Here is a 56,326-nt window from a genome sequence, read left to right on the forward strand (position 1 = left end):
ATGGATGAGCGCGGCCGGCCCCGGAGCGCGCCCGGTCGCGCCGGCGGAGACGGACCTGCCGGGGCCCGGTCGGGCCGGGCCCGCCCGGCGGTGAGACGGGCCCCCGCGCTGTCGCGGGCGCGTGCGACACTCCCTCTCATGGTTGGCGTCATCGATCTCCCCACCTATCTGGCGGGGCTTGTGCTGATTGTCCTGTTGCCGGGGCCGAACTCGCTGTACGTGCTCTCGGTCGCCGCCCGGAAGGGGGTCCGCACGGGATACAAGGCCGCCGCGGGGGTCTGGTGCGGGGACACCGTGCTGATGACGCTGTCGGCGGCCGGTGTGGCCTCGCTGCTCCAGGCGAACGCCGTGCTGTTCGGGATCGTGAAGTACGCGGGCGCCGGCTATCTGACGTGGCTGGCGATCGGCATGCTGCGCGCCGCCCGGACGATGTGGCGGGCCCGCCGGGAGCCCGCCGCGCAGAGTGCGGAGAGCGAACCGGCGGCCGGCGAGCGGCCGTTCCGCAGAGCGGTGGTGATCAGCCTCTTCAACCCGAAGGCGATCCTCTTCTTCGTCGCCTTCTTCGTGCAGTTCGTCGACCCCGGATACGCGCACCCGGCGCTCTCCTTCGTCGTGCTCGGCGCCTTCGCCCAACTGGCGAGCTTCCTCTACCTGACCGCGCTGATCTTCAGCGGGACACGGCTCGCCGCGGCCTTCCGCCGCCGACGGCGCCTCTCCGCCGGGGCCACCACGGCCGCGGGCGCCCTGTTCCTCGGCTTCGCGGTGAAGCTCACGCTCGCGAGCGCCTGAGGCGCCGCCTCCCGGACCCGGACCGCCGCACGCGGCCGGCGCCGGGGCGCGCGCCCCGATGCCGGCCGCGCCGGTGTCACCGAGGGGTCGGCCGGGGGCGGCCCCGGGTGAGGGCCGTGCGCAGCCGCGGCGTGAGCCGGTCCTCCACGCAGCGGTTCAGCAGCCAGGCCAGCACCAGCATCGTCGCCACCGTCGCGAGGAACGTGGCCGAGGACGGCAGGTGCAGGGTCCGGTGGTACGCCTCGACGACGACCCAGCCCAGGTGCTCGTGGACCAGGTAGAAGGGGTAGGTCAGCGCCCCCGCGACCGTCAGCCAGCGCCAGTTCGCCCAGCTCAGCCTCCCCAGCGCGATCGCGGCGACGGCGGCGTATCCCAGGGTGACGACGAGGATGATGCCGACGGCCGAGCGGTCGGAGAAGAACTGCGGGTTCGGGGCGTGCCAGAGCCGCTGGACGGCGTAGTGCTGACCGATCAGCCAGCTCACGCCCACGATGCCCCAGGCGTGGGCGTCGCGGTGGTCGCGGTGCACGAGGTAGAGGCCGACGCCGCCGATGAAGTAGGGCGCGTACTCCGGCATCAGCACCATCGTCAGGAGCGGCTCGTCCACGCCCTGCGCGACGGCCGCCGCCAGGGTCCAGCCGGCGCAGAACAGGATCACCCGCTGCCGGTTGGCCCCGGGCAGCACGATGCACAGGGCGAAGAGGGCGTAGAAGCGGACCTCCGCCCACAGGGTCCAGCAGACACCGAGCACCCGGTCGACGCCCAGGGGCTGCTGGAGCATCGTCAGGTTGAGCAGCGCGTCGCTCGGCGCGACCGCCTTGTAGGCGACGGCGGGCAGGGCGAAGACCGCCGTCACGATGACGACGGCGGCCCAGTACGCGGGCAGCAGCCGCGAGGCGCGGGAGGCGAAGAAGGACCGCAGGGGGCGGCCCCAGCCGCTCATGCAGATGACGAAGCCGCTGATCACGAAGAAGACCTGCACACCGAGGCAGCCGTAGGCGAACAGGTGGTGCAGGGTGGGGAACTGCTGCTTGGGCGAGCTGCCCCAGGCCCGGGTGATCTCGCCGTCCCGGCCGCCGTAGTGGTAGCACGCCACCATCAGCGCCGCGATCAGCCGCAGTCCGTCGAGTGCGCGCAGCCGGTTCTCCCGGCGGCCGGCGGGCCGCGGTGCGGCGGGCGTGGCGGCCGGAGGCGGCGCCGTGCGGACCGCGGTGCCGGTCGACGTCGCGCGGGCCTCCTCGGGCGTGTCGATCACTGGGTTCCCCTCGGTGGGACTCGGCTGGCCCCAGCACGTTAGTCCGATAGTCGGCGATGCCTGCGCCCTTGCGGGGCCGGTTCGCCGACCTGCCGACAGACGTTCACCTGTGCGATGCCACGGCGTTGACGACACGTCCGAAAAGCCGCATGTCGCCCACCGGTCGGCAACCGTGCCGAACACCCGTCGGCACGCGGAGCACCTTCGGGTGAGGCCCGCGCAGCGGTGTGCGGAGGGCGCAGGCCGGCCGGCGGCGGGTGGCGGGGAGCGCCGTCCTCGGCCCGGGGTCCGCCGACGCCGCGCCCAGGGCCCGTGCACCGGCGAAACGGCTCGACGAGGACCGGAGGGCGGCGCTCGGTCATGGCGTCGACCACCCGGGCCGCCGACCCCCCGCGGAGACCGCCGCGGTGTCGCGCCGCTCGGACCGGTCCGACGGCACGCGGCGGTCGCCGGGTCCCGGGTGATGCCGACCCGGGGCGCCGGAGCGCGGCGCGGGCGGGGCCGCGCGCGCCGAAGCCGGGGCACACCGCCGACCGGGCACGCCCGACCGGCGGAGCGGGCGGCAGGGGGCGGGGAGCGACCGCCTCCGGCCGCTCCCCGCCCCCTGCCGCCCGCACGGGCACCACCGCCCCCGGGCCCCCTGCCCGGTTCCGGACCCCGGCCCGCCGCCGGAGCCTCAGCGCCCCACGGCCCGCCTCAGCGAACGCGCCCTGCGCGCGACCCGCCGGACCGTCGCGTTGCGCGGGATGAAGGCGAGCTGGGCCGGGACCGCGCCCGGCAGCGCCAGCGAGGTGAGGCGCCTGCGCTTGAAGTAGCGCCACACGTGCTGGTCCAGATGCCGGGTCAGGTAGCCCTCGGCCACCGGACGCAGCTCCGGGTAGATCTTGGGCTGCATCGCGAACCCCACCGCCCGCAGGAGCCTCGTCAGTTCCGCGGCGTCCGTGCCGGGCCGCTGCTCCGCCACCGCGGCCCGGTCCGACAGCTCGGGCAGCAGGGCGTCGACGATGGTGACGGGGACGCGGTTGCTGTTCTCGTACGGGGTGAGCCGGTCCAGCAGCGTGCCGGTGCCCACCCGGGCGACGGGCAGGCCGTACAGCGCGGACGCCGTGAGCAGCGCCGTGGAGAAGCAGCCCACCACCAGGGCCGGACGCATCCGCTGGTAGAGCACCTCGGCGAGCACCGGGGTGTCGACCACCGCGAGTTCCGCGCCGAGCGTCTCGGCCTCCCGCTCCAGTCGGCGCGACCAGCGGGCCGGCGCGGTCGGGTGCGGCTTGAACACCACGCGCCGGTGACCGAGGGCGACGGCGCCCCTCAGCATCCGCACGTGCAGGTCCTCCTCCTCCTCGGCGGTGAGGATGCCGAGGGCGGACAGGTACTGGCCGAGCAGCAGCGCCGGCTCGTCCGCCGCGGGCAGCGCGTCGCCGGTGTCCACCAGTTCGGCCAGGACCTTCACGAACGCGTCCGTCGGCACGATCTCGGGCGCGACGCCGAACTCCGTGAGCAGCAGCGGCGCGAGGCCGGGGACCAGGTCCAGGTGGAGCAGCCGGGTCACCCGGGTGCCGACCAGCGGGTCGATCTTGTTGCGGGTGGGGCCGTAGCTCATCAGGCCGTCGGCGTAGACGGTGACGGGGGCGCCCAGGAAGATCTGGGCGACGCCGAGCGCCGGGTTGACCTGGATCGACTCCACGGCCAGCTCCACGTCGTCCTCGCCGAGGTTCCACGCGAGCCGCAGGTGCCGCTCCCACAGCGGGACGTCGTCGGGGCGCGGGGCCCAACCTCCCGGGTGGAACGGCGAGATGGTCTCGTTCCAGGAGACGACCTCGTCGAACCGGCCGCGCAGCCGCTCGAAGCCGGGCATCTCGTCCACGCCCGGCGTCGTCTCGGGTGTCGCGGCGTTGTTGGAGAGGAGCAGGATGCGCCGGTCGGCGGGGCCGAAGGCGTCGCTGTCCAGGGCCGCGGCGAGGGTGGCCGTGCCGTACAGCGTGGACGCCATGAAGATCTGGGTGGTCACGCGGCCACCCCCGAGGCGGGCGCCGGGCGGCGGCGCAGCCGGCGCAACCGGGTCGCGCGCTGGACGTCCATGGAGTCCAGGGCCTCGTCGAGCACGTCCTGCGGCATGCGCCGCAGCGCACCGGCGCTCATGGACTTCAGTTTCCGTGCCACCGCCGGCTCGAACCTTTCGATGGATCCCAGGTGATGGGAGATGATCGCGCAATACGTGCGCACGGCCTTGGGCAGGAGTCGTGCGGCGTCCCGGTCCCCGGCGGTTTCCGCCACCACCTGGTCGAAGGCGCGCAGGAAGTCCAGTTGGCGCACGTCGCCGATCTGGGTGAGCGAGGAGGCGACCCCCCGCCGGTAGAAGACCCCGAGCAGGCCCACCGTGGCGAAGGACTCGGCCTCCCGGTGGAGCTTCCAGATCCACGGCCGGTCCTCGGCGGTGCGCAGCCCGTCGGTGAAGTGCAGCAGCCCGCGGTCGACCAGCCGGCGGTGGTAGACGCCCGCCCAGGCGTAGGCGTAGTCGACGGAGGTGGAGCGATCGGCGGGCAGGATCGCGTCGCGCGGATTCAGCACGACGCCCCGGCGCCCGTGCGGGACGCGGTGGACCGTGCGGGCCCGCGCCGTGCACTGGACGTGGTCCGTGCGCACGAAATCGCAGCCCAGGTCCTCGATGGAGGCCAGGAGTTGTTCGTAGTAACCGGGGGCGAGCCAGTCGTCCCCGTCGAGGAACGTGAGGTACTCGCCCCGCGCTCGGTCGATCCCGGTGTTCCGCGCGGTGGCCAGTCCTCCGTTCTTCTCGTGTCTGACATACACCGCACCCGGGAGCTCGCGCTCCGCGCGCGCGAGAATGTCCGGAGTCTCGTCGCGCGAGCAGTCGTCGACGAGAATGAATTCGAAGTCCTGCCGCGCGTTCGCACGCAGGCTCTTCAGGGTGTCTGGCGCGTATTGCTGCACGTTGTAGAACGGCACGATGACGGAGAGCTTGACCACCCCTGTGACGTTAGGCGGCGGCCCGGCATTCGTCTTGACCGTTGGTGGGATACCAGGTGAACGACGCGTGGCGGAACCGTTAACCGCATCGTTTTCCCGGCCTTTCACGGGCGGATTCGCCGTTCGTCGGTGTGCTGTTAACCATTTGTTGGATTCCGGTTGGGCCGCTCCTCGAAATGGGTTCCTAGCGTCTGGGACGTGCCAGCAAGTACCACGAAGTCCCTGCGAGTCGCCGTCCTCGCGGATTCCGACACCCGGTGGAAATGGGGCTCGCTCACCGCGAACCGCATCGCCCCGGCCGGGTCGGACGTCCGCCTCGACGGATTCCTCCTGCGGGGCCGTGCCACCCCGACCGCCCGCCAGCTCGACGAGGTCGGCGTCCGAGCGGACTCCCTCCGCGAGGTCACCGCCGTCGAGTTCCTGCGCGAGCTGGGCCGCGACGACCACGCCTACGACGTGGTCGTCCTCGCCCTGGTCGGCGGTGCCGTGCAGGCGGTGCTGCACGGTCTGGCCCGCGCCTGGGCCGGCCGGGCGAAGCGGCCCCCGGTCGTCACCGGCTACGTCGGCGTCGTCTACGAGAAGCTCGCCGACGGGCTGCTGCTGCGGCACGGCGCGGACCTGGTCCTCGCCAACTCCCGCCAGGACGCCGACCGCTTCCGGGACGTGTACGCGGGGGTCGGCGCCGACGCCGGGTCGGTGACCGAGGTCGCGCTGCCCTTCCTCGGCGGGGCCGCCCATACCGGCAACGACCCGTACACGGTCGTCTTCGCGGCCCAGCCCTCCGTACCCGACAACCGCCGGGACCGCACGTACCTGCTCGGCCGGCTGATCCGGCACGCGCGGCTGCACCCCGACCGCGAGGTGCTGCTCAAGCTGCGCTCCAGGCCGGGCGAGCACACCACCCACATCGAGGAACTGCCCTACCAGAAGCTGGTGCAGAAGGCGGACCCGCCGGCCAACTTCCGCCTCGTGTACGGACACATGGGCGAGGTCCTGGACCGCACCGACCTGCTGGTCACCATCAGCTCGACGGCCGCCCTGGAGTCCCTGCACCGGCGCATCCCCACCGTGGTCCTCACCGACCTCGGGGTGCGCGAGGCGCTCGGCAACCACCACTTCGTGGGCTCCGGCTGCCTCGCCTCCTGGGACCTGCTCGACGCGGGCCACCGCCCGGCGGCCGACGCGGACTGGGTCGCCCGGCAGGGCGTCGCGGCCGAAGGCGGCGCCTACGAGCGGGCCTTCGACACGGCCCGCGAGCGCATCACCGGGCTGCTGACGGCGGACCGGCTGCCGCCGCTGGCCCCCTACTACACCCCCGCCACCGCGCCCGGCTACCTGCCCGGCATCCTCGCCCGCCACCACCTCGCCCCGGACGGCAGCCCGCTGCCCGGCGCCCCCGCGGCGGACCGGGAGCCCAGCCCCGTGCGGCAGATCGTGCGCCGGGCCGCCCGCGGCGCCTACCGCCACGGCGTCCAGCGCGTCGCCCCGGTGATCCGGCGGATGGGCGACCTGTGACCGCCCCCGAACCCGGCGGCGCCCGGCGCCCCGTAGCCCCCGCCTCCCCCGCCTCCCGTCAAGGAGAACAGCGCATGACCAACTCGGAAGCGGGCCACGCCCCGCCGGTGCGCCGCGTGCTCGCGGTGATCCCCGCGCGCGGCGGCTCCAAGGGCGTGCCCGCGAAGAACCTCCTCCCGGTCGGCGGCGTCCCGCTGGTGGCCCGCGCGGTGCGCGAATGCCGCGCCGCCCGCCTGGTGACGGACGTGGTGGTCTCCACCGACGACCAGGCCATCGCCGCGGCCGCCCGCCAGGCCGGCGCCGAGGTCGTGATCCGGCCCGCCGCCATCGCCGGCGACACCGCCACCTCCGAGGCCGCCGTCCTGCACGCCATGGACGCCCACGAGGCGCTGCACGGCTCCCCGGTCGACGTGGTGCTGCTCGTCCAGTGCACCAGCCCGTTCATCGTCCGCGAGGACGTCGACGGCGTGGCGGGCGCGGTCCTCGCGGACGGCGCGGACACAGCGCTGACCGTCGCCCCCTTCCACGGCTTCGTGTGGCGCGACGCCGACGACGCACCGGCCGCGCCGCCGGCCGCCGACGGCGGGCGCACGGCGGCCGGCGGAGGCACCGACACCCTCCTGGCCGGCACCGCCGTCGGCGGCGGCTACGGCGTCAACCACGACAAGTCCTTCCGGCCGCGCCGCCAGGACCGCCCCCAGGACCTGCTGGAGACCGGCGCCGTCTACGCGATGGAGGCCACCGGCTTCCGCGCCGCCCGGCACCGCTTCTTCGGCCGCACCGACCTGGTGCGCACCGACCCGGCCCGCGTGCTGGAGATCGACGACCCGCACGACCTCGCCCGCGCCCGGGCCCTCGCGCCGCTCCTCGACGCGAACCGGCCCGGCGCCCTCCCGACCGCCGCCGACATCGACGCGGTCGTCCTCGACTTCGACGGCACCCAGACCGACGACCGGGTGCTGATCGACTCCGACGGACGGGAGTTCGTCTCCGTGCACCGCGGGGACGGCCTCGGCATCGCCGCGCTCCGCAGGAGCGGACTGACGATGCTGATCCTGTCCACGGAACAGAACCCGGTCGTCGCCGCCCGGGCCCGGAAGCTCAAGATCCCGGTCCTGCACGGCATCGACCGGAAAGACCTCGCACTGAAGCAGTGGTGCGAGGAACAGGGCATCGCGCCCGAGCGCGTGCTCTACGTCGGCAACGACGTCAACGACCTCCCGTGCCTCGCCCTCGTGGGCTGGCCGGTCGCGGTCGCGAGCGCCCACGACGTCGTGCGCGGCGCCGCACGCGCGGTCACCACCGTCCCCGGCGGTGACGGCGCGATCCGAGAGATCGCCAGCTGGATCCTCGGCCCCTCTCTCGACTCCCTCGACAGTTAAGGAACGTCTGATCATGAGCAACTCCCGTCTGCGCAGCTTCGGTTCGAAGACCGCCGGTCCGGGCCACCCTGTCTACGTCGTGGGTGAGATCGGCATCAACCACAACGGCGAGCTGGAGAACGCCTTCAAGCTGATCGACGCCGCCGCCGACGCCGGCTGCGACGCCGTGAAGTTCCAGAAGCGCACCCCGGAGATCTGCACCCCGCGCGACCAGTGGGACATCGAGCGCGACACCCCCTGGGGCCGCATGACCTACATCGACTACCGCCACCGCGTGGAGTTCGGCGAGGACGAGTACCGGCAGATCGACGAGTACGCCAAGAGCAAGAACATCGACTGGTTCGCCTCCCCGTGGGACACCGAGGCCGTCGCCTTCCTGGAGAAGTTCGACGTGCCGGCCCACAAGGTCGCCTCCGCCTCGCTCACCGACGACGAGCTGCTGCGCGCCCTGCGCGCCACCGGCCGCACGGTCATCCTCTCCACCGGCATGTCGACGCCGAAGCAGATCCGCCACGCGGTCGAGGTCCTCGGCAGCGACAACATCCTGATGTGCCACGCCACGTCGACCTACCCGTCGGTGGCCGAGGAGCTCAACCTCCGCGTCATCAACACCCTCCAGGCCGAGTACCCCAACGTCCCGATCGGCTACTCCGGCCACGAGACGGGCCTCCAGACCACGCTCGCCGCGGTCGCCCTCGGCGCCGCCTTCGTCGAGCGCCACATCACCCTCGACCGCGCGATGTGGGGCTCCGACCAGGCCGCCTCCGTCGAGCCGCAGGGCCTCACCCGCCTCGTCCGCGACATCCGCACCATCGAGGCCTCCCTCGGCGACGGCGTCAAGAAGGTCTACGAGTCGGAGCTCGGCCCGATGAAGAAGCTGCGCCGCGTCCCGGGCGTCGTCGCCGAGGCCGAGATCGCCGCGGCCGCGGGCGAGCCCGTCTCGGTCTGAGCACCCCCACCTCCTGACGACGGGACGGTCCTACGACGATGAGCCCCCGCACCGGCTCCACCGGCTCCCACACGCTCGCCTTCGTGGAGAGCCCGGTACAGCTCCTGAACGTGCTGGAGTGGGCGCACACCCAGGCCCACGACGCCGCGGCACCCGGCGCGGGGTTCACCCTCGTCGTCCTCTCGCCCAACGACCCGATGACGCGTGGCCAGCTCCGCCGCATGGCCGAGCTGGCCCGCGACGAGGGTCACACGGTCCGCTGGGAGGAGGCGCGCGGCGGCACCACCGCCCCCTTCCACACCATCGGGGGACTGGCGCCGATGCTGCGCCGCGCCCGGCGGATCGTGATGGGGGACCCCTTCTCCCGGTACGTGCAACTGCTGCTGACCATCACCCGGGCGCAGGACCTGGTCGTGGTGGACGACGGCACGGCGACGATGGAGTTCGTGGCCCAACTGGCGGGTGGCGAGCGGCTGGTGCGCTGGCACCGGCGCGGCGGCCGGCCCGGTCCCCGGGACGTGCTCTTCGCCCCGGTGTCCGGCGCGGCCCGCCGCCGCCTCACCCCGTCCGGCCGCCGGACCGTCGAGGTCTTCTCCTCGATGCCGATCGACGCCGCACCGGACGGCGTCCGGATCACCGCGAACACGTTCGCCTGGACCCGCGCCCGGTTCGGGCCGCCGCGCATCACCCGGGGCGCGGACCTGGTCGGGACCTCGCTCGTCGAGACGGGCGTGGTCGACCCGGACCGCTATCTGGAAGCGGTCCGCGCCCTCGCCGCGGCGCACGGGGCGAACCGCTACTTCGCCCACCGGCGCGAGAGCACCGACAAGCTGCACCGGCTGGCGGCGGAGACGGGTCTGGAGATCGTCCGTCCCGACCTGCCGCTGGAACTGATCGCCCGCCGCGGCCCCATCGGCCGGACGATCCTGAGCTTCCCGTCGACGGTCGTGCACACGCTGCCGCTGGCCCTCGCCGGAACCGAGGTCCGGGTCGCGGTCTGCGACATCGACCCGGCCTGGCTCACGGAGCACGCCTCGCCCCGCGCCCAGGGCTTCCTCTCGGGCGTCACCGGAACCGCCCGCGGCGCCCACCGGCTCTCGGCGGTCTCGACGGCCTGAACCCCCACCCACCCTCCACCGCGGCACCGGGCACCGGGCACGGCCGCTTGAGGGACTCGCCGGACATCCCCGCCCGGGCCCATCACCGGTCCCGCCCGGCCCCGTCCCGCCGGCCCCGCGTTCGCCGCCCCGTCCACCGGCGGCGCACACCCCCTCGTACGCACCGACCGGCACGGTGGCCGTCCCGGCGGGGGAGCAGGTCCGTGCACGGGACCCGGCCGGTCCGACCGGCCGGTACCGGACCCCGGCGCCCCGCGCCGGACCTCCGCACCGGACCCCCGGGCGCCCCGCACCCGGCTCGTGACCCTGTGTGACGGCTCGATCGCGGCTCGACCGCACCTCCGGAGATCGGCCGCGTCCGTGTGAGACCGTGGAGACCAGGTACGGGAATGGGCCCGGGCGTGCCGGGCGTTCTCCGTACGGATCGGCGGGCGATCCCCGGCCGAGTCGGATCACAGCCGGTCACCAGTCCGGTCCGCGATCCAAACGCCCGGAGAGCCGGGCGAGTTTACCCATCCCCGATGACAGCTATGCGCCGCGCGGCCAGATTTTCTTCCCCTAAGGGGCTGAACTTTTGTTGATCGTGGGTTAGTTGGCCGCCCGATCGCCCTACCCTTCAAAGGGTGAACCAACTGATGTCCCGAGAGTCCGAGGCCGATCTCCCCGGGGAACCGTTGCTCCCCGGCGCGCTGCCCGAGGCACTGCGCGCCGAACTCGTGGCGTTCCGTCGCGACTTGCACATGCACCCCGAGCTCGGCAACCAGGAGTTCCGCACCACCGCGGCGATCAAGGCGCGCCTGGAGCAGGCGGGTCTCGCGCCGCGCGTCCTCGCCATCGGGACCGGCCTCATCTGCGACATCGGAGACCCGGACGACGTACGCCCCCGGCTGGCCCTGCGCGCCGACATCGACGCGCTGCCCATCCCGGACACCAAGAGCGACTGCGCGTACCGCTCCACGGTCCCCGACCGCGCCCACGCCTGCGGTCACGACGTGCACACCACGGTCGTGCTCGGCGCCGGCCTGGTCCTCGCCGGTCTGCACGCCCAGGGCCTGCTGGCCCGTCCGGTGCGGCTGATCTTCCAGCCCGCGGAGGAGGTGCTGCCCGGCGGCGCCCCGGACGCCATCGACTCCGGGGTGCTCGACGGTGTCGGCCGGATCGTCGGCGTGCACTGCGACCCCAAGGTGGACGCGGGGCGTATCGGGCTGCGGCACGGCGCCATCACCTCGGCGTGCGACCGGCTCGAAGTCTCCCTGGACGGCGCCGGCGGGCACACCGCGCGCCCCCACCTGACCACGGACCTGGTCACCGCCGCCGCACGCGTGGTGACCGACGTGCCGGCGCTGGTCGGCAAGCGGGTGGACGCCCGCAGCGGACTCGCGGTCACCTGGGGGCGCATCGAGTCGGGCCACGCCTGCAACGTGATCCCGCAGCACGCCGAGCTGTCCGGCACCGTGCGCTGCCTGGACCTCGACGCCTGGCGGGCCGCGCCCGACCTCGTGCACGCGGCGATCGACGAGATCGCGGGCCTCTACCGCGCCAAGTCGGAGATCAACTACATCCGGGGCGTCCCCCCGGTCGTGAACGACCCGCAGGTCACCGAGCTGCTGCGCGAGGCGATGGCGGCGCGGCGGGGCGCGCACTCCATCGAGGACACCGAGCAGAGCCTCGGCGGCGAGGACTTCTCCTGGTACCTGGAGCACGTGCCGGGTGCCATGGCCCGCCTCGGGGTCCGCACCCCGGGTGACCGCACCACCCGTGACCTGCACCGGGGCGACTTCGACGCGGACGAGCACGCGATCACGGTGGGCGTGGAGATGTTCACCGCCGCCGCGCTGCTGGACCGGCCGGTCTGACCGCGGGCCGGCCGCCGGGGTGCGTCCGGGTGACTCCGGTCGCGCCCCGCGGCTCCCCGTCGTAGCGTGGTGCCCGCCACGCCACGACGTGGCGCTTTGTCATCCGCAAACCTCACACGTCAACGGTCGCTCCGGGGAGCGGACCCGGTCGTTCCGCCACGTTGGGCGCCCCCGCGGGCACGCAGCGTGACGGTCTGGACGGGCCCCGCGTCCCCAAACGCCCCTTTCGATCCCGTGGTTCACAAGGACGTAACCGGCCATCGGCACGAATGGATAACGGCCACGCGGAACCCCGTTCCCTGGATGGTCTACGCGCGTTAATGTGCGCCGAACTCAGCACCCACTGCGGGGCTTTGGAGAATGGGGAGCTTCAGATGCGTCGGATAGCCAGCCTGACCCGCGTCGCGGTGGGGGTCGCGTCGCTCGCACTCGCCGCCACGGCCTGCGGCGGCACCAGCAACGACAGCGGCAGCAGCGACAGCAGCAAGGACGCCAAGGGCCTCGCCATCGCCTACGACGTCGGCGGCAAGGGCGACCAGTCCTTCAACGACGCCGCGTTCTCCGGTCTGGAGAAGGCGAAGAAGGAGTTCGGCTACAAGACGGCCGACATCGAGCCCACCGACGGCGAGACGGACGCCGACAAGGAGCAGCGCCTGTCGTCGCTGGCCAAGCAGGGCTACAACCCGGTGATCGGTATCGGCTTCGCCTACGGTCCCGCGCTGGAGGCCGTCGCCAAGAAGTACCCGAAGACGACCTTCGGCATCGTGGACTCGGTAGTCGAGGGCGACAACGTCGCCTCCCTGGTCTTCGCCGAGCAGGAGGCCTCCTACCTCGCCGGTGTCGCGGCGGCCAAGGCCACCAAGTCGAACACGGTCGGCTTCGTGGGCGGTGTGGACGTCCCGCTGATCCACAAGTTCGAGGCGGGCTACACGCAGGGCGTCAAGGACACCAAGCCGAGCGTGAAGGTCCTCTCGCAGTACCTGACGCAGACCGCCGAGGAGGGCGGCTTCTCCAGCCCCGACAAGGGCAAGGCCGCCGCCGAGGGCCAGATCGAGAAGGGCGCCGACGTCATCTACGCCGCGGCCGGCCTGTCCGGTCAGGGCGTCATCGAGGCCGCCTCGAAGGCCGGCAAGTACGCCATCGGCGTCGACTCCGACCAGTACAAGCAGGAGGCGCTCGCCAAGTACAAGGACGCCATCCTGACCTCCGCCCTCAAGGACGTCGGCGGTGCCGTCTACACCCTGGCCAAGTCGGTCCACGACGACAAGCCGCTGACCGGGACGCAGACCTTCGACCTCAAGGTCAACGGCGTCGGCCTCGCCGACAGCAACCCGAAGATGGCGGAGATCCCGGGCCTGACCGACGCGGTGGCCAAGGCCAAGGCCGCCATCGTCGACGGCTCCATCAAGGTCAAGACCTCCTGACCACTCCCGGAGGCCGGGTGGGCGCGGCGGGCCGTGAGGCCGCCGCCCGTCCGGCACCCGGAGCGGACGCATGACACCGCGAGCGGGCGGGCACCACCGGTGCCCGCCCGCTCCGTCGTGCGCCGTGGGGGTCACCCATAGCCACCGCGGCTTTGCGGTCGGCAAGCCCCGGACGCCTCGGCGGGTGTCGTCGGGCACAGCCGGATAACAAGGTGGACAGAAGGGGTTTTCTCGTTGGTCTACGCGCGTTAATCTGCGGCGAAGCCAGCGCCGAAGCTGAACCGTCAGGCGCTTGTACGACAGGAGCTCAAGGAATGCGCCGGGTCACCCGCATCGCGCTCGCAGGTACTGCGACCGCCTCTCTCGCACTCGCCCTCTCCGCCTGCGGCGGTACGTCGACCTCCAGCTCGTCCTCGGACGACAAGGGCGACAAGGGCCTCGCCATCGCCTACGACGTCGGCGGCAAGGGCGACCAGTCCTTCAACGACGCCGCGTTCGAGGGCCTGAAGAAGGCGAAGGCGGAGTTCAAGTACGACACCGCCGACGTCGAGCCCACCGACGGCGAGACGGACGCCGACAAGGAGCAGCGCCTGGTCTCGCTGGCCAAGCAGGGCTACAACCCGGTCGTCGGCATCGGCTACGCCTACGGCCCGGCCGTGAAGGCCGCCGCCGCCAAGTACCCGAAGACCACCTTCGGCATCGTCGACGACGCCACCGTGACGGCGAAGAACGTCGCGGACCTGGTCTTCTCCGAGCAGGAGGCCTCCTACCTCGCCGGCGTCGCCGCCGCCAAGGCCACCAAGACGAACACCGTCGGCTTCGTGGGCGGTGTGGACGTCCCGCTGATCCACAAGTTCGAGGCGGGCTTCGAGCAGGGCGTCAAGGACACCAAGCCGAGCGTGAAGGTCCTCTCGCAGTACCTGACGCAGACCGCCCAGGAGGGTGGCTTCTCCAGCCCGGACAAGGGCAAGACGGCCGCCGAGGGCCAGATCGAGAAGAAGGCCGACGTCGTCTACGCGGCGGCCGGCCTGTCCGGTCAGGGTGTCATCGAGGCCGCCTCCGCCAAGAAGGTCTGGGCGATCGGCGTCGACTCCGACCAGTACCAGCAGGAGGCGCTCGCCAAGTACAAGGACTCGATCCTGACCTCCGCGACCAAGGACGTCGCCAAGGCGGTCTACAACGTGGCGAAGTCGGTCGAGGACGGCAAGCCCGAGAGCGGTATCGTACGGGGCGATCTCAAGTCGGGTGAGGTCGGTCTGGCCGATTCCAACCCCGCCTTCAAGAGCAACACCGCGATCCAGGACGCCGTCAAGGCGGCCCAGGAGAAGATCATCAGCGGCGAGATCAAGGTCAAGTCCAGCTGACGAGCAAGACCTCAGGAGCAGCCAATGCGGTCCCGGGAAGGGTCGGGCACGGCGCGCCGTCAGGTGCGCGCGGACGCCCGTCCCGCCCCGGATCCGCTTGGTAACCGTGGGGTCACGTCCGTGCGGCGGGACGCGGGGAGTCCGGCTCCCCGCGTCCCGTGCCCGCGGCGCGTGACCCCTTTCGTTGCCGTAGGGGCGCTACGCGCGTAGACGACCCCCTTTCCCTCAGGAGAGTGCGCCATCAACGCGTCCAGCAGCCCTCCGGCCGACGCGGTCGACGGTCGGGCGACCGCCGTCGAGCTCGCCGGGATCACCAAGCGGTTCCCCGGTGTCGTGGCCAACCACGACATCCATCTCAGCGTCCGCCGGGGCACCGTGCACGCCCTGGTCGGCGAGAACGGCGCCGGCAAGTCGACGCTGATGAAGATCCTCTACGGCATGCAGCGGCCGGACGAGGGCACCATCGCGGTCGGCGGCGAGCAGGTCGCCTTCTCGTCGCCCGCCGACGCCATCGCCCGCGGCATCGGCATGGTCCACCAGCACTTCATGCTGGCCGACAACCTCACCGTCCTCGAGAACGTCGTGCTCGGCAGCGAGAAGCTGTACGGCATCGGCGGCAGGGCCCGCCGCAAGATCGTGGAGATCTCCGAGCGCTACGGCCTCGGGGTGCGCCCCGACGTCCTGGTCGAGGAGCTCGGCGTCGCCGACCGCCAGCGCGTGGAGATCCTCAAGGTCCTCTACCGCGGCGCCCGCATCCTGATCCTGGACGAGCCGACCGCGGTCCTGGTGCCGCAGGAGGTCGACGCGCTCTTCGACAACCTGCGCGAACTCAAGTCCGAGGGCCTGTCGGTCATCTTCATCTCGCACAAGCTGGGCGAGGTCCTCTCCGTCGCCGACGACATCACCGTCATCCGGCGCGGCACGACCGTCGGCACCGCCGTCCCGTCCGAGACGACCCCCCGCCAGCTCGCCGAGCTGATGGTCGGCAGCGAGCTGCCCACCCCGGAGACCTCCGAGTCGACGGTCACCGACAGGGCCGTGATCGAGGTCGAGGACCTGACCGTGCTCGCCAAGGGCTCGGTCTCGCTCGGCAAGGGCTCGGCGAGCCTGCTGATGGACGAGGTGGAGCGCGGCGCCGTCCGGCTCGTCCTCGACCACGTCTCCTTCACCATCCACGCCGGCGAGGTCATGGGCATCGCCGGGGTCGAGGGCAACGGCCAGACCGAACTCATCGACGCCCTGATCGGGCTGAAGGCCGCCGACTCCGGGGTCGTCCGCTTCGCGGGCGGCGACATCACCTCCTGGTCGACCCGCCGGCGGCGCGAGGGCGGCATCGGCTACATCCCCGAGGACCGCCACCGCCACGGCCTGCTCCTGGAGGCACCGCTCTGGGAGAACCGCATCCTCGGCCACGTCACCGAGAAGCCCAACGCCAAGGGCATCTGGCTCGACATCAAGGGCGCCCAGCAGGACACCCGCCGTATCGTCGAGCAGTACGACGTGCGCACGCCCGGCATCGAGGTGACCGCCGCGTCGCTGTCCGGCGGCAACCAGCAGAAGCTGATCGTCGGCCGCGAGATGAGCCACAAGCCGAAGTTCCTCATCGCCGCCCACCCCACCCGCGGCGTGGACGTCGGCGCGCAGGCCCAGATCTGGGACCAGATCCGCGAGGCGCGCCGCGAGGGACTCGCCGTCCTGCTGATCTCCGCGGACCTGGACGAGCTGATCGGCCTGTCCGACACGCTCCGGGTGATCTACAACGGCAAGCTGGTCGCCGACGCCGACCCCGCCACGATCACCCCGGAGGAGCTCGGCTCGGCCATGACCGGCGCCGCCTCCGGCCACCTGGAGAACGAGGAGCTCGCCGACCAGGCCGAGCCCGCCCAGCCCACCGACACACCGGACGCCCCGGAAGACGAGGCCCGCTGATGAAGAAGTTCGACAAGGAGCGCCTGCTCCTCGGGGTGGCCGGACCGGTCATCGCGCTCGTCGTGGCCGTGGCACTGACCTCCGTCGTGCTGCTCGCCTCCGGCAAGAACCCGTTCGAGCCGTACACGCTGATGTTCCAGCAGGCGACGTACTCCGACATCCAGGTCCTGATCATCAACCAGGCGTCGCTCTACTACATCGCGGCGCTGGCGGTGGCCATCGGCTTCCGGATGAACCTGTTCAACATCGGTGTCGACGGCCAGTACCAGCTCGCCGCCATGATGGCCGCGATCGTCGGCGCGCACGTCGCGCTGCCGGCCGCGCTCCAGGTGCCGCTGCTGATCCTGACCGCCGTCTGCACCGGCGCCTTCTGGGCCGGCATCGCCGGTTTCCTCAAGGTCACCCGAGGGGTCAGCGAGGTCGTCGCGACGATCATGCTCAACGCGATCGCGACCTCGGTCATCGCCTACCTGTGGCTGCCCGACGTCTTCGGAGTCAAGCTCGGCAACAACAACACCACCGGCGAGATGAACAAGTCCGGCTGGGTCCCCGGCTTCGGCATGGGGGACGCCGGCGAGATCTACGGGCTCGTCATCCTCGCGGCCGTCCTCGGCATCGGCTACTGGATCGTCCTCAACCGCACCCGGTTCGGCTTCGACCTGCGCGCCTCCGGCGCCTCCGAGTCCGCCGCCTCGGCCAGCGGTGTCGACCCCAAGCGCATGGTGCTCACCGCCATGCTCGTCTCCGGCGGCATCGCCGGTCTCGCGGGTCTGCCGATCCTCCTCGGCGACACCCACACCTACAGCCTCAACTTCCCCACCGGCATCGGTTTCCTCGGCATCGGCATCGCGCTGCTCGGCCGCAACAGCCCCGTCGGCATCGCCTTCGCGGCCCTGCTGTGGGCCTGGCTGGACAAGGCGTCCCCCGAACTCGACTTCCACGGGTACGACAAGGAGATCGCGGTCATCATGCAGGGCCTGATCGTGATCGCCGTCGTCGTCTCCTACGAGGCGGTGCGCGAGTGGGGCCTGCGCCGCCAGCAGCGCCGCGTCGGCGCGGAACTCGCCGCGGGCCACGCCCTCGGCGCCAACAACACCCAGAAGGAGGTGGCGGGCCGATGACCACCGCAACCGACGTCAACCAGCCGACGCTGCGGCCCTCGGCTCCCACCGGCCGCCGGATGTCGCTCCCCGTCGTCCTGCTGGTCATCGCGGGCGGCCTGGCGCTGACCTCGATCGTCCGCATCATCACCGGCGCCAACGGCATCACCAACGTCAGCCAGATGTCGACCGCCCTCCAGCTGGCCGTCCCCATCGGCCTGGCCGGCCTCGGCGGTCTGTGGGCCGAGCGCTCCGGCGTCGTCAACATCGGCCTCGAAGGCATGATGATCCTCGGCACCTGGTTCGGCGCCTGGGCCGGCTACCAGTGGGGTCCGTGGACCGGCGTCCTGGTCGGCATCGTCGGCGGCTGCCTCGGCGGCCTGCTGCACGCGATCATCACGGTGACCTTCAACGTCAACCACATCGTCTCCGGTGTGGCCATCAACATCCTCGCGCTGGGCGTCACCCGCTATCTCTCCCCGCTCGCCTTCGAGGGCGTGCAGGGCGGTTCGGCCAAGCAGTCCCCGCCGGTCGAGTCCCTCGGCCACTTCACGGTGCCGGGCCTCTCCGACTGGCTGACCACCCTGAACTCCAAGGGCTGGTTCTTCGTCTCCGACATCGCCGGCCTGCTCGGCGGCCTGGTCACCAACGTCTCCTGGCTGACCCTGATCGCCATCGCCCTGATCCCCGGCACCTGGTGGGTCCTGTGGCGCACCCCGTTCGGCCTGCGGCTGCGCTCCTGCGGCGAGAACCCGGTCGCCGCCGAGTCGCTCGGTGTGAACGTCTACAAGTACAAGTACCTCGCCGTGATCATCTCCGGCGGTCTGGCCGGCCTCGGCGGCGTCTTCCTCTCCATCGTGGCCAACCCCTTCTACCTGGAGGGCCAGACCAGCGGACGCGGTTACATCGGTCTCGCCGCGATGATCTTCGGCAACTGGATGCCCGGCGGGCTCGCCCTGGGCGCGGGCCTGTTCGGCTACACCGACAGCCTGAACCTGCGCGGCGGCTCGGCGAACGTCCACGCGCTGCTGCTGCTCGGCGCGATCCTGCTGGTCATCGGCGCGATCTGGCTCGCGGTGAAGAAGAAGTACGTCTCCGCGGTCGTCACCCTGGTCGTCGGCGCGCTGGTCTTCCTCTGGTACTCCTCCACCAACGAGGTGCCCAACCAGATCGTCTCCGCCACGCCGTACGTCATCACGCTGCTCGTCCTGTCGCTGTCGGCCCAGCGCCTGCGCATGCCGAAGGCGGACGGCCTGCCGTACCGCAAGGGGCAGGGCAAGTGACCCCCGCCGGCGCGGAACCCGCGCACGTCGACTGGGAGCAGCTCCGGGAGGTGGCCCGCGCGGCGATGAACCGCGCCTACGCCCCCTACTCGGGCTACCCGGTCGGCGCCGCCGCCCGCGTCGACGACGGCCGCACGGTCTCCGGCTGCAACGTCGAGAACGCCTCCTACGGCCTCTCGCTGTGCGCCGAGTGCGGCCTGGTCTCCGAGCTGCGCAACACCGGGGGCGGCCGGCTGACGCACTTCACGTGCGTCGACGGACGGGGCGAGATCCTCGTCCCGTGCGGTCGCTGCCGCCAGCTGCTGTTCGAGTTCGGCGGACCCGGTCTCCTGGTGGAGACGCCGGCCGGGCGCCTGCCCCTCTCCGAGATGCTGCCGCAGGCCTTCGGGCCGGAGCACCTCACCCAGTAACGCCGTGCGGCCCCTCCCGCCGCGACCGATCGTCGCCGGGAGGGGCCGCTCACCTTTCGGAAGGAAAGCCATGTCCGCCCTGTCGGCTTTGTCCACGGACGCCGTCTCCGTCATCCGCACCAAGCGGGACCGCGCCGAGCTCAGCGACGCCCAGATCGACTGGGTCATCGACGCCTACACCCGCGGCGAGGTCGCCGACTACCAGATGGCCGCCCTCAACATGGCGATCCTGCTCAACGGCATGAACCGCCGTGAGATCGCCCGCTGGACGGCCGCGATGATCGCCTCGGGCGAGCGCATGGACTTCTCGTCCCTGTCCCGCCCGACCGCCGACAAGCACTCCACGGGAGGCGTCGGCGACAAGATCACCCTGCCGCTCGCCCCGCTGGTCGCCGCCTGCGGTGCCGCCGTGCCGCAGCTCTCCGGACGGGGCCTCGGCCACACCGGCGGCACCCTGGACAAGCTGGAGGCCATCCCCGGCTGGCGCGCGCTGCTGTCCAACGAGGAGATGCTGCACGTCCTCGACACCACCGGCGCGGTCATCTGCGCCGCCGGCGACGGCCTCGCCCCCGCCGACAAGAAGCTCTACGCGCTGCGCGACGTCACCGGCACCGTCGAGGCCATCCCGCTGATCGCCTCCTCGATCATGTCCAAGAAGATCGCCGAGGGCACCGGTTCGCTGGTCCTGGACGTGAAGGTCGGCTCCGGCGCCTTCATGAAGACCGTCGAGGACGCCCGCGAGCTGGCCTCCACGATGGTCGGCCTCGGTACCGACCACGGCGTGAGAACCGTCGCGCTCCTCACCGACATGTCCACGCCTCTCGGCCTGACCGCGGGCAACGCCCTGGAGGTCCGCGAGTCGGTCGAGGTCCTGGCCGGCGGCGGCCCCGCCGACGTCGTGGAGCTGACCATCGCCCTGGCCCGCGAGATGCTGGACGCGGCGGGCGTGAAGGACGCCGACCCGGCGAAGGCGCTCGCCGACGGCTCCGCGATGGACGTGTGGCGCCGCATGATCTCCGCGCAGGGCGGCGACCCGGACGCCGCGCTGCCCGTCGCCCGCGAGCAGCACGTCGTCACCGCCCCGGCCTCCGGTGTGCTGACGCGTCTCGACGCCTACGACATCGGCGTCGCCGCCTGGCGCCTCGGTGCCGGACGCGCCCGCAAGGAGGACCCGGTGCAGGCGGGTGCCGGCGTCGAGCTGCACGCCAAGCCCGGCGACCCGGTGACGGCGGGCCAGCCGCTGTTCACCCTGCACACCGACACCCCGGACCGCTTCGACTACGCGCTCGCGGCGACCGAGGGTTCCTTCGACATCGCCCCGGCCGGCACGGACTTCACGGCGTCTCCGGTCGTCCTGGAGCGCATCGCCTGACCCGCGGCTTCCTCGTGCGGATGAACGGGGCCGGCGGACCTCCGCCGGCCCCGTTCCGCGTGCCGGAGCGAGGGAGAGAGGGAGGGGAGCAGCGGGAGCCGGTGCCGGGCCCTCGCCGGGGCGAGGCGAGCGGCCCCCGGGGGCCGGTCCCGTCGCGGGCGGGCGCGGCCCCCGCTCAGCCCAGCAGGGCCGCCACCAGCACGAGCACCGGAACCGCCGCGATCGTCGAGAGCAGGACCGACTCGCGGGCCAGGGTCTCGGCCACGCCGTAGCGGGAGGCGAAGGTGAACAGGTTCTGCGCCGCGGGCAGGGCCGAGGTGACCACCACGTCGAGGAGCGGGGCGCCGTGCAGGCCGAGCACGGCGACGGCCAGGGCCCAGGCGGCCAGCGGCTGCCCCACCGCCTTCAGGGCCACCGACAGCAGCACCGGAGCCCGGTCGGCGCCGCGCCCCGGCAGGCTGCCGCCGCACAGCGAGATGCCGAACGCCAGCAGCACCGCCGGCACCGACATCCCGCCGATGAGCCGCACCGGATCGAGGACCGGCTCCGGCAGCCGCAGCCCGGACAGCGACACCGCGACCCCGCTCAGCGAGCCGACCGCGACGGGGTTGCGCAGCGGAGTGAGCGCCCGGTGCCACAGCGGCCCCCGCGCGCCCCCGCCGGACAGGTCGAGCACGGTCAGGGCGATCGGCGTCACCATGATCTGCTGGAACAGCAGCACCGGCGCCACCAGGGACGCGTCACCCAGCACGTACACGGCGATGGGGATGCCCAGGTTCCCGGAGTTGACGTAGCTGGAGCAGAGCGCGCCGATCGTCGTCCGGCCCGTACCCCAGCGGCGGACGACGCCCACCGCGACGAACACCCCGGCCGCGACCGCCGTGCTCATCGCCGTCACCAGCAGCCGGCCGGAGAAGACCACCGACAGGTCGGACCCGGCGAGCGTCGTGAACAGCAGTGCGGGCGAGGCCACATGGAACGCGAGCTTCGTCAGCACCTCCCGGCCGCTGTCGCCGAGGTAGCCGCGCCGGCCGATGACGTACCCGACACCCACGACCGCGGCGATCACCGCGAAACCCGTCAACACCCCCTGCACGGCGCCTCCCCGGCGGGAAGGAGGCCGTCGGGTATCGCGGCAGGCGCCGGTTGATGTGACATGCACCCAACCCAACGGGGAACGTTCGCCGCAGGTCAAGGCGGTCCGTGCGGGGAGGGCCCGGCCCGCCCGCCGGGGCGCCGGGAGGCGCCGTTGCCGTCCCCGATGAGTTCCGCGCACCCGTGAGGTCTACTGACCGTGGATTTCGCGACCCCCGACGTACTCGTGCTGCCAGGACTCGTCACCCGCGACGAGGCGCCCCGGCTCTGCGCCGACGTGCGCGCCCGGCTGGAGGCGGCCGGGGGCGGTGTGGTGGTCTGCGACGTGGCGGGCCTCGGGCCGCCCGGACTCGCCGCGGTGGAGGTGCTGGCCCGGCTGGAGCTCACCGCCCGGCGGGCCGGGGGCCGGATACGGCTGAAGGACCCCGATCCCGCCCTGCGGGCCCTACTCGACCTGGTCGGCCTCCGCTTCGACACCTTCGTGCGCGGCGCCCCGGACCCCGGAGGCGGCGAGCGCGGCGGCCTCCTTGGGCCCGTCGAGACGGGGCGGGAGCCCGAACAGCGGGAACCACCGCGCGGTGTCGAGGAAGCAGTGGAACCCGGTGATGCGGCCCTTTGAGATCTCCAGGGCCTGCACCGCCCAGGGCACGTACCCCCCGGCCTCCTCGTCCGGCTTGTAGTGGGCGAAGCCCGGCAGGCCGTTCACCTCGACCGGGACCAGCCGCGAGCCGGCGCAGGAGGCGCCCAGTGTGGTCATGAAGCCGGTGATGTCCGGGGTGCCGCGCAGCCACAGGTCGAACGGCGGCATCGTCATGATCGCGTCCTCGTGCAGGAGCGCGGTCAGGGCCGTCATGTCGTACCCCTCGAACGCCGCGACATAGCGGTCCAGGAGCTTTTGCTGCTCCTCGTCGAGCGGATCGGAGGTGACGGCCTCGGCGCCCTCGCCCGCGCTCTCCGCGAGGGTGGCGCGCGCCCGCTGGAGCGCGCTGTTGACCGACGCGACCGTGGTGCCGAGCAGTTCGGCGACCTCGCTCGCCCGCCACGCGAGGACCTCGCGCAGGATGAGCACGGCGCGCTGCTTGGGCGGGAGCTGCTGGAGCGCCGCCATGAAGGCGAGCCGCACGGACTCCTTGGCGACCGCGGCCTCCGCCGGGTCGGCGGTCGTGGGCAGCACGCGGGCGTCGGGCATCGGCTCCAGCCAGGTGTTGTCCGGACGCGGGGTGAGCGCCGCCCGGGCGAGCGGTGACGGGGCGGTGAGGTCCATCGGGCGCGCGCGGCGGTTGCCCGCGTTCAGCATGTCCAGGCAGACGTTCGTGGCGATGCGGTACAGCCAGGAGCGCAGCGAGGAGCGGCCCTCGAACCGGTCGTAGCCGCGCCAGGCGCGGACCATCGTGTCCTGCACCGCGTCCTCCGCCTCGAAGGACGAACCGAGCATCCGGTAGCAGTAGCCGGTCAGCTCGACGCGGTGCCTCTCCAGCCGGACATCCAGGTCCTCCGTCGTCGCCGTGCCCTCGCTCATCGCCCACCCACCCCTGTGGCCCGTATTCGTCCCGCGCGTCGTTGCGCCGACCCTTCGGAAGCTACCGCAGCGCACTGACAATGGCGTGCCGAGCGGGAGAACCCGCAGCTCGAAGGGGTGGTGACGGTGGCCGGTCCGCGCGCCCGGGAGCGTGGGCCCGCGCGCGGCGGCGCCCGCGGGTGCGGGGGAGGGCCGCCGGCGGCCCGTCAGTGGGCGTAGGCCGGCGCCCGGCGGGCCGCGACGCGCGCCGCGTGCGAACCGAACAGGGTGACGGAGACGACGCCCAGCACCGCCAGCAGCCCCATGCCGACCGTGCCCGCCCAGCCCCCGGCGTGGAAGGCGACCGCGCCGAGCGTGCTGCCCGCGCTGGAGCCGATGTAGTAGGCGGACTGGTAGAGGGCCGACGCCTGGGCCCGCCCGTGCTGCGCGGTGCGGCTCACCGAGGAGGAGGCCACCGCGTGGCCGGCGAAGAAGCCCGCGGTGATCAGGACCAGGCCCGGCAGGACCAGGGCCAGGGAGTCGCCGAGGGAGAGCAGCAGCCCGGCGGTCGTGGTGCCGCCCGCCAGGTAGAGGGAGCCGCGGCGGCCGACCCGGCCGACCAGGCGGCCCGCCGTCGACGCCGACACGGTGCCGACCAGGTAGACCAGGAAGATCGAGCCGACGATGCCCTGGGGGAGCGAGAAGGGGGCCTCGGTCAGGCGGTACCCGATGACCGTGTACACGCCGCCGAACACCATCATGAACAGCGCGCCGATGGCGTACAGCCGGCACAGCAGCGGGTTGGCGAGGTGGTCGCGCACCGTGCGGGCCAGCACCCGGGGCCGCAGCGACCCGCGCGTGAAGTGCCGGGGCGCGGGCAGCAGCATCCGGAAGGCCACCGCGCAGGCCACGGCGATCAGGCCGATCGCGCCGACGGCGACCCGCCAGCCCCACTCCTGGGCGACCCAGCCGGTGATCACCCGGCCGCTCATGCCGCCGACGCTGTTGCCCGCGACGAACAGGCCGATCGCGGTGACCAGCGCCTGCGGCCGGACCTCCTCCGCCAGGTACGCCGTCGCCGAGGCGGGGAGTCCCGCGAGGGCCGCCCCCTGCACCGCCCGCAGCGCCACCAGCGCGCCGACCGACGGGGCGAAGGGCACGAACAGGCCGACGGTCACCGCCACCGCGAGGGACGCGGTCATCACCGTGCGGCGGCCGAACCGCTCCGACAGGGCGCTCATCGGCAGCACGAACAGCGCCAGCCCGCCGGTCGCCGCCGACACCGTCCAGCTGGCCGAGCTCGCGCTCGCCGCGAAGTCGGCGGAGACGAGGGGGAGGAGGGCCTGGGTGGAGTAGAGGAGCGCGAAGGTCGCGACGCCCGCGAGGAAGAGCGCGAAGCTCATCCGGCGGTAGCCGGGCCCGCCGGGGGCCATGCGGGAGTCGGTGGGGTCGGCGACGGCGGAGGAGGCGGCCACGGCGGTGGACGCCCCGGTACTGGCGGAAGGCATGTCTCGAATCTAGGGACGCGTCACTCATCCGTCCAATGCATGGATTGGCCATAATCGTTCCCATGGCGCATCAGCAGAGGTCAGAGGGGTACGTGTCACCGTTCGGTGACACGGAAGACACCGTCGGCCCGGCGGCGCTGCTCGCCCCGCGGCTCGCGCACTTCGCGGCCGTCGCCCGCGTCGAGCACGTCACCCGGGCCGCGCAGGAGACGCGGGTGCCGCAGTCCACGCTCTCCCGGTCGCTGGTCCGGCTCGAACAGGACCTGGGCGTCGACCTGTTCGCGCGCCGCGGCCGTACGCTCTCGCTCACGCCGGCCGGCCGTACGTTCCTGGCCTCGGTGGAACGGGCCCTGGCCGAAATCGAGCGGGCCGCCGACGAGGTCCGCGCCGACGCCGATCCGGCCGCGGGGAAGGTGGCGTTCGGTTTCCTGCACACCATGGGCTCCGAGACGGTGCCCGCCCTCCTGCGGGCCTTCCGCGCCGACCACCCCCGGGTGCGCTTCAGCCTCGTGCAGAACTACGGCGAGGCGATGCTGGAACGGCTGCGCTCCGGTGAACTGGACCTGTGCCTGACCTCGCCGGTGCCGGACGCGCCCGACCTGGTGGGCCGCCGGCTCGACGAGCAGAAGCTGCGGCTCGTCGTACCGGCCGACCACCGGCTGGCGGGCCGTCGGCGGGTGCGTCTGGCCGAGGCCGCCGACGAGTCCTTCGTGACGCTGGAGCCCGGCTACGGCATGCGCCGGATCACCGACGACCTCTGCCGGCAGGCCGGGTTCCGGCCGCGGATCGCCTTCGAGGGGGAGGAGGCGGAGACGCTGCGCGGGCTCGTCGCCGCCGGACTCGGCGTGGCCCTCCTGCCGCCGCCGGCCGTCGCCCGGCCGGGAGTCGTCGAACTGACGGTCACCGCGCCGCGGGCCGTCCGCGAGATCGGGGTGGCCTGGCTGGACGGCCACCCCGACACCCCGCCGGTGGCCGCCTTCAAGAAGTTCCTGCTGTCCCGACGGGGCCGGCTGCTGCCCGACTGATCCGCTCCGCCGGACGCGGACCGGCACCGGCCACGGCCGGAGGACCGGGGCGGTCCCTCAGCGGCGCAGCGACCGGCCGAAGCCGGCCGCGAGCGGCATCCGCAGGCCGAGCGGCGGCGGGGCGGCGAACGCGTCCTGCACCGGCCGGGACCAGGCGTGGCCGAACAGCGCACCGAGGACGAAGTCCTCGGCCAGGGCCAGGACTTCCTGCCGGTGCTGGTGCAGGCCGTGCCCGTCCGAGTGGACCTCGAAGCGGCAGATGTCGCGGTTGGCCTTCTTCGCGCGCGCCGCGAGCCGGAAGGACAACTCCGGGTCGGTGCGCCGGTCGTTGGTGCCGTGCACGATCAGCACCCGGCGCCCGGCCAGATGTTTCACCGGTTCGGGTGGTGCGGCGACGTCGTCCTCGGGCAGCCAGGGGGCCAGCGCCAGCACCGAGTTGACGGCCGGGTGGCCGCCGGCGCGGAGCGCCGCCCGGCCGCCCATCCCGACGCCGGCCAGGCAGACGGGGACGTCTCCGTAGCGGCGGACCACCTCGTCCGCGGCCCAGGACGCGTCACCCGCCGGGTGTGCCTCGCCGCCGTTCCAGCCCCGGACCCGGTAGTGGACGGCGTGCGTGACCAGCTCGTCCGTCCGCCCGGCGCGGGCCAGCCTGCGGCCGAGTGCGCGCACGGAGGCGGTCGCCGTCAGGGGGGAGGGGCGGCGCACCGAGTCCTCCTCGCCGCCCGGCAGCAGCAGGACGACTCCGCCGACCGCCGCCGGCGCCGGACCGAGCGCTCTCCCCAGCCGGGCCGTGCGCGCCGGCGTCGCTTGCTGTGCCATGACAGAACAGTGTCAGAAGCACCGGTGTACGCCACCCGTCCGCACGGTCACCGTTACGTATCGACGGCACCGCGTGACGACGGCTCTACGCGCGTAGGGGCTAGAGTGCGCCAATGACGAGCCAGATCCGGAACACCCCGAGCTCGGAACAGATCCGCCGGGCGCCCAAGGTCCTGCTGCACGATCACCTCGACGGGGGCCTGCGCCCCGGGACGATCGTCGAACTCGCCCGCGCGTCGGGCTACTCGAATCTCCCCGAGACGGACGCCGACAAGCTTGGTCTGTGGTTCCGGGAGGCCGCCGACTCCGGTTCGCTGGAGCGGTACCTGGAGACCTTCGCCCACACCTGCGCCGTCATGCAGACCCGCGAGGCCCTGGTGCGGGTCGCCCGCGAGTGCGCCGAGGACCTCGCCGAGGACGGCGTCGTCTACGCCGAGGTGCGGTACGCGCCCGAACAGCACCTGGAGGGCGGGCTCAGTCTCGAAGAGGTCGTCGAGGCGGTCGACGAGGGCTTCCGGCAAGGGGAGCGGCTGGCCCGGGAGAACGGCCACCGCATCCGCGTCGGCGCGCTGCTCACCGCCATGCGGCACGCGGCCCGCGCCCTGGAGATCGCCGAACTCGCCAACCGGTACCGCGACCGCGGCGTCGTCGGCTTCGACATCGCGGGTGCCGAGGCGGGCTTCCCGCCCACCCGGCACCTGGACGCCTTCGAGTACCTCAAGCGCGAGAACAACCATTTCACCATCCACGCCGGGGAGGCGTTCGGGCTGCCGTCCATCTGGCAGGCCCTCCAGTGGTGCGGCGCCGACCGGCTCGGTCACGGCGTCCGCATCATCGACGACATCGAGATCCGCGACGACGGCTCGGTGGAGCTCGGCCGCCTCGCCTCCTACGTGCGGGACAAGCGCATCCCGCTGGAGCTGTGCCCGAGCTCCAACCTCCAGACCGGCGCCGCCGACTCCTACGCCGAGCACCCGATCGGGCTGCTGCGGAGGCTGCATTTCCGCGCCACGGTCAACACGGACAACCGGCTCATGTCCGGGACGAGCATGAGCCGAGAATTCGAGCACCTTGTCGAGGCGTTCGGTTATTCACTCGACGACATGCAGTGGTTCTCGGTCAATGCCATGAAGTCGGCGTTCATTCCTTTCGATGAACGACTCGCGATGATCAACGACGTCGTCAAGCCCGGATATGCGGAACTCAAGTCCGAATGGCTGTTCCAGCAGACCGCTTCGACCAGCGGATCCGCGGCGGAGAACGCCTGATCGAGCTTCAGGGAAAACGGCCGGGTCCTCACTTCTCCTCCTTGACCCGGCCGTTTTCCGATGTTTGCGGACGGCGGGTTCGCGTGTTTACGGTTCTGGACCGCTCACATCCCCGTATCCAAGGACGCATTCACCATGAAGCAGTCTGCCAAGACCCTCGGTGTCGCCGCTCTCGGTGCCGCTTTCGCCGCCGCCGGCGCGGGCGCCGCGAACGCCGCCCCGGCCGTGCCGGACGCCTCCTCCGCGCTGGACACCGTCACCCGGACGCTGCCCGCCGAGAACGTCGCGCAGGCGCTGCCCGGTGCCGGTCAGGCGCTCGGGGCGGGCGTGGCCGCGGCGAAGCCCGCCGCCGGGCGCCTGCTCGCCGACGGGCCCGCGGCCCCGGTGGCCGGACTGCTCGGTGGCCTGCCGGTGCAGGGTCTGCCCACCCACGGCCTGCCGGTGAACGGGATTCCGCTGGGCTGATCCCCCGGCGCGCCCGGCCCCCTTCCCCGCCGCTCCGGGGCCGTCGTGCTGCCCGAACGCCGGTGGGGCGCACCCGCATCGGGTGCGCCCCACCGGCGTTCGCCGTGTGCGGGAGGGCCGGGCCGGTCACCAGGCGGTGCCGGAGCCCTTGTCCTCGGACGGGAAGAGGATCCACAGCGCGATGTAGAGCAGGAACTGCGGGCCGGGAAGCAGGCAGGACACCACGAAGATGACGCGCATCGTGGTCGCGGAGACACCGAAGCGCCGTGCCAGCGCAGCACAGACTCCGCCGATCATGCGGCCGTTCGTGGGGCGGGCGATGGCGGTCATGCTGGCTCCTTGGCGAACCGTCGCGGCGAGCCGGTGCGTCCGGCTCCTTCGTGTCGGCGTGTACCCCGACCTCTTCGACGGTACGCCGCCGCACGGCGCGCGACCTCGCTCTACGGAGCGATGCCGACCCTGGGAATCGTCGGGGTCAGACCCTGAGCCGGGTCCCCCCGCAGGACGGCCGCGAGGCGCCGCGTCCGCGACCTGCGGCGGATCGCGGCGCGCCCGGCCGGTACGACCGCGAGATGGGCGAGGACCACACCGAGCGTGTTCAGCAGGACCGAGTCGATGTCCACCACCTGCCCGGGGACACCGGTCTGCAGCAGCTCTATGCCCAGTGACAGCAGCGCTCCCACCGCGGTCGACCGCAGCAGGGAGCCGAGCGGGGACGCGGTGATCCTGCCGCCGGCCAGCGGAAGCAGCACGCCCAGCGGGGCCAGCAGCCCCAGTCCGGCGCCGATCCGGCGGACCGCCGTCCCGGGGCCGAGCGCGAGGTCGGCTCTGATCCCGGCGAACGGCCGCAGATTGGCGGCGCTCACCCAGGGGACGTCCAGGGGGCGCAGGGTGATCCAGGCGACGAGCGCGAGGTGGGCGACGAGGAGGACGCCTCCTGCCACACGGACGCGGGTGACGGCACGGTCGCCGTTCGAACCAAGACGCTGCACGCACCCCAAGACGCCGGGTCCGCCGCGATCGGTTCCGGAGCCGGGATTTTCGCCCCGGCCCGCCTCACGAGCTCTTCAGCGCCGTCGACCCAGGGGGCTCGGCGGCCGGCGAGGCCCGCGCCTCCGGCGTGCACGTGTACGTGCGCAGCGCGCCGGGCGCCGGCCCGCCGAGGACCACCGTGCCGTCGTCCCGCGCCGCCGCCGAGTCGGAGAACGTGCAGACGACCTGCGACAGGGCCGTCGAGGTGAGGTCCGCGGGGGAGGTGCTCAGCCGCAGCGCGTCCTCGGGGTCCCGGCCGTGCGGGCCCCCGACCGTCATCCCGCCGCGCACGTCCGTCGAGTAGTGGGCCTGCTGCTCCGCCGTCGACGGCGTCTCGGCGAGTTCGTCGAGGAGCGCCTGCGCCACCAGGACCCGCCGCTCCGCCTCCGTGGTGCCGTCCGGGATGCGCACCGACCGGTCGACGGTGACCAGCTGCCCCGAGCACACCAGGAAGACCTGCACGGGCACCCCGCCCGAGGACGAGGACGCCCGGTCCTGGCCGGACAGGGCGCACGGGACCCGGGAGGGGGCGGGCCCGAAGTCGGTGGGGACCTGGGTCGAGCGGATGCCGCACCCGGACAGCAGCAGGGCGAGCAGCGGCAGCACCGGCAGCAGCGCCGGGCGCCGCCGGCGCGCGGGGCGCGGGGCGGTCCTGGCGGTCGCGGCCGGCGCGCGGTCCGCGGTACGGCCGCCCGGCGTGCGGGCGGGGGCGGGGCTCATCCGGAGGTGCCTTCCGTGCCGTTGCCGATCGCGGGGTCCTCGGGCTCGCCGGGGCCGTCGCCGAGGAGCCGCGAGGCGTCGTGCGGGAGCCGCAGGGTGAACACCGCCCCGCCGTCGGGGGAGTTCGACGCGGTGATCTCGCCGCCGTGGATGTGCGCGTTCTCCAGCGCGATGGACAGGCCGAGCCCGCTTCCCTCGGACCGCGGCCGGGAGGCGCTCGCCTTGTAGAACCGGTCGAAGACGTGCGGCAGGACCTCCTCGGGGATGCCGGGACCGTGGTCGCGCACCGCGATGACCAGTTCCTCCCCCTCCACCCGCACGGCCACCCGGACCGGGGAACCGCCGTGCTTGAGCGCGTTGCCGATCAGGTTCGCGAGGATCACGTCCAGGCGGCGCGGGTCGAGCCGGGCGGTGATGCCGCGCTCGGCGTCCAGCTCGACGGCGTCCAGCCAGGCCCGCGCGTCGATGCACGCGGTGATCTGGTCGGCGATGTCCACGTCGTCGAGGACGAGCCGGGCGGTGCCCGCGTCGAAGCGGGTCACCTCCATCAGGTTCTCGACGAGGTCGCCCAGCCGCCGGGTCTCGCTGACCACCAGCCGGACGGCCGGCTCGATCATCGGGTCCACACTGCCGGTCTCCGCGTCCAGCTCCTCCTCGAGGATCTCCGTCACCGCGGTGATCGCGGTGAGCGGGGTGCGCAGCTCGTGGGACATGTCGGCGACGAACCGCCGGGACGCCTCGTCCCGTGCGCTCATGTCGGCGATGTGCTTCTCCAGCGCCTCCGCGGTGTGGTTGAACGTCCGTGACAGGTCGGCGAGTTCGTCCGTCCCGGAGACCCGCAGCCGGGTGTCCAGCTTGCCCTCGCCGAGCCGGCGGGCCGCGATGCCCAGCCGGTGCACCGGCTTGAGGACGGTGGTCGCCGCGGCCTGCGCGAGCAGCGCCGATCCGATCAGCGCCAGCGCCGTCGCGATCCCCAGCGACCAGGCCAGCGAGTTGAGGTCCTTCGCCTCCGGCTCCAGCGACTTGAGCATGTAGCCGGTCGTGGTCCCGCCGATCACCCGGGCGCCGCCCACCAGGTAGGGCTGGTCGTGGTCGGTGATCCGCTGCCAGTACAGGTGGTACGCGGAGGCGTCGCGCGACGACGTCGACTGCTTCCTGTTCACCGCCTTGCGCAGCGAGGCGGGCACGTCCTCCAGGGTGAAGGTGTCCAGGTCGGAGTTGCCGACGACCCGGTTGCCGGTGCCGTCCTCGGCGACCAGCAGCACACTGAACCGCTGGCTGCTGTTGGCCATCTGGCCCGCGGTGCGGCGCAGTTCCGCCGGCCCCGGGTGCACGGGCAGCAGGCTCGCGTGGTTCTGCATCTCCTGCTGGAAGTCGCGCAGCACCGCGTCCTGCGTACGGGTCAGCACCGCCTCCCGGTTCAGCCAGTACGCGATCCCCGACGCCGACACCGCGGCGGTGAGCGCCACCAGCCCGAACACCACGACCAGCCGCAGCCGCAGACTCGTGAAGCGCAGGCCGGACAGCGGTCTGCGGCGCGCCGCGGCCCAGCCGCGGAGCCTGTCGTGCGGCTTCGTCACTGAGGATTGTCCAGCCGGTAGCCCACGCCGCGCACGGTACGGATCAGGGTCGGCGACGACGGCACGTCCTCCACCTTCGCGCGCAGGCGCTGCACGCAGGCGTCGACCAGCCGGGAGTCGCCCAGGTAGTCGTGCTCCCACACCAGCCGCAGCAACTGCTGCCGGGACAGCGCCTGTCCGGGCCTGCGGCTCAGCTCCAGCAGCAACCGCAGCTCGGTGGGCGTCAGTTGAAGGTCCTCGCCGTTCTTCGTGACCGTCATCGCGGCGCGGTCGATCACCAGCGAGCCGAACGAGGCCGAGTCGTTCGCCTCGCGCTCGCCGCGACGCAGCACGGCGCGGATGCGGGCGTCGAGCACCCGCCCCTGCACCGGTTTGACCACGTAGTCGTCGGCGCCGGACTCCAGCCCGACCACGACGTCGATGTCGTCGCTGCGCGCGGTCAGCAGGATGATCGGCAGCTGGTCGGTGCGCCGGATGCGCCGGCACACCTCGAAGCCGTCGATGCCGGGCAGCATCACGTCCAGCACGATCAGGTCCGGCCGCTGCTCGCGCAGCAGTTTCAGACCGTCCTCGCCGGTGGCAGCGGTGGCCACGCGGTGCCCCTGGCGCGTCAAAGAGAGCTCCAGGGCCGTACGGATGGCGTCGTCGTCCTCGATCAGCAACAGGGAAGGCACGGACGTCATTCTGGCCCATGACATGGCCGGGTATCGACCGCCTGGGCGCTCCCACCCGACTCCTGCCCGCAACCTCCCCCGCCGTGCCCGCCCCGACCGGGCCCGCACGAGCGCCGGGTAGCCGTACCGCTCCGCTCCGTGACCGCTCGGGCCGTGCCCGCGCGGTACCCCTGTGACAGGCCTGTGACAGTCGGCGGACACGGCCATGAAGTGGCCCGGGCAAGCTTTTCGGCACGGGGGCAGGACGCACCACGGAACGAACAGAACGAACCGGAGCACCGGTACTCCACGACGGGGGGCGCGAGATGAACACACTGCACAGCACGATCACTGGCGCGGTTGTCACGCGGCTCCACGACGTCAACCGGGCTTCCGACAAGACCGGTGCCGCCGGTGGCACCTCCCGGCTCGAGCGAAGCCGAGAGCACGGGGGAGTGCGGGGGTGCGATCGCGGCACCGGGCGTCAGCACACCGTTCACATGACGGTGGTCGACGCCCGCACGGGGGAGAACACCGCGGCGCTCGGCGCCGTGGGCGGGACCGGGGGGAAGGCTCACGGGGGAGCCGCGTACGGGGAGGGCACGGGGGAGCGGCGCTCGCCGTCGGAGGCGGAGTTCACCGCCTACGTCCAGGAGCGCCGCGCCTCCCTGTACGCCACCGCCTACCACCTGACCGGTGACCGCTTCGAGGCCGAGGACCTGCTGCAGAGCGCACTGTTCTCGACCTACCGGGCCTGGGACCGGATCACCGACAAGGCCGCGGTCGGGGGCTACCTCCGCCGCACCATGACGAACCTGCACATCAGCGCGTGGCGCCGCCGCAAGCTGAACGAGTACCCGACCGAGGAGCTGCCGGAGACGGCCGGCGACACGGACGCGATGCGCGGCACCGAACTGCGCGCCGTCCTGTGGCAGGCGCTGGCCCGGCTGCCCGAACTCCAGCGCACGATGCTGGTCCTGCGGTACTACGAGGGCCGCACCGATCCGGAGATCGCGGACATCCTCGACATCAGTGTCGGCACGGTGAAGTCCAGCATCTGGCGCTCGCTGCGCCGGCTGCGCGAGGACGAGGTCCTCAGCTTCGGCCGTGACGAGGAGGAGTCCTTCGGGGAGCTTGTCGCCTGAAGGTCTGGGGGGAGCGGTAACAGACCGGGGGGAGCCGGTTCCGGGGGGAGCCGGCGACGGTCGTGGGGGGACCGACGCGGTCGGGGGACCGCGGGGGTCACGGGGGAAACGCAGAAGGTCCGGGCGGACGGGGGGTCCGCCCGGACCTTCTCGTCGTGCACCGCATGGACCGGTTGGACCGAGGGGACCGGGTCGACCGGGTGTCCTTCCCGGACCGGGCGGGGTGGAGTGTCCTCCGCGGGGGTTACGCCGCCGCGCGCTGCGCCGGGGCCGGACCGCCGGCCGCCGCCGCGGTCAGCCGGCCGAGCGCCTCCGCCTTGTCGCAGGGGTGCGCGCCGAGCGCCGCCTGGCGGGCCACGATGGAGCGCTCCGCCCGCATCAGCCGCCAGCCGCGGCGCAGCAGGAACGGCACCGACTTGCGCCCCTCCCTGAGGTCCCGCACGAAACGCCGCCGGAAGGTGGTCACCGCACCCCGCGACAGGCACAGCGCGTCGCCCAGCAGGCCGAGTTCGCGGCACCGTCCGACGATCTCCGCGGCGAAGATCCCCTCCGCGATGAACAGCGGGGTGCGCTCCACGCGCAGCGTCTCGGCGCCGGTGCGGGCGCTCAGCGAGAGGTCGTAGACGGGGACGGTGGTGCGGCCGGTCCGGCACAGCTCCGCGATCGCGGCGACCGCGGCGTCGGCGTCCCAGGACGACGGGTGGTCCCAGTCGATGTCGGTGCTGCCCTCCACCCGGGGCAGCGTCGGGTCCGCGGCCTCCTTGTAGAAGTCGTCGAGGCGCAGCACGGGGAGACCGGAGGCGGCGGCGAGAAGGGACTTCCCGGAGCCGGAGGGGCCGCAGAGCAGCACCACGCGCGTGGGTATCGGGGGGTGGGAGCCCAATTCTCTGCACCTTCTGTGACAGGTCCGGCGGCGCGCGCGTCGGCGCGGCTCCCGGACATTATCCCCGGCGCGGGGGTGCGGGGCGACGGGCACCCGGGCTCGCCCACCGAGTGGCGGTGATATGCCTGTTGACCCGCAGGGAGTAATCCGGTGCCGGGACCGCCCGCACCGGGACCCGCTTCAACTACTGTGCGTGTCGATTCCGTTGCCCTCCGGCGGAGTGCCTCGGCCCTCCGCCCGTCACAGAGGAAACCCCGATGGCGCGACACGCAGCCCAGCCGACGTCCCTGGCCCGCACGACCGCGCGGATCGCCGCCGCGGTCGGGGTGGTCGCCGCCGGTGCCGCCGCGGCCACCCCGGCGATGGCGGACTCGGCCCCCCTCGTGGACGCCGTGCGCACCCGGCCCACCTCGCTCGGCACCGTCGACCCGCAGGCCGGACTCCAGGCGCTGACCGGGACCGTGGGCTATGTCACCGGCCCGATCGAGGGGCTCAAGCCCAACCCGCTGGCCGGCACGGGCGTGGACCCGCTCGACAACGGTGTGGGCACCCAGCTCGCCGACTTCAAGCCGCTCTCCACGAAGACGCTCACCGGTCCGCTGGCGCAGGCCCCCTCGGTCGGGGGCATCCCGGTGCTCGGCCAGGTGACCGGCCTGCTGCACTGACCCGCTCGCCGCTCGCCGCTCGCCGCTCGCACGTTCCACGCCCGGCGCGGAGCCCGGGCGCACACGCGGGAGAGCCGCGCTTCCCCCGGACGGAGGGGAAGCGCGGCTCTCCCGGTGCCCGGAGCCCCGGGGACACGGATCGGGGCCCCGGAGACGGCACCGCGCCGGCGGGCGCGGATCGGCGGGCGGACCTCAGTAGGAGGAACCCGACGCGCCCAGCGCGCCGGTCGGGTGCCACACCGTCTTGGTCTCCAGGAAGGCCGTCAGGCCCTCCGTGCCGGGGGTCCGGGTGTAGTCCACAGCCTGTGGACGCACGACCCGCTTCAGGTTGTCCGCGGCGGCGATCTCCAGCTCCTTGGCCAGCTCCTCGTCCGCGCCGGCCAGGTCGATCGCGTTGACGTCCTGGTGCGCGGCCAGCGGGGCCGCGATCTCCGCGGTCCGGCCGGACAGGATGTTCACCACGCCGCCCGGCACGTCCGAGGTGGCGAGCACCTCGCCCAGCGAGAGCGCCGGCAGCGGGCACTTCTCGCTCGCGACCACGACCACCGTGTTGCCGGTCGCGATCACCGGGGCGATCACCGACACCAGGCCCAGGAACGACGACTCCTGCGGGGCCAGCACCGTGACGACGCCGGTCGGCTCCGGGGACGACAGGTTGAAGAACGGACCCGCCACCGGGTTCCCGCCGCCCACGACCTGGGCGATCTTGTCCGTCCAGCCCGCGTACCAGACCCAGCGGTCGATCGCCGCGTCGACGACCGCAGCCGCCTTCGCCTTCGACAGGCCCTCCGCCTCGGCGACCTCGCGGACGAACTGCTCCCGGCGGCCCTCCAGCATCTCCGCGACGCGGTACAGGACCTGCCCGCGGTTGTACGCCGTGGCGCCGGACCAGCCGCCGAACGCCTTGCGCGCGGCGACGACCGCGTCCCGGGCGTCCTTGCGCGACGACTGGGGGGCGTTCGCCAGCCACGTGCCCTTGGAGTCGCTCACCTCGTACACCCGGCCGCTCTCGGAACGCGGGAACTTGCCGCCCACGTACAGCTTGTAGGTCTTGAAAACGCTCAGACGCCGCTGCTCGGACTTCTCGACTGCGCTCATTTATCGCTCGCCCTCCTGGCTCGACGGGGCGAGGTACGCCTCCAGGCCGTGCCGGCCGCCCTCGCGGCCGTAGCCCGACTCCTTGTATCCGCCGAACGGCGAGGTGGGGTCGAACTTGTTGAACGTGTTGGACCAGATCACACCCGCGCGCAGCTTGCCCGCCACGGCGAGGATGCGGGAGCCCTTCTCGGTCCAGATGCCCGCCGACAGGCCGTACTGCGTGTTGTTGGCCTTCGCGACGGCCTCGTCCGGGGTGCGGAACGTCAGGACGGACAGCACCGGGCCGAAGATCTCGTCGCGGGCCACGGTGTGCGCCTGCGTGACGTTCGTGAACAGCGTCGGGGCGAACCAGTAGCCCGACGACGGCAGTTCACAGGCAGGGGACCAGCGCTCGGCGCCCTCGGCCTCGCCCTGCTCGACGAGCGAGGTGATCCGCGCGAGCTGCTCCGCGGAGTTGATCGCGCCGATGTCCGTGTTCTTGTCCAGCGGGTCGCCCAGACGCAGCGTCGACAGCCGTCGCTTCAGCGAGTCGAGCAGCTCGTCGTGGACCGACTCCTGGACCAGCAGCCGCGACCCCGCGCAGCACACCTGGCCCTGGTTGAAGAAGATCCCGGTGACGATGCCCTCGACGGCCTGGTCGATCGGGGCGTCGTCGAAGACGATGTTCGCGCCCTTGCCGCCCAGTTCGAGGGTGACCTTCTTGTGCGAGCCGGCCACCTGCCGGGCGATCGCCTTGCCGACGGCGGTGGAACCGGTGAAGGCCACCTTGTCCACGTCGGGGTGCGCGACCAGCGCCGCGCCCGCGTGGCCGTACCCGGGAAGGATGTTGACGACGCCCCTGGGCAGGCCGGCCTGGCGGCAGATGTCCGCGAAGAACAGCGCCGACAGCGGCGTGGTCTCGGCGGGCTTCAGCACCACCGTGTTGCCCGCCGCGAGGGCCGGGGCGATCTTCCACGCCAGCATCAGCAGCGGGAAGTTCCACGGGATGACCTGGCCCGCGACGCCCAGCGGGCGCGGGTTCGCGCCGAGACCGGCGTGGTCCAGCTTGTCGGCCCAGCCCGCGTAGTAGAAGAAGTGGGCGGCGACCAGGGGGAGGTCCGCGTCGCGGGTCTCCTTGATCGGCTTGCCGTTGTCCAGCGTCTCCAGGACGGCCAGCTCACGGCTGCGCTCCTGGATGATCCGGGCGATGCGGAACAGGTACTTGGCTCGCTCGGAGCCCGGCAGCGCCGACCACTTCGCGAACGCCTTGCGGGCGGCCCGCACCGCGCGGTCCACGTCCGCCTCGCCCGCCTGGGCGATCTCGGAGAGGACCTCCTCGGAGGCGGGGGAGACGGTCTTGAAGACCTTGCCGTCGGCGGCCTCGGTGAACTCGCCGTCGATGAACAGGCCGTAGGAGGGGGCGATGTCGACGACGGAGCGGGACTCGGGCGCCGGGGCGTATTCGAATGCGGAAGCCATGATGGATCAGTCCACCGTCACGTAGTCGGGGCCGGAGTAGCGGCCGGTGGCCAGCTTCTGACGCTGCATCAGCAGGTCGTTCAGCAGGGAGGACGCGCCGAAGCGGAACCAGTGGTTGTCCAGCCAGTCCTCGCCCGCGGTCTCGTTCACCAGGACGAGGAACTTGACCGCGTCCTTGGTGGTGCGGATGCCGCCGGCCGGCTTCACGCCGACCTGCACGCCGGTCTGGGCGCGGAAGTCGCGGACGGCCTCCAGCATGAGCAGCGTGTTCGCCGGGGTGGCGTTCACCGCGACCTTGCCGGTGGACGTCTTGATGAAGTCGGCCCCGGCCAGCATGCCGAGCCAGCTCGCCCGCCGGATGTTGTCGTACGTCGACAGCTCGCCGGTCTCGAAGATGACCTTCAGCCGGGCGGCGCCCGAGGCCTCCTTCACGGCGACGATCTCGTCGTACACCTTCATGTAGTGGCCCGCGAGGAACGCCCCGCGGTCGATGACCATGTCGATCTCGTCGGCGCCCGCGGCGACCGCGTCGCGCACGTCGGCCAGCTTCACGTCGAGCGCGGCCCGCCCCGCCGGGAACGCGGTCGCGACGGAGGCGACCTTCACGCCGGAACCGGCGACGGCCTCCTTCGCGACGGCCACCATGTCGGGGTAGACGCACACCGCGGCCGTGGTCGGCGCCGTGCGGTCCGTCGGGTCGGGGAGGACCGCCTTGGCGCCGAGCGCCCGGACCTTGCCGGGGGTGTCCGCGCCTTCCAGCGTCGTCAGGTCGACCATCGAGATGGCCAGGTCGATCGCGTACGCCTTGGCGGTGGTCTTGATGGATCGGGTGCCGAGCGAGGCGGCGCGCGCCTCCAGCCCGACCGCGTCGACGCCGGGCAGTCCGTGGAGGAAGCGGCGCAGCGTGCTGTCGGACGCGGTCACGTCGGCGAGGGCAGCGGGTGCAGAGGTGGGCATGGTCACCAGACGAGCATATCTACGCGCGTAGCGGCTGTACAGCCCCGGGTCCGATCCGGACCGGAGACGGGGCCGGGCGGGACCGGGAGCCGGGGGAGACCGGGTCGGCGCGGCGCCGGGACCGGCGCCACGCCCGCCGGCGCGCCGCCGGGACCGGCGCCACGCCCGCCGTCGCGCCGCCGGTCAGCCCCCGTCCCTCTCCCGGGCCGCGTCCGGCGCCGTGCGCCCGGACGGGCCCCCGTCGCCCGTGGCCGTCGCGTCGACGCGCCAGCAGGCGGCGGTGAACCGGACCTCGTCCCCGTGGACGAACGGGTCGAAGACGGGGAGGACCGCCGCCATGACCCGTTCCCGGGTCGGCTCGTCGACCCCGTGCAGGGCCGCGCCCACCGGGCCGAAGTGCCCCGCCCACCAGACCAGCCGGTCCGCGGGCAGCACGCAGTCGGTCTCCACCGGGTGCAGGGCGACGTTCTCCCAGCCCGCCTCCTCCAGCAGTCGGCGCACCCGGACCGGGTCCGCGAAGGCGAACTGGCCCGGCGTGTCCGGCCGGCGCTCCGGGAGCCCGGGAAGGAGCGGCGCCGCCGCGCGCTCGGCCACCGTCATGAACGGGTTCTCCTCCATGCCGCGCCAGGTCACGAACCGCAGCCGGGCCCCGTTCCGGGCCGCCCGCCGCAGGTTCGCCAGGGCCTGGCCCGGATCGTCGAAGAACATCACGCCGAAGCGCGACAGCACCCGGTCGAAGGAGCCGGGCTCGAAGGCGTGCACCTGCGCGTCGCCGCGGACGAAGGAGACACGGTCCCCCTCCGGCCCGGGCGCCTCCCGCGTCACGCGGGCCCGCGCCGCGTCCAGCATCGGGGCCGAGACGTCCACGCCCACGCAGCGGCCCCGCGGCCCGAGCCGCCGGGCCACGGCGACCGTCGTGCCCCCGGTTCCGCAGCCGACGTCGAGCACCCGGTCCGCGCCCCCTTCCGGGACGGTCTCGACCAGCAGGTCCGCGAACGGGCGGTACAGGCCGTCCAGCAACTCCTGCGCCTCGACCCAGGCGTTCCCCGACGGGCCGTTCCAGCGCTCCGCCTGACCGCCGTCCGCCGCCTTCGCCTCCATGGCCCGCCTCCTGTGCCAGCTCTCACACCGCGATGACGACACCGTCTCTACCCCCCGCCGGGCCCGCTGTCACCCGGACACCCTCGCCGCGCCCCGCGCCCCGCGCCCCGCCCGGAGCCCGCCCGGGGCGCGGGAGACCGGGCGCGTCCGACGGTCACGGGAGGAACAGCCCCCCGTGATCGTTCGTCCCGGCGGGGGCCGGGCCCGCCCGCGCGTCTCTGCCACGGGCACGCAGGTGACCGGCGGGGGTGCCCTCCGGGGCGGTCACACGCCGCAGCGCGCGAGACAAAGCCCAGCGGGCGGCGGGGCCGGGTGCGGGACACGCGCAAGGGGCAGGGATCGGTGGGAGGGCGAGGCGGCCGGGAGCGGGGGCGCGGCGGCGGGATCGGTGGGAGGGCGGGGCCTGGGAGCGGAGGGCGCGGTCACGGGATCGGCAGGAGCGCGGCGACGGGATCGACATTCGCGACCATAGTGAGACCCCGCCGAGCTCAAGCTCACCGTGTGCGTCGGGCACAATCGGGGCCATGACCACCCCGGACCATCAGCCACCCCTGCCGGACGCCTCGCGACCCGAGGCGAACGACCGGATCTACCGGTCGCCCGCCGGCATCACGGGCGGCGTCCTGCTGCTGTTCATCGCGGGCTGGCTCGGCATCGACGCCCTGGTCTCCGGATCCGGCCGCACCCCCTGGCTGGCTCTCGCCGCGCTGCTCCTGATCGTTCCGCTGGTGTCGGCGTTCACCCTGCGCCCCGCCGTCTACGCGAACGACGACCGGCTCCGCGTCCGCAACCCGCTCCGCGTGATCGTGCTGCCCTGGAGCAAGGTCGTCTCGCTGCGCTCGTCCTACTCGAACGAGGTCGTCGACACCTCCGGCAGCAAGTACCAGCTCTGGGCCGTGCCGGTGTCGCTGCGCGCCCGGAAGAAGGCCGCCAGGCAGCAGGGGCGGGCCGCCACCGGCAGCCGCGGTTTCGAGGCGCGCATGATGGCGACGCGGCCCTCGCCGTGGGGGCGCGGGGCCCCGCGCGCCCCCCCCCCCCCCGCGCCGACCCCCCCCATCAAGGGCGCCCAGCGCGCGCCCGGCCGGCGGGGGGGGGGGGGCGGGCCCGGGGGGGGGGGGGGGGGGGGGGGGGGCGCGGGGGGGGGCGGCGCCCCGGGGGGGGGGCCCGCGCCCCCGCGGCCGACGCGCCGACCCGGGCGCAGACCGACCAGATCATGGACGACCTGCGCGAGACGGCGGAGGCCCGCGCGCACGAGCCGGGCGCGCAGGGCGAGGTCACGGTCCGCTGGGCCTACGAGGTGATCGGCCCCGCGGTCGCGGGCGCCGTCGTGCTGGCCATCCTGCTCGCCACGGGCTGAACCCGGCCCGGACTGTGGCGCCGGCCCCGAGCCGCCGTGCCGGCCCCGCGCTGCCGCGCCGGTCATGGGCCACCGTGCCGGTCCTGGGCCGCCGTGCCGGTCATGGGCCACCGTGTTGGTCCTGGGCCGCCGTGCCGGTCATGGGCCACCGTGTTGGTCCTGGGCCGCCGTGCCGGCCTCGCGCCGCCGCGCCGGCCGGCCCGCGGCACCATCCCGCCTCCGCCCGGTCCGCGGCACCGTTCCGCCCCGCGTCCCGGTCGCTCACCCGGACGGCACGAAGGGGGCGCCGCGTGGTGGAACGCGGCGCCCCCTTCGACGTACGGGGACGGTGCCGGGCCGGGGCCCGGGGGTGTCAGATGCCGGCGGCGGCCGACAGGTCCCGCTTGATCGCGGCGAGCAGCTCCGCGGCCTTCGCCCGCCCCGCCGGCAGGTCCGCGTGGCCGGCCACCGGCACCACGACCTCCAGGTAGCACTTGAGCTTGGGCTCGGTGCCGCTCGGCCGGACGATGACCCGGGCGCCCTCCAGCGTGTAGCGCAGCCCGTCCGTGGGCGGCAGCAGCCCGGTTCCCTCGGTCAGGTCCTCGGCCCGCGTGATCGCGAGGCCCGCCAGCACGGTCGGCGGCTGTTCGCGCAGCCGGCGCATCGCGGCGGCGATGACGGTCAGGTCCTCCACCCGCACCGAGAGCTGGTCGGTGGCGTGCAGTCCGTGCGCCACGGCCAGGTCGTCGAGCAGGTCGAGCAGGGTCCGGCCCTGCTCCTTCAGCTCGGAGGCCAGTTCCGTGACGAGCAGGGCCGCGGTGATGCCGTCCTTGTCGCGCACGCCCTCGGGGTCGACGCAGTAGCCGAGCGCCTCCTCGTAGCCGTAGCGCAGCCCGTCCACCCGCGCGATCCACTTGAAGCCGGTGAGGGTCTCCTCGTACGGCAGTCCCGCGCCCTCGGCGATCCGGCCGAGCAGCGAGGAGGAGACGATCGACTCGGCGAACGTGCCGCGCGCCCCGCGCCGGACCAGGTGTTCGGCGAGCAGCGCGCCGACCTCGTCGCCGCGCAGCATGCGCCAGTCCGCGCCGTCGGGGACGGCCACGGCGCAGCGGTCCGCGTCCGGGTCGTTGGCGATCACGAGGTCCGGCCCGGCCGCGCGGGCCCGCGCGAACGCGAGGTCCATCGCGCCCGGCTCCTCCGGGTTGGGGAAGGCGACCGTCGGGAAGTCGGGATCGGGCTCGGCCTGCTCGGCCACCAGCACCGGCTCCGGGAAGCCCGCCCGCGCGAACGCCGCCAGGAGGACCTCCTTGCCGACGCCGTGCATCGGCGTGTAGACGGTCCGGGCGGTGCGCGGCGACCCCTCGGCCAGGACGGCGTCGGTGCGGGCCAGGTAGGCGTCCAGGACGCTCTCGTCGAGGGTCTCCCAGCCGCCGTCGGGGCGCGGCACGCCGGCGAGCGCGCCGACCGCGTCGATCTCCGCGGCGATCTCGGCGTCGGCCGGCGGCACGATCTGCGAGCCGTCGCCCAGGTACACCTTGTAGCCGTTGTCGCGGGGCGGGTTGTGGCTGGCGGTGACCTCCACGCCCGCGACCGCGCCGAGGTGCCGTATGGCGAAGGCGAGGACGGGGGTGGGCAGCGGCCGGGGCAGGACGGCGGCGCGCAGGCCGGCGCCCGTCATCACGGCCGCGGTGTCCCGCGCGAAGTCGGCGGACTTGTGCCGGGCGTCGTACCCGATCACGACGAGCCCGTCGGCCCGGCCCCGGGCCTTCAGGTAGGCGGCGAGGCCCGCCGCCGCCCGGATGACCACGGAGCGGTTCATCCGCATCGGGCCGGCGCCGAGTTCACCGCGCAGGCCCGCGGTGCCGAACTGCAGGGTGCCGCCGAAGCGGTCCGCGAGCCCGGCGACGTCCTCGGCGTCGACGAGCTTGGCGAGTTCCTCGCGGGTCTCCGGGTCGGGGTCCTCGGCCAGCCACGCCCTGGCCCGGGCGATGAGTTCGTCCTGCACCTGGGGTGCACCTCTCTTCGGTCGTACGGTTCCGTCTGCCCGGCCGGTCCCCGCCCCCGGCTCCGGGGACGGACCGTCCGCCGCCTACAGGCGGTCCAGCACCTGGGTGAGGAGTTCCCCCATGCGCACGGCCGAGTCGCGGCCCGCCTGGAGAACCTCCTCGTGGTTGAGGGGTTCGCCCGTCATGCCGGCGGCCAGGTTCGTGACGAGGGAGATGCCGAGCACCTCGGCGCCCGCCTCACGCGCGGCGATGGCTTCGAGCGTCGTCGACATGCCCACCAGGTCGGCGCCGATGACCCGGGCCATCCGGATCTCCGCCGGAGTCTCGTAGTGCGGGCCGGGGAACTGGGCGTAGACGCCCTCCTCCAGGGAGGGGTCCACCTCCTTGCACAGCGCCCGCAGCCGCGGCGAGTACAGGTCGGTGAGGTCGACGAAGTTCGCGCCGACGATCGGCGAGGTGGCCGTCAGGTTGATGTGGTCGCTGATCAGGACCGGCTGGCCGGGGCGCATGCCCTCGCGCAGTCCGCCGCAGCCGTTGGTGAGCACGACGGTCTTGCAGCCGGCGGCGACGGCGGTACGGACGCCGTGCGCGACGGCGGCTACCCCGCGGCCCTCGTAGAAGTGGGTGCGGCCGAGGAAGACCAGGGCACGCTTGTCGCCGATCAGGTACGAGCGGACCTTGCCGCCGTGACCCTCGACGGCCGGCGCCGGGAAGCCGGGCAGCTCGGTGACCGGGAACTCGGCCGCGGGGACGCCGAGGGCGTCCACGGCCGGAGCCCAGCCGGAGCCCATCACGAGGGTGACGTCATGGGTGTCGGCGCCGGTCAGCTCGCGCAGGCGCGTGGCGGCGGCGTCAGCGGCGGCATGAGGGTCGCCCTGGATGTCGTCCGGAAGAAGAGATGCATTCACGCGCATGAGGGTAGCCGGTCTGGGCCTACGCGCGTAGATGACAGAGCTCACGGTCTTGCGATCGTTGTCTTGTCGTTTCCGACGAAAAACGGCGCGACGGCGGTCGCCGCCGGACGCCGCGCACCCGGCCGGCCCGGTCAGCAGGGGCGTTTGCGGATCTCCATCACGTAGTCGTGCGGTGCGCCCGCCGACTCCGCCGCGTCGGCGAGCTCGCCCAGATACCGCGCGGAGGGGAGTCCGCCCTCGTACCCGTTCAGTACGTACACCCAGGCCGGCTCCTCGCCCTCCAGGGTGTGCACCCGTACGCGCATCCGGCGGTAGACGTCCAGCCCGACGCCCTCCCAGCGGTCCATGGAGTCCTCGTCCGGCGGCGCGATGTCGTACAGGGCCACGAAGACCTGGGACCGCGGTGCCTCGACGATCGTCGCCAGCGCGCCCTCCCAGCCCATGTGCTCGCCGCCGAAGGTCAGCCGCCAGCCGTTCAGCCAGCCCGTGGCGCGCAGCGGCGAATGCGGGGCGCGGCGCGTCATCAGCCGGGGGTCGAGATTGCCGGCGTACGCGGCGTAGAGCGACATGGGGTCGAGGGTACGGCAGGGGCGCGCGCGTCCCCGGCGGGCGGAAGAGGCCCGGATCGACCCGTCCGGGGGCCCCTGGGCGGAAGCACCTTGAAGCGTGCGGGACAATGGAGTACGTGACTCGGATCGTGATCATCGGTGGCGGACCCGGCGGATACGAAGCTGCGCTGGTGGCAGCGCAACTCGGCGCGGAGGTGACGGTCGTCGACTGCGACGGCCTGGGCGGGGCGTCGGTGCTCACCGACTGCGTCCCGTCCAAGACCCTCATCGCCACGGCCGAGGTGATGACGACCTTCGACTCCTCCTACGAGGAGCTGGGCATCATCGTCGCCGACGACACCCCGCCGGAGGAGCAGGCGGCCCGGGTGGTCGGCGTCGACCTCGGCAAGGTCAACCGCCGCGTGAAGCGTCTCGCGCTCGCCCAGTCGCACGACATCACCGCCTCGGTGACCCGGGCCGGCGCCCGGGTGCTGCGCGGTCGCGGCCGGCTGGAGGGCATGCAGGCCCTGGACGGCTCCCGCAAGGTCGTCGTGCGGGCCGCGGACGGCACCGAGGAGACCCTCACCGCCGACGCCGTGCTCATCGCCACCGGCGGGCACCCGCGCGAGCTGCCCGACGCGCAGCCCGACGGCGAGCGCATCCTGAACTGGACCCAGGTCTACGACCTCGACGAACTGCCCGAGGAGCTCATCGTCGTGGGTTCCGGTGTCACCGGTGCCGAGTTCGCCGGCGCCTACCAGGCGCTCGGCTCCCGCGTCACCCTCGTCTCCAGCCGGGACCGCGTGCTGCCGGGCGAGGACCCGGACGCCGCCGCCGTCCTGGAGGACGTCTTCCGCCGCCGCGGCATGAACGTGATGGCCCGCTCCCGCGCCGAGTCGGCCAAGCGGGTCGGCGACCGCGTCGAGGTCACCCTGTCCGACGGCCGCGTCATCAGCGGCACGCACTGCCTGATGGCCGTCGGCGCCATCCCGAACAGCAGCGGCATGGGCCTGGAGGAGGCGGGCGTCAAGGTCCGCGACTCCGGGCACATCTGGACCGACAAGGTCTCCCGCACCACCGCCCCGGGGGTGTACGCGGCCGGCGACGTCACCGGCGTCTTCGCCCTCGCGTCCGTCGCCGCCATGCAGGGGCGGATCGCGATGTACCACTTCCTCGGCGACGCCGTGGCCCCGCTGAACCTGAAGACCGTGTCCTCCAACGTCTTCACGGACCCCGAGATCGCCACCGTCGGCTACACGCAGGCGGACGTCGACGCGGGGAAGATCGACGCCCGGGGCGTCAAACTGCCGCTGCTGCGCAACCCGCGCGCCAAGATGCAGGGCATCCGCGACGGTTTCGTCAAGATCTTCTGCCGCCCCGGCACCGGCATCGTGGTGGGCGGTGTGGTGGTCGCCCCGCGCGCCTCCGAGCTGATCCACCCCATCTCGATCGCGGTGGACAACAACCTGACGGTCGAGCAGATCGCGAACGCCTTCACCGTCTACCCGTCGCTGTCCGGCTCGATCGCCGAGGTGGCCCGGCAGCTGCACACCCGGAAGACGGCCGGCGAGGGCTGACCCGGCCGGGCAGGGCCGGCGCCGGTCACAGCGCGTCGGGGCGTGTTCCCGCGGCATAGGCGGACCGATTAGGCGCGTATACCACTTGCTGCCCTGCCATGCGAACAACTTCTGTTATTCGGCGCAAACTGCTGAAAGCAGACGGTCGTTGGGGTTACTGTCAGTTTCGTGTTCGCTGCAGAACGTCGCCAATTGATCCTCGAAATGGTGCGAGCGAACGGGGCCGTGTCGCTCCGTGAGCTCGCCCGCGTCGTCCAGACCTCCGAAGTGACCGTACGGCGGGACGTGCGCGCGCTGGAGGCAGAAGGACTCCTCGACCGCCGGCACGGCGGTGCGGTATTGCCGGGCGGGTTCACGCGGGAGTCCGGCTTTCCGCAGAAATCGCATCTCGCGACCGCCGAGAAGACGGCCATCGCCGATCTCGCCGCGGGTCTCGTCGAAGAGGGCGAGGCCATCGTGGTGGGCGCCGGCACCACCACGCAGGAGCTGGCCCGCCGGCTCGCGCGGGTGCCCGGTCTGACCGTCGTCACCAACTCGCTGCTGGTGGCGCAGGCGCTGGCCCACGCCAACCGCGTCGAAGTGGTGATGACCGGCGGCACCCTGCGCGGTTCCAACTACGCCCTGGTCGGATCGGGTGCCGAGCAGTCCCTCCAAGGGCTGCGCGTCTCCCGCGCCTTCCTCTCCGGGAGCGGCCTGACCGCCGAGCGCGGGCTCTCCACGTCCAACATGCTCTCCGCGTCCGTGGACCGCGCCCTGGTCCAGGCGGCGGCGGAGGTGGTGGTCCTCGCCGACCACACCAAGCTCGGCGCGGACACCATGTTCCAGACCGTGCCGACCGATCTGATCACCCGGCTGGTCACGGACGAGCCGCCCGCGCACGACGACCGCGCGGCCACCGAACTGCAGGCCCTGGCCGATCAGGGTGTCCAGATCGCGGTGGCCGGGTCATCGGCTTCGGGAGGTGCCGGAGGGGACCCCGTCCCGGCGAGCCGGCACCAGCGCCGGGACGTGCCGCTCCCCGGCCCGCGGCGCGGCCAGGTCGTCCCTGGCTCGGGGCCGCAACTACGCAGCGCGACGGTGATGGGGGACCAGCCCCCGGCCGAAAGGGCACGGGTGGCCGACCTCCGACGCCGCTGAGCGGTTCCGGCGGTCCGTCGAACGGACGGCGTGGCGGTGTGTCCGGCGCGCCCCGGTCACGGCCTCAGGCCACGCAGCGTCAGCTTCAGCAGCCGGTCGGCCAGCAGTCCGTCGTCCGGTGTCTCCTCCGCCGCCAACGCGATCGCGTTGGTCAACTGGAGGAGGTCGCCGATCGACACGTCGGCCCGTACCGAGCCCGCCCGCTGGGCGCGGGCCAGCAGGGCGCCGCCCGCCTCGCGCATCGGCCCGCTGCACCGGGCCAGATGGGACGCGTCGTCCCGTGCCGCCGACATCAGGGCGCGCGCGAGCCCGCGGTACTCGCTCGCGTGCGTGACGATCGCGCGCAGCCAGTCGACCAGGGCGGTGCAGGGTTCGGGGGCCTCCAGCAGCGCCCGCGAGCGGTCCAGCAGGTCGCCCACGGCCTCCTCGAACACCGCGCTCAGCAGGGCGTGCCGGTTCGGGAAGTGGCGGTACAGGGTGCCGATCCCGACACCCGCGCGCCGCGCCACCTCCTCCAGGGGCGCCGCGGTGCCGTGCTCGGCGAACACGGTCCGGGCCTCCGCCACCAGCCGCCCGCGGTTGCGCCGGGCGTCCGCGCGCATACCGCGGGGCTCCTCCGGCGGCTGCTCCGCCTCCCGGGGCGGTCCGGGCGGGCCGGGGTGTCGCCCCGCCGTCGTGCCGGCCATCGCTGCCACCTGACCTCTCCCGCCGGGCCGGCCTCCGTCGGCCCGGCTGCCACCAGGATGCCACCGGGTGCCCGGCGGCCACGGCCGTGCGGCCGGGCGCGACACCCCCGGGGCTCCCCCGTACTCGCCTCCGGGCCCGGGCCCGGAGGCCGCCGGTCCGGCCCGCCCGGCCTCCGGGTCCTTGGCCCGCCCGGCATCGGGCCTCGGGGTCTTCCGGCCCCGGGCTCGGAGGCATGCCCGGCATCGGGCCTCCGGGTTCGCCGCGGCCGGGCCGCATATGCCCGCCGGGAGAGCAGGGGAAAGCCCCGGCACCCGCCCCGACGGCGTACGCCCCCGGAACACGACGCACCACGCACCACGCACGACGCCCGGCGGCCGTGGAAGCGGTGCGCCGGGCGTCGGGAGCGGGCCGGATCGTCCGGCCGGTGGTTCAGTCCTTGATGTCGCAGATCGCGGCACCGGAGGTGATGGACGAGCCGACCTCCGCGAGCAGGCCCTTGACGGTGCCGGAGCGGTGGGCGTTGAGCGGCTGCTCCATCTTCATGGCCTCCAGGACGACGACCAGGTCGCCCTCCTTGACCTCCTGGCCCTCCTCGACGGCCACCTTGACGATGGTGCCCTGCATCGGGGAGGCGAGGGTGTCACCGGAGGCGGCCGGGCCGGACTTCTTCGCGGCCCGGCGCTTGGGCTTGGCGCCCGCGGCGAGTCCGGTGCGGGCCAGGGACATGCCGAGGGAGGAGGGCAGGGAGACCTCCAGGCGCTTGCCGCCGACCTCCACGACGACCGTCTCGCGGCCGGGCTCCTCGTCGGTCTCGCTGTCGGCCGGTGCGGCGAACGGCTTGATCTCGTTGACGAACTCGGTCTCGATCCACCGGGTGTGGACCGTGAACGGCTCGCCGGAGCCGGTGAGTTCGGGGGCGAAGGCCGGGTCGGTGACGACCGCGCGGTGGAACGGGATGGCCGTGGCCATGCCCTCGACCTCGAACTCGGCGAGCGCGCGGGCGGCCCGCTGGAGGGCCTGCTCGCGGGTGGCGCCGGTGACGATCAGCTTGGCCAGCAGGGAGTCCCAGGCCGGGCCGATGACCGAGCCGGACTCGACTCCCGCGTCCAGCCGGACTCCCGGACCGGACGGCGGCGCGAACGTCGTGACCGTGCCGGGCGCGGGCAGGAAGTTGCGGCCCGGGTCCTCGCCGTTGATACGGAACTCAAAAGAGTGACCGCGCAGTTCGGGGTCGCCGTAACCGAGCGCCTCGCCGTCGGCGATCCGGAACATCTCGCGGACGAGGTCGATGCCGGCGACCTCCTCGGTGACCGGGTGCTCCACCTGGAGGCGGGTGTTGACCTCCAGGAAGGAGATCGTGCCGTCCTGGCCGACGAGGAACTCGACGGTGCCCGCACCGACGTAGCCGGCCTCCGTCAGGATCGCCTTGGAGGCGGAGTACAGCTCCTCCATCTGGGCGTCCGACAGGAAGGGGGCCGGGGCCTCCTCGACCAGCTTCTGGTGGCGGCGCTGGAGCGAGCAGTCACGCGTCGACACGACGACCACGTTGCCGTGGGTGTCGGCCAGGCACTGCGTCTCCACGTGCCGGGGCTTGTCGAGGTAGCGCTCCACGAAGCACTCGCCGCGCCCGAAGGCCGCCACGGCCTCGCGGACGGCCGAGTCGTAGAGCTCGGGGACCTCTTCGAGGGTGCGGGCGACCTTCAGGCCGCGCCCGCCACCGCCGAAGGCGGCCTTGATGGCGATCGGCAGACCGTGCTGCTCGGCGAAGGCGACGACCTCCTCGGAACCCGCGACCGGGTCCGGGGTGCCGGCCACCAGCGGGGCGCCGGCCCGCTGCGCGATGTGCCGGGCCGCGACCTTGTCGCCGAGGTCGCGGATGGCCTGCGGCGGCGGGCCGATCCAGATCAGGTCCGCGTCGAGAACGGCCTGCGCGAACTCCGCGTTCTCGGAGAGGAATCCGTACCCGGGGTGGACGGCGTCGGCACCGGAGTCCTTGGCGGCCTGCAGCACCTTGGCGATGTCCAGGTAGCTGGTGGCCGGAGTGTCACCGCCCAGCGCGAACGCCTCGTCCGCCGCACGGACATGCAGAGCGTCCCGGTCCGGTTCCGCGTAAACGGCAACGCTCGCGATCCCTGCGTCCCGGCACGCCCGGGCCACGCGGACAGCGATTTCGCCACGGTTGGCGATGAGCACCTTGCGCACGATGGCTCCCTCCTTGAAACAAGCCGAGTTTAGGGACAGCCAACACGACGTTTCGACCCGTCCCCAGTGGTGAGCTTGCCCACACGGAGCGTGATACGAGGCTCGCCCTACCCGCGAAATCCCTTGTCGCGCCGGAACGCGCGGGAGTCCTTGGGTGCAGACTAGCTCGCTCGTGTGGCCAAGGTCTCTGTGACTCCGTGCTGCGGCCCACAGTGATTCTTTGTGGAGTCCCTACGAATGGCCCAACGATTCTTTGCCTCCGGCAGAACCCTTGTCCCGGGGTTTACCCGTTAGTAGCGTTCGGGATGTCTCGAACGTACTTGGGGTAACAGCACGCGGAAGTGGGTGGGACCGGTGGTGCGCAGACCGGTGGCATGGGTGACGGCGCTCGTGCTCTTCGCGGAGGCGGTCGGCGTCGCGCTCCTCAACTGGTTCCTCGGCGTGGTGGTGGACCGCCAGGACATGTCGCTCGCCGGGCTCGACCCCGACGCGATGGCGCTCTCGTCGAAGATCGGCGGGCTGGTCTTCGGGCTCTACTTCGCCGCGTGCGCCGTGACCGCGCTGCTGGCCGGTGTGCGCGACCGCGCGCCCGGTCTGCCCGGGCGTGTCCTGCTGATCAGCGCCGCGGTGGTGCACGCCCTGCTCGGCGCCTTCACGGTGGGCCTGGTCGGCTGGGGCGCGTTCGCGTTCATGATGGTCGTGTTCGGCCTGGTCGTGTTCACCCTCCTGGCGTACGACCGGCGGGAGCCAGGACCCGCCGGCGCGGTGGCGCCGGGCGGCGGCGACGGCGCCGGGACCGTCGGCGCCCAGGGCGCGGGACCCGGGGACGGCGGCGGCCGGGAGGCCGATCACGCAGCCGCGCCCCCCGCCGGCACCGTCGACCTCGGCAAGGGAGCCGACCCGGGCGGGCGCCCCGAGGGCGGGGCGCCCGCGGGTCCGCCGGCCGCGCCCTCCGCCCCCTGACCGCCCCGCTCCCGCGCGGGCCTGCCCGGGGCGGGCCCTACTTGTCCCGCGGCACCCACAACTGCGTGATGGCGACGTCCAGTTCCGCGAGGAGCCTGCGCACCAGCGGCAACGAGATGCCGATGACGTTGCCGTGGTCGCCGTCGATGCCCTCGATGAAGGGGGCCGACCGGCCGTCGAGGGTGAACGCGCCCGCCACGTAGAGGGGTTCGTCGGAGGCGACGTAGGCCGCGATCTCCTCGTCGCTCGGCTCGCCGAAGCGGACGACGGTCGACGCCGTCGCCGACACCCACCGCTTGTTCGCGGTGTCCCACACGCAGTGCCCCGTCTGGAGCGTGCCCGCCCGCCCGCGCATCGCCTTCCAGCGGGCGGTCGCCTCCTCGGCGTCCGCGGGCTTGCCGAGCGCCTCGCCGTCCAGGTCGAGGACCGAGTCGCAGCCGATCACCAGAGCGCCCTGGACCTCCGGACGGGCCGCCACGACGGAGGCCTTCGCCTCGGCCAGCGCGAGGGCGAGTTCGGCGGGTGTGGGCGCGGTGACGGCCTCCTCGTCGACCCCGCTCACGATCACCTCGGGGGCGAGGCCGGCCTGCCGCAGCAGGTTGAGCCGGGCGGGGGACTGCGAGGCGAGGACGAGGCGGCGGCGCGGCTGATCGGTCATGGCGCTCAGGGTATCGGCGCGCACCGCCCCGCGTGCCGGCCGCCGTGCCTGCGGTCCGGGCCGCTCAGCGCACTCCCGCCACGATCATGGCGACCACCATGGCCAGGGCCATGAGAACGCCCAGCCGCCGCAGCATCGCCTGCATGGCGCGCAGCTCCTCGGGGGGCTCGTTCTCCGGGTCGGACCACAGCATGCCCTCGATCGTGCGGCGGCCCCGCCTCCCGGCGCCTGAGTACGCGTACTCAACTTCCGGCCACCCCGGTGCGGGACCTCCCGGCGCCGGCCCCCCCCGCCGGAGGGCGCGCGGCGCCGGCGACGGGCCGGTGACCGCCCGCGGCCCCGCCCCTGCGGGCCGGCCCGGTGACGCCGGAGGAGCCCGCACCCCCGGATGCCGAGCCGCGGCCACGGCGCACCCGCCCACCCGGACGGCGCCGGGTGGGCGGGTGCGGAGGCGAGGCCGCCGCGGACGTCCTCCGGGCGGCGCAGAGGGCAGCGGAGCCGGCGGGGCCGGCCGGGCCTAACCGGGCCAGTACGTGCGCCCCCAGGCCGTCGGGCCCGGCTGCGGCAGCGGGTGCGCGGCGACCCGGGCCGGGTCGGACCAGGCGTCCCGCGGCCGGGGCACGCCCGACGGCTCCGCGGCGGCCACCGCGGCGCGCGCCCGGACCACCGCCAGAGCGGCGGCCAGCTCCTCGGGGGTCGGGTTGCCCCGTACCACCTTGATCGTCATGTCTGCTCCCAGAGGTCCGGGCCTGCGGCGGTCTAGAGCGGGATGTTGCCGTGCTTCTTCGGAGGCAGCGACTCCCGCTTGGTGCGCAGCTGGCGCAGGCCGCGGACGACGTGCGCCCGGGTCTGCGAGGGCATGACCACGCCGTCGATGTAGCCGCGCTCGGCCGCCGTGTACGGGTTCAGCAGGGTGTCCTCGTACTCCTGGATCAGCCGGGCCCGGGTGCCCTCCTGGTCCTCGGCCGAGGCGATGGTGCGCCGGTGCAGGATGTTCACCGCGCCCTGCGCGCCCATGACGGCGATCTGCGCCGTCGGCCACGCGAGGTTGAGGTCGGCGCCCAGGTGCTTGGAGCCCATGACGTCGTACGCGCCGCCGAAGGCCTTGCGGGTGATGACCGTGATCAGCGGGACCGTCGCCTCCGCGTACGCGTAGATCAGCTTCGCGCCGCGCCGGATGATGCCCGTGTGCTCCTGGTCGACACCCGGCAGGAAGCCGGGCACGTCCACGAAGGTCAGCACGGGGACGTTGAAGGCGTCGCAGGTGCGCACGAACCGCGCCGCCTTCTCGCTCGCGTCGATGTCCAGGCAGCCGGCGAACTGCATCGGCTGGTTGGCGACGATGCCCACCGGGCGGCCCTCGACGCGGCCGAAGCCGGTCAGGATGTTCGGCGCGAACAGCGGCTGGGTCTCGAAGAACTCGGCGTCGTCCAGGACGTGTTCGATCACCGTGTGCATGTCGTACGGCTGGTTCGCGCTGTCCGGCACGATCGTGTCGAGCTCGCGGTCCTCGTCGGTGAGGGCGAGGTCCGCCTCCTCCGGGAACGCCGGGGGCTCGCTGAGGTTGTTGGACGGCAGGTACGACAGCAGCTGCTTGACGTACTCGATCGCGTCCTTCTCGTCGCCGGCCATGTGATGGGCCACGCCCGAGGTGGCGTTGTGCGTGCGGGCACCGCCCAGTTCCTCGAAGCCGACGTCCTCGCCCGTCACCGTCTTGATGACGTCGGGACCGGTGATGAACATGTGCGAGGTCTGGTCGACCATGACCGTGAAGTCGGTGATCGCGGGGGAGTACACCGCCCCGCCCGCGCACGGGCCGACGACCAGGCTGATCTGCGGGATGACACCCGAGGCGTGCGTGTTGCGGCGGAAGATCTCGCCGTACATGCCGAGCGCGCTGACGCCTTCCTGGATGCGCGCGCCGCCCGAGTCGTTGATGCCGATGACCGGGCAGCCGGTCTTCAGCGCGAAGTCCATCACCTTCATGATCTTCTGCCCGTAGACCTCGCCGAGCGCACCGCCGAACACGGTGAAGTCCTGCGAGAACACGGCGACCGGGCGGCCGTCGACCGTGCCGTAGCCGGTGACGACACCGTCACCGTAGGGGCGGTTCTGCTCCAGGCCGAAGTCCGTGGAGCGGTGCCGGGCGAATTCGTCGAACTCCACGAAGGAGTCCTCGTCCATCAGCAGCTCGATCCGCTCACGGGCCGTCAGCTTGCCCTTGGCGTGCTGCTTCTCGACGGCGCGCTCCGAGCCGGCGTGCGTCGCCTCCTGGATGCGGCGCTGCAGGTCCGCGAGCTTGCCCGCGGTGGTGTGGATGTCGGGGTGGTGCAGCTCTTCCGGCTCGGACATCGGGATGCGGCTCCCTGCCTGCTCTAAGGGGACGTGAGGGCGGTGCTCAGAAGGGGGACTTGCTACTCATCCGTAGCGTAGTGCTGTGCCTACCGTTCGGCAGTGCGGCGTTTGCCACACCTAGGCTGGGTTGCATGACGCCGCCGGATGCTTCAGACGCGCACGACAACCGCTGGTCCGACCTGGACCGACCGCCGCTCAACGGCGCAGCCCTGCGGCGGGCCCTGGTCCGCGCCGGCGGACTGTGGACGGAGCTGGAGGTCGCCCAGCGCACCGGGTCCACCAACACCGACCTGGCCGCCCGCGTCGCCAAGGGGGAGGCCGGCGAGGGCGCGGTGCTCGTCGCCGAGGAGCAGAACGCCGGACGCGGCCGGCTGGACCGCCGCTGGACGGCGCCCGCCCGCTCCGGCCTCTTCTTCTCCGTGGCGCTCCGGCCCACCGGCGTCCCCGTCGAACGCTGGGGCTGGCTGCCGCTGCTCACCGGGGTCGCCGTCGCCACCGCGCTCGCCCGCACCGCCGGCGTCGACACCGCCCTGAAGTGGCCGAACGACCTGCTGGTCACCGTGGACGGCGAGGAGCGCAAGGCCGGCGGCATCCTCGCCGAGCGCGCGGGCCCGGACGCGGTCGTGGTCGGCATCGGCGTCAACGTCTCCCTGCGCGCGGAGGAGTTGCCGGTGCCGGGAGCCGGGTCGCTGGCCCTGGCAGGCGCGGCCACCACCGACCGCGCCACCGTGCTGCGGGCGGTGCTGCGCTCGCTGGAGGACTGGTACGGGCGCTGGCGGGACGCGTCCGGCGACCCCGCCGCCTCCGGCCTCCAGGAGGCGTACGCGGCGGGCTGCGCGACCCTCGGCCGGGCGGTCCGCGCCGAACTGCCCGGCGGTCGCTCGATCGTCGGCGAGGCCGTGGCCGTCGACGGCCACGGGCGGATCGTGATCGCCACGCGGGACGGGGTGCAGGAGCCGGTGGGCGCGGGCGACGTGGTGCATCTGCGCACGGTGTGAGAGGAGCGGTGACGGCCGCCCGTGGCGCCGCTGCCACGGGCCGTCACCGCTCCCGCACGCGCGGTGCGCGCGTCCCGCGCCGGGCCCCGGCACACCCCCGCACCGCCCCGCGGGCCGGGCTCTCCGCCCAGGTCGCGGCATCGGGAGTGAGCCAGCGCACACCTGCCGTAGAGTTGAGCGCGGTCGATACCTGACCTCGGCAGATCGGAAGGGCAGCAGGCGTGACCGTCGACGACACCGGCTCCGGCACGGGTGCTCACCCTGCCTCCGACGGCGAGCCGGGCCGTCCCGCGGGACCGGTCACGGACGCCACCTCCGCACAGCCCGCCGCGAGCGGCGGGACCGGCCGGGAGGCCCCACCGGACGCCTCCGCGGACGCGGACCCCGGGCCGCGCGCCGAGGACGCCCCCGCCGTCGGGGCCGGTGCTCCCGAGGCCGCCGCGGACGGCCGGGGCCCGGACGCCGGACCGGACACCCGGCCCGAGGTGCGGTCCGACGCACGGCACGAGGCGAACGGCCGGGTCGACGCGGCGGACGACCCGGACTCCGAGGAGGACCCCCTCGCCCTGCGGCTCGAAGGGCTCATCCTGGGCGCCGAGCGCCGCTACACCCCCTTCCAGGCGGCCCGCAGCGCCGGCGTGTCCATGGAGCTGGCGTCCCGCTTCTGGCGGGCGATGGGCTTCGCCGACATCGGCCAGGCCAAGGCGCTCACCGAGGCGGACGTCCTCGCCCTGCGCCGGCTCGCCGGTCTCGTCGAGGCGGGGCTGCTGAGCGAGGCCATGGCCGTCCAGGTGGCCCGGTCCACCGGCCAGACCACCGCCCGTCTGGCCGAATGGCAGATCGATTCCTTCCTGGAGGGCCTCACCGAGCCCCCGGAGCCGGGGATGACCCGCACCGAGGTGACGTACCCCCTGATCGAACTGCTCCTGCCCGAGCTGCAGGAGTTCCTCGTCTACGTCTGGCGCCGCCAGCTCGCCGCCGCCACCGGCCGGGTCGTGCAGGCCGCCGACGACGAGGAGATGGTCGACCGGCGCCTCGCCGTGGGCTTCGCCGACCTGGTCGGCTTCACCCGGCTGACCCGGCGCATGGAGGAGGAGGAGCTCGGCGAACTCGTCGAGGCGTTCGAGACCACCGCGGCGGACCTGGTGGCCGCCCACGGCGGCCGGCTCATCAAGACGCTCGGCGACGAGGTGCTCTACTCCGCCGACGACGCCGGCGTCGCCGCCGAGATCGCGCTGCGG

The 56,326-nt window shown here is 73.3% G+C and carries 49 protein-coding genes and 2 pseudogenes (1 of these 51 only partly in view); 25 read left to right on the forward strand and 26 right to left on the reverse strand.

Annotated elements, in window-relative coordinates:
* Positions 1–138: 138 nt before the first annotated feature.
* Positions 139–789 (forward strand): leucine efflux protein LeuE, encoded by a 651-nt coding sequence (gene leuE / locus ACGFS9_RS18700; protein WP_393254464.1) that lies wholly within the window; start codon positions 139–141, stop codon positions 787–789.
* Positions 790–865: 76 nt separating this feature from the next.
* Here the strand turns inward: leuE and ACGFS9_RS18705 are convergent, their stop codons facing one another.
* From ACGFS9_RS18705 to ACGFS9_RS18715, 3 genes are all read right to left on the reverse strand, one after another.
* A complete protein-coding gene (locus ACGFS9_RS18705) occupies positions 866–2,044 on the reverse strand; it encodes an acyltransferase family protein (protein ID WP_393254466.1) in 1,179 nt (392 codons plus the stop codon).
* Positions 2,045–2,720: 676 nt separating this feature from the next.
* Complete coding sequence (locus tag ACGFS9_RS18710) at positions 2,721–4,055, reverse strand: alpha-2,8-polysialyltransferase family protein (protein WP_393254468.1); 1,335 nt, start codon at positions 4,053–4,055, stop codon at positions 2,721–2,723.
* Positions 4,052–5,032 carry a glycosyltransferase family 2 protein gene (locus ACGFS9_RS18715; RefSeq protein WP_393254469.1) on the reverse strand — a complete coding sequence of 327 codons (981 nt, stop codon included), beginning with the start codon at positions 5,030–5,032 and terminating at the stop codon, positions 4,052–4,054. The genes ACGFS9_RS18710 and ACGFS9_RS18715 overlap by 4 nt, the downstream gene beginning before the upstream one ends.
* Positions 5,033–5,230: 198 nt before the next feature.
* Between ACGFS9_RS18715 and ACGFS9_RS18720 the strand changes: the two genes are divergently transcribed.
* The 12 genes from ACGFS9_RS18720 (at position 5,231) to ACGFS9_RS18775 (ending at position 20,734) form a co-directional block, all read left to right on the forward strand.
* Positions 5,231–6,547: a DUF6716 putative glycosyltransferase gene (locus tag ACGFS9_RS18720; RefSeq protein ID WP_393254471.1), complete on the forward strand. Its 1,317-nt coding sequence runs from the start codon at positions 5,231–5,233 to the stop codon at positions 6,545–6,547.
* Between the two features lie 74 nt (positions 6,548–6,621).
* The gene (locus ACGFS9_RS18725; protein WP_393254472.1) at positions 6,622–7,929 is read left to right on the forward strand and encodes a cytidylyltransferase domain-containing protein; all 1,308 of its coding nucleotides are present in this window, start codon (positions 6,622–6,624) and stop codon (positions 7,927–7,929) included.
* 10 nt (positions 7,930–7,939) lie between these two features.
* Entirely contained in the window at positions 7,940–8,878 is a 939-nt protein-coding gene (locus ACGFS9_RS18730; protein WP_393254659.1) for an N-acetylneuraminate synthase family protein, read from the forward strand.
* A gap of 38 nt (positions 8,879–8,916) precedes the next feature.
* Entirely contained in the window at positions 8,917–9,996 is a 1,080-nt protein-coding gene (locus ACGFS9_RS18735; protein WP_393254474.1) for a hypothetical protein, read from the forward strand.
* 635 nt (positions 9,997–10,631) lie between these two features.
* A complete protein-coding gene (locus ACGFS9_RS18740) occupies positions 10,632–11,852 on the forward strand; it encodes an amidohydrolase (protein WP_393254661.1) in 1,221 nt (406 codons plus the stop codon).
* Positions 11,853–12,226: 374 nt separating this feature from the next.
* Positions 12,227–13,276 carry a BMP family protein gene (locus ACGFS9_RS18745; RefSeq protein WP_393254476.1) on the forward strand — a complete coding sequence of 350 codons (1,050 nt, stop codon included), beginning with the start codon at positions 12,227–12,229 and terminating at the stop codon, positions 13,274–13,276.
* Between the two features lie 314 nt (positions 13,277–13,590).
* Entirely contained in the window at positions 13,591–14,640 is a 1,050-nt protein-coding gene (locus ACGFS9_RS18750; RefSeq protein WP_393254478.1) for a BMP family protein, read from the forward strand.
* Positions 14,641–14,880: 240 nt separating this feature from the next.
* A complete protein-coding gene (locus ACGFS9_RS18755; protein WP_393254662.1) occupies positions 14,881–16,569 on the forward strand; it encodes an ABC transporter ATP-binding protein in 1,689 nt (562 codons plus the stop codon).
* Positions 16,569–17,690 carry an ABC transporter permease gene (locus ACGFS9_RS18760; RefSeq protein ID WP_393254479.1) on the forward strand — a complete coding sequence of 374 codons (1,122 nt, stop codon included), beginning with the start codon at positions 16,569–16,571 and terminating at the stop codon, positions 17,688–17,690. Before ACGFS9_RS18755 ends, ACGFS9_RS18760 begins: the two co-directional genes overlap by 1 nt.
* Positions 17,687–18,952 (forward strand): ABC transporter permease, encoded by a 1,266-nt coding sequence (locus tag ACGFS9_RS18765; protein ID WP_393254481.1) that lies wholly within the window; start codon positions 17,687–17,689, stop codon positions 18,950–18,952. Before ACGFS9_RS18760 ends, ACGFS9_RS18765 begins: the two co-directional genes overlap by 4 nt.
* Positions 18,949–19,362, forward strand: coding sequence for a cytidine deaminase (locus tag ACGFS9_RS18770; RefSeq protein WP_393254483.1), 414 nt, complete (start codon positions 18,949–18,951; stop codon positions 19,360–19,362). The genes ACGFS9_RS18765 and ACGFS9_RS18770 overlap by 4 nt, the downstream gene beginning before the upstream one ends.
* 88 nt (positions 19,363–19,450) lie before the next feature.
* Complete coding sequence (locus tag ACGFS9_RS18775; RefSeq protein ID WP_393254663.1) at positions 19,451–20,734, forward strand: thymidine phosphorylase; 1,284 nt, start codon at positions 19,451–19,453, stop codon at positions 20,732–20,734.
* Between the two features lie 175 nt (positions 20,735–20,909).
* Here ACGFS9_RS18775 and ACGFS9_RS18780 read toward each other — a convergent pair whose 3' ends face one another.
* Complete coding sequence (locus tag ACGFS9_RS18780; RefSeq protein WP_393254485.1) at positions 20,910–21,830, reverse strand: AEC family transporter; 921 nt, start codon at positions 21,828–21,830, stop codon at positions 20,910–20,912.
* A gap of 198 nt (positions 21,831–22,028) precedes the next feature.
* Here ACGFS9_RS18780 and ACGFS9_RS18785 point away from each other — a divergent pair.
* Positions 22,029–22,301 (forward strand): annotated as a pseudogene (locus ACGFS9_RS18785) (STAS domain-containing protein); the annotation flags it as partial.
* Here ACGFS9_RS18785 and ACGFS9_RS18790 read toward each other — a convergent pair.
* Together ACGFS9_RS18790 and ACGFS9_RS18795 are read right to left on the reverse strand one after the other, a co-directional pair.
* Entirely contained in the window at positions 22,275–23,348 is a 1,074-nt protein-coding gene (locus tag ACGFS9_RS18790; protein ID WP_393254486.1) for a sigma-70 family RNA polymerase sigma factor, read from the reverse strand. The pseudogene ACGFS9_RS18785 and the gene ACGFS9_RS18790 sit on opposite strands and share 27 nt — an antisense overlap.
* A gap of 206 nt (positions 23,349–23,554) precedes the next feature.
* On the reverse strand, positions 23,555–24,835 hold the full coding sequence (locus ACGFS9_RS18795; protein ID WP_393254488.1) for an MFS transporter: 1,281 nt from the start codon (positions 24,833–24,835) through the stop codon (positions 23,555–23,557).
* Between the two features lie 62 nt (positions 24,836–24,897).
* Here ACGFS9_RS18795 and ACGFS9_RS18800 point away from each other — a divergent pair, with 62 nt between their 5' ends.
* Complete coding sequence (locus ACGFS9_RS18800) at positions 24,898–25,860, forward strand: LysR family transcriptional regulator (protein WP_393254490.1); 963 nt, start codon at positions 24,898–24,900, stop codon at positions 25,858–25,860.
* A gap of 57 nt (positions 25,861–25,917) precedes the next feature.
* Here ACGFS9_RS18800 and ACGFS9_RS18805 read toward each other — a convergent pair whose 3' ends face one another.
* Positions 25,918–26,679 (reverse strand): alpha/beta hydrolase, encoded by a 762-nt coding sequence (locus ACGFS9_RS18805; protein ID WP_393254492.1) that lies wholly within the window; start codon positions 26,677–26,679, stop codon positions 25,918–25,920.
* Between the two features lie 113 nt (positions 26,680–26,792).
* On the opposite strand from ACGFS9_RS18805, the gene ACGFS9_RS18810 reads away from it, so the two are divergent.
* Together ACGFS9_RS18810 and ACGFS9_RS18815 are read left to right on the forward strand one after the other, a co-directional pair.
* The gene (locus ACGFS9_RS18810; protein ID WP_393254494.1) at positions 26,793–27,947 is read left to right on the forward strand and encodes an adenosine deaminase; all 1,155 of its coding nucleotides are present in this window, start codon (positions 26,793–26,795) and stop codon (positions 27,945–27,947) included.
* 135 nt (positions 27,948–28,082) lie between these two features.
* Positions 28,083–28,412, forward strand: a complete 330-nt coding sequence (locus ACGFS9_RS18815; protein WP_393254495.1) for an ATP-binding protein — start codon at positions 28,083–28,085, stop codon at positions 28,410–28,412.
* Positions 28,413–28,538: 126 nt separating this feature from the next.
* Here ACGFS9_RS18815 and ACGFS9_RS18820 read toward each other — a convergent pair whose 3' ends face one another.
* The 5 genes from ACGFS9_RS18820 to afsQ1 form a co-directional block, all read right to left on the reverse strand.
* On the reverse strand, positions 28,539–28,742 hold the full coding sequence (locus tag ACGFS9_RS18820; protein WP_393254497.1) for a PspC domain-containing protein: 204 nt from the start codon (positions 28,740–28,742) through the stop codon (positions 28,539–28,541).
* A 110-nt stretch (positions 28,743–28,852) separates the two neighbouring features.
* The gene (locus ACGFS9_RS18825; RefSeq protein WP_393254499.1) at positions 28,853–29,404 is read right to left on the reverse strand and encodes a VanZ family protein; all 552 of its coding nucleotides are present in this window, start codon (positions 29,402–29,404) and stop codon (positions 28,853–28,855) included.
* 64 nt (positions 29,405–29,468) lie between these two features.
* A complete protein-coding gene (locus tag ACGFS9_RS18830; protein WP_393254501.1) occupies positions 29,469–30,164 on the reverse strand; it encodes a hypothetical protein in 696 nt (231 codons plus the stop codon).
* Positions 30,161–31,744, reverse strand: a complete 1,584-nt coding sequence (locus ACGFS9_RS18835) for an ATP-binding protein (protein ID WP_393254503.1) — start codon at positions 31,742–31,744, stop codon at positions 30,161–30,163. The genes ACGFS9_RS18830 and ACGFS9_RS18835 overlap by 4 nt, the downstream gene beginning before the upstream one ends.
* Positions 31,741–32,418 (reverse strand): two-component system response regulator AfsQ1, encoded by a 678-nt coding sequence (gene afsQ1, locus ACGFS9_RS18840; protein WP_037625670.1) that lies wholly within the window; start codon positions 32,416–32,418, stop codon positions 31,741–31,743. The genes ACGFS9_RS18835 and afsQ1 overlap by 4 nt, the downstream gene beginning before the upstream one ends.
* Positions 32,419–32,723: 305 nt before the next feature.
* Between afsQ1 and ACGFS9_RS18845 the strand changes: the two genes are divergently transcribed.
* Positions 32,724–33,542, forward strand: a complete 819-nt coding sequence (locus tag ACGFS9_RS18845; RefSeq protein WP_393254505.1) for a SigE family RNA polymerase sigma factor — start codon at positions 32,724–32,726, stop codon at positions 33,540–33,542.
* Positions 33,543–33,786: 244 nt separating this feature from the next.
* Here the strand turns inward: ACGFS9_RS18845 and ACGFS9_RS18850 are convergent, their stop codons facing one another.
* Positions 33,787–34,425, reverse strand: coding sequence for a uridine kinase (locus ACGFS9_RS18850; RefSeq protein ID WP_393254507.1), 639 nt, complete (start codon positions 34,423–34,425; stop codon positions 33,787–33,789).
* 257 nt (positions 34,426–34,682) lie between these two features.
* Here ACGFS9_RS18850 and ACGFS9_RS18855 point away from each other — a divergent pair, with 257 nt between their 5' ends.
* The gene (locus ACGFS9_RS18855) at positions 34,683–35,090 is read left to right on the forward strand and encodes a hypothetical protein (protein WP_393254509.1); all 408 of its coding nucleotides are present in this window, start codon (positions 34,683–34,685) and stop codon (positions 35,088–35,090) included.
* A gap of 192 nt (positions 35,091–35,282) precedes the next feature.
* Here the strand turns inward: ACGFS9_RS18855 and ACGFS9_RS18860 are convergent, their stop codons facing one another.
* The 4 genes from ACGFS9_RS18860 to ACGFS9_RS18875 form a co-directional block, all read right to left on the reverse strand.
* Positions 35,283–36,188, reverse strand: a complete 906-nt coding sequence (locus ACGFS9_RS18860; RefSeq protein ID WP_393254510.1) for an aldehyde dehydrogenase family protein — start codon at positions 36,186–36,188, stop codon at positions 35,283–35,285.
* Positions 36,189–37,646 carry an aldehyde dehydrogenase family protein gene (locus ACGFS9_RS18865; protein ID WP_393254511.1) on the reverse strand — a complete coding sequence of 486 codons (1,458 nt, stop codon included), beginning with the start codon at positions 37,644–37,646 and terminating at the stop codon, positions 36,189–36,191.
* A gap of 6 nt (positions 37,647–37,652) precedes the next feature.
* On the reverse strand, positions 37,653–38,603 hold the full coding sequence (gene deoC, locus ACGFS9_RS18870) for a deoxyribose-phosphate aldolase (protein WP_393254664.1): 951 nt from the start codon (positions 38,601–38,603) through the stop codon (positions 37,653–37,655).
* A 183-nt stretch (positions 38,604–38,786) separates the two neighbouring features.
* Positions 38,787–39,704: a class I SAM-dependent methyltransferase gene (locus tag ACGFS9_RS18875; protein WP_393254513.1), complete on the reverse strand. Its 918-nt coding sequence runs from the start codon at positions 39,702–39,704 to the stop codon at positions 38,787–38,789.
* Between the two features lie 524 nt (positions 39,705–40,228).
* Between ACGFS9_RS18875 and ACGFS9_RS18880 the strand changes: the two are divergent.
* Positions 40,229–41,061, forward strand: a pseudogene (locus ACGFS9_RS18880) (PH domain-containing protein).
* A gap of 352 nt (positions 41,062–41,413) precedes the next feature.
* Here the strand turns inward: ACGFS9_RS18880 and ACGFS9_RS18885 are convergent.
* The 3 genes from ACGFS9_RS18885 to ACGFS9_RS18895 form a co-directional block, all read right to left on the reverse strand.
* A complete protein-coding gene (locus ACGFS9_RS18885) occupies positions 41,414–43,045 on the reverse strand; it encodes a phospho-sugar mutase (protein ID WP_393254515.1) in 1,632 nt (543 codons plus the stop codon).
* 84 nt (positions 43,046–43,129) lie between these two features.
* Complete coding sequence (locus tag ACGFS9_RS18890; RefSeq protein WP_393254517.1) at positions 43,130–43,954, reverse strand: purine-nucleoside phosphorylase; 825 nt, start codon at positions 43,952–43,954, stop codon at positions 43,130–43,132.
* A 137-nt stretch (positions 43,955–44,091) separates the two neighbouring features.
* Positions 44,092–44,529, reverse strand: coding sequence for a gamma-glutamylcyclotransferase (locus ACGFS9_RS18895; RefSeq protein ID WP_393254519.1), 438 nt, complete (start codon positions 44,527–44,529; stop codon positions 44,092–44,094).
* Positions 44,530–44,636: 107 nt separating this feature from the next.
* Here ACGFS9_RS18895 and ACGFS9_RS18900 point away from each other — a divergent pair, with 107 nt between their 5' ends.
* Together ACGFS9_RS18900 and ACGFS9_RS18905 are read left to right on the forward strand one after the other, a co-directional pair.
* On the forward strand, positions 44,637–46,085 hold the full coding sequence (locus tag ACGFS9_RS18900; RefSeq protein WP_393254521.1) for an NAD(P)H-quinone dehydrogenase: 1,449 nt from the start codon (positions 44,637–44,639) through the stop codon (positions 46,083–46,085).
* Between the two features lie 204 nt (positions 46,086–46,289).
* On the forward strand, positions 46,290–47,222 hold the full coding sequence (locus ACGFS9_RS18905) for a DeoR/GlpR family DNA-binding transcription regulator (protein ID WP_393254665.1): 933 nt from the start codon (positions 46,290–46,292) through the stop codon (positions 47,220–47,222).
* Between the two features lie 56 nt (positions 47,223–47,278).
* On the opposite strand, the gene ACGFS9_RS18910 is transcribed toward ACGFS9_RS18905, so the two are convergent.
* Both ACGFS9_RS18910 and ACGFS9_RS18915 read right to left on the reverse strand, forming a co-directional pair.
* Entirely contained in the window at positions 47,279–47,824 is a 546-nt protein-coding gene (locus ACGFS9_RS18910) for a TetR/AcrR family transcriptional regulator (RefSeq protein WP_393254522.1), read from the reverse strand.
* A 514-nt stretch (positions 47,825–48,338) separates the two neighbouring features.
* A complete protein-coding gene (locus tag ACGFS9_RS18915) occupies positions 48,339–50,111 on the reverse strand; it encodes an acetyl/propionyl/methylcrotonyl-CoA carboxylase subunit alpha (protein WP_393254524.1) in 1,773 nt (590 codons plus the stop codon).
* A 369-nt stretch (positions 50,112–50,480) separates the two neighbouring features.
* On the opposite strand from ACGFS9_RS18915, the gene ACGFS9_RS18920 reads away from it, so the two are divergent.
* The gene (locus ACGFS9_RS18920) at positions 50,481–51,074 is read left to right on the forward strand and encodes a hypothetical protein (protein WP_393254525.1); all 594 of its coding nucleotides are present in this window, start codon (positions 50,481–50,483) and stop codon (positions 51,072–51,074) included.
* A gap of 37 nt (positions 51,075–51,111) precedes the next feature.
* Here the strand turns inward: ACGFS9_RS18920 and ACGFS9_RS18925 are convergent, their stop codons facing one another.
* From ACGFS9_RS18925 to ACGFS9_RS18940, 4 genes are all read right to left on the reverse strand, one after another.
* A complete protein-coding gene (locus tag ACGFS9_RS18925) occupies positions 51,112–51,732 on the reverse strand; it encodes a Maf family protein (protein WP_393254526.1) in 621 nt (206 codons plus the stop codon).
* 64 nt (positions 51,733–51,796) lie between these two features.
* Positions 51,797–51,925 (reverse strand): morphogenic membrane protein MmpB, encoded by a 129-nt coding sequence (mmpB, locus tag ACGFS9_RS18930; RefSeq protein ID WP_393254528.1) that lies wholly within the window; start codon positions 51,923–51,925, stop codon positions 51,797–51,799.
* A gap of 324 nt (positions 51,926–52,249) precedes the next feature.
* Entirely contained in the window at positions 52,250–52,459 is a 210-nt protein-coding gene (locus tag ACGFS9_RS18935) for an acyl-CoA carboxylase epsilon subunit (protein WP_393254530.1), read from the reverse strand.
* Positions 52,460–52,491: 32 nt separating this feature from the next.
* A complete protein-coding gene (locus ACGFS9_RS18940; RefSeq protein ID WP_393254532.1) occupies positions 52,492–54,084 on the reverse strand; it encodes an acyl-CoA carboxylase subunit beta in 1,593 nt (530 codons plus the stop codon).
* 134 nt (positions 54,085–54,218) lie between these two features.
* Between ACGFS9_RS18940 and ACGFS9_RS18945 the strand changes: the two genes are divergently transcribed.
* Positions 54,219–55,085 (forward strand): biotin--[acetyl-CoA-carboxylase] ligase, encoded by an 867-nt coding sequence (locus ACGFS9_RS18945; RefSeq protein ID WP_393254534.1) that lies wholly within the window; start codon positions 54,219–54,221, stop codon positions 55,083–55,085.
* Positions 55,086–55,306: 221 nt separating this feature from the next.
* A protein-coding gene (locus ACGFS9_RS18950; protein ID WP_393254535.1) for an adenylate/guanylate cyclase domain-containing protein crosses the window boundary here: on the forward strand, positions 55,307–56,326 show its 5' portion. The gene runs 363 nt beyond the window's last position; the window shows 1,020 of its 1,383 coding nt (coding positions 1–1,020); it begins with the start codon at positions 55,307–55,309; its stop codon lies beyond the right edge, outside the window.

Origin of the sequence: Streptomyces sp. NPDC048566, assembly GCF_043199735.1 — a bacterium.
In the GTDB taxonomy this organism is placed as follows: domain Bacteria; phylum Actinomycetota; class Actinomycetes; order Streptomycetales; family Streptomycetaceae; genus Streptomyces.

What these genes read in the sequence shown, in the direction of transcription:
- ACGFS9_RS18735 (WP_393254474.1), top strand. Translation starts at nt 8,917, where the DNA reads ATGAGCCCCCGCACCGGCTCCACCGGCTCCCACACGCTCGCCTTCGTG.
- ACGFS9_RS18845 (WP_393254505.1), top strand. Translation starts at nt 32,724, where the DNA reads ATGAACACACTGCACAGCACGATCACTGGCGCGGTTGTCACGCGGCTC.
- ACGFS9_RS18900 (WP_393254521.1), top strand. Translation starts at nt 44,637, where the DNA reads ATGGAGTACGTGACTCGGATCGTGATCATCGGTGGCGGACCCGGCGGA.
- ACGFS9_RS18740 (WP_393254661.1), top strand. Translation starts at nt 10,632, where the DNA reads ATGTCCCGAGAGTCCGAGGCCGATCTCCCCGGGGAACCGTTGCTCCCC.
- ACGFS9_RS18895 (WP_393254519.1), bottom strand. Translation starts at nt 44,529, where the DNA reads ATGTCGCTCTACGCCGCGTACGCCGGCAATCTCGACCCCCGGCTGATG.
- ACGFS9_RS18925 (WP_393254526.1), bottom strand. Translation starts at nt 51,732, where the DNA reads ATGACCGATCAGCCGCGCCGCCGCCTCGTCCTCGCCTCGCAGTCCCCC.
- mmpB (WP_393254528.1), bottom strand. Translation starts at nt 51,925, where the DNA reads ATGCTGTGGTCCGACCCGGAGAACGAGCCCCCCGAGGAGCTGCGCGCC.
- ACGFS9_RS18905 (WP_393254665.1), top strand. Translation starts at nt 46,290, where the DNA reads ATGGTGCGAGCGAACGGGGCCGTGTCGCTCCGTGAGCTCGCCCGCGTC.
- ACGFS9_RS18875 (WP_393254513.1), bottom strand. Translation starts at nt 39,704, where the DNA reads ATGGAGGCGAAGGCGGCGGACGGCGGTCAGGCGGAGCGCTGGAACGGC.
- ACGFS9_RS18940 (WP_393254532.1), bottom strand. Translation starts at nt 54,084, where the DNA reads ATGTCCGAGCCGGAAGAGCTGCACCACCCCGACATCCACACCACCGCG.
- ACGFS9_RS18810 (WP_393254494.1), top strand. Translation starts at nt 26,793, where the DNA reads ATGACGAGCCAGATCCGGAACACCCCGAGCTCGGAACAGATCCGCCGG.
- ACGFS9_RS18935 (WP_393254530.1), bottom strand. Translation starts at nt 52,459, where the DNA reads ATGACGATCAAGGTGGTACGGGGCAACCCGACCCCCGAGGAGCTGGCC.
- ACGFS9_RS18855 (WP_393254509.1), top strand. Translation starts at nt 34,683, where the DNA reads ATGGCGCGACACGCAGCCCAGCCGACGTCCCTGGCCCGCACGACCGCG.
- ACGFS9_RS18815 (WP_393254495.1), top strand. Translation starts at nt 28,083, where the DNA reads ATGAAGCAGTCTGCCAAGACCCTCGGTGTCGCCGCTCTCGGTGCCGCT.
- ACGFS9_RS18795 (WP_393254488.1), bottom strand. Translation starts at nt 24,835, where the DNA reads ATGCCTTCCGCCAGTACCGGGGCGTCCACCGCCGTGGCCGCCTCCTCC.
- ACGFS9_RS18820 (WP_393254497.1), bottom strand. Translation starts at nt 28,742, where the DNA reads ATGACCGCCATCGCCCGCCCCACGAACGGCCGCATGATCGGCGGAGTC.
- ACGFS9_RS18765 (WP_393254481.1), top strand. Translation starts at nt 17,687, where the DNA reads ATGACCACCGCAACCGACGTCAACCAGCCGACGCTGCGGCCCTCGGCT.
- ACGFS9_RS18750 (WP_393254478.1), top strand. Translation starts at nt 13,591, where the DNA reads ATGCGCCGGGTCACCCGCATCGCGCTCGCAGGTACTGCGACCGCCTCT.
- ACGFS9_RS18725 (WP_393254472.1), top strand. Translation starts at nt 6,622, where the DNA reads ATGACCAACTCGGAAGCGGGCCACGCCCCGCCGGTGCGCCGCGTGCTC.
- ACGFS9_RS18745 (WP_393254476.1), top strand. Translation starts at nt 12,227, where the DNA reads ATGCGTCGGATAGCCAGCCTGACCCGCGTCGCGGTGGGGGTCGCGTCG.
- ACGFS9_RS18945 (WP_393254534.1), top strand. Translation starts at nt 54,219, where the DNA reads ATGACGCCGCCGGATGCTTCAGACGCGCACGACAACCGCTGGTCCGAC.
- ACGFS9_RS18865 (WP_393254511.1), bottom strand. Translation starts at nt 37,646, where the DNA reads ATGGCTTCCGCATTCGAATACGCCCCGGCGCCCGAGTCCCGCTCCGTC.
- leuE (WP_393254464.1), top strand. Translation starts at nt 139, where the DNA reads ATGGTTGGCGTCATCGATCTCCCCACCTATCTGGCGGGGCTTGTGCTG.
- ACGFS9_RS18800 (WP_393254490.1), top strand. Translation starts at nt 24,898, where the DNA reads ATGGCGCATCAGCAGAGGTCAGAGGGGTACGTGTCACCGTTCGGTGAC.
- deoC (WP_393254664.1), bottom strand. Translation starts at nt 38,603, where the DNA reads ATGCCCACCTCTGCACCCGCTGCCCTCGCCGACGTGACCGCGTCCGAC.
- ACGFS9_RS18760 (WP_393254479.1), top strand. Translation starts at nt 16,569, where the DNA reads ATGAAGAAGTTCGACAAGGAGCGCCTGCTCCTCGGGGTGGCCGGACCG.
- ACGFS9_RS18790 (WP_393254486.1), bottom strand. Translation starts at nt 23,348, where the DNA reads ATGAGCGAGGGCACGGCGACGACGGAGGACCTGGATGTCCGGCTGGAG.
- ACGFS9_RS18860 (WP_393254510.1), bottom strand. Translation starts at nt 36,188, where the DNA reads ATGAGCGCAGTCGAGAAGTCCGAGCAGCGGCGTCTGAGCGTTTTCAAG.
- ACGFS9_RS18805 (WP_393254492.1), bottom strand. Translation starts at nt 26,679, where the DNA reads ATGGCACAGCAAGCGACGCCGGCGCGCACGGCCCGGCTGGGGAGAGCG.
- ACGFS9_RS18910 (WP_393254522.1), bottom strand. Translation starts at nt 47,824, where the DNA reads ATGCGCGCGGACGCCCGGCGCAACCGCGGGCGGCTGGTGGCGGAGGCC.
- ACGFS9_RS18830 (WP_393254501.1), bottom strand. Translation starts at nt 30,164, where the DNA reads ATGAGCCCCGCCCCCGCCCGCACGCCGGGCGGCCGTACCGCGGACCGC.